This window comes from Nocardioides sp. Z50_6, assembly GCF_058215755.1.
In genome coordinates, this window is sequence record NZ_JBZAJB010000005.1 from 56,498 (window position 1) to 112,290 (window position 55,793).

At 72.5% G+C, this 55,793-nt stretch carries 53 protein-coding genes and 2 pseudogenes (2 of these 55 running past the window's edge); 33 read left to right on the top strand and 22 right to left on the bottom strand.

Features of this window, described 5'->3' with window-relative positions; translation table 11 throughout:
• The 3 genes in view from AC4BGE_RS12995 to AC4BGE_RS13005 are tightly spaced (each overlapping or abutting the next) and all read left to right on the top strand, a layout consistent with a single transcriptional unit that may run on beyond the window.
• A protein-coding gene (locus AC4BGE_RS12995) for a glycosyltransferase family 4 protein (protein ID WP_490575562.1) crosses the window boundary here: on the top strand, positions 1–626 show its final stretch. 643 nt of this gene lie to the left of the window's left edge; only the last 626 of its 1,269 coding nucleotides appear in the window; its start codon lies off the left edge, out of view; it ends in the stop codon at positions 624–626.
• On the top strand, positions 613–1,332 hold the full coding sequence (locus AC4BGE_RS13000) for a class I SAM-dependent methyltransferase (protein ID WP_490575563.1): 720 nt from the start codon (positions 613–615) through the stop codon (positions 1,330–1,332). Before AC4BGE_RS12995 ends, AC4BGE_RS13000 begins: the two co-directional genes overlap by 14 nt.
• Positions 1,322–2,425, top strand: a complete 1,104-nt coding sequence (locus AC4BGE_RS13005) for a prenyltransferase (RefSeq protein ID WP_490575564.1) — start codon at positions 1,322–1,324, stop codon at positions 2,423–2,425. Before AC4BGE_RS13000 ends, AC4BGE_RS13005 begins: the two co-directional genes overlap by 11 nt.
• On the opposite strand, the gene AC4BGE_RS13010 is transcribed toward AC4BGE_RS13005, so the two are convergent.
• The 3 genes from AC4BGE_RS13010 to AC4BGE_RS13020 are packed head-to-tail and all read right to left on the bottom strand — an operon-like array spanning position 2,390 to position 4,727.
• The gene (locus AC4BGE_RS13010) at positions 2,390–3,055 is read right to left on the bottom strand and encodes a class I SAM-dependent methyltransferase (RefSeq protein WP_490571457.1); all 666 of its coding nucleotides are present in this window, start codon (positions 3,053–3,055) and stop codon (positions 2,390–2,392) included. The two genes, AC4BGE_RS13005 and AC4BGE_RS13010, sit on opposite strands and share 36 nt — an antisense overlap.
• Before the next feature lie 26 nt (positions 3,056–3,081).
• Complete coding sequence (locus AC4BGE_RS13015; RefSeq protein WP_490575565.1) at positions 3,082–3,741, bottom strand: response regulator; 660 nt, start codon at positions 3,739–3,741, stop codon at positions 3,082–3,084.
• The gene (locus AC4BGE_RS13020) at positions 3,738–4,727 is read right to left on the bottom strand and encodes a sensor histidine kinase (protein WP_490575566.1); all 990 of its coding nucleotides are present in this window, start codon (positions 4,725–4,727) and stop codon (positions 3,738–3,740) included. The genes AC4BGE_RS13015 and AC4BGE_RS13020 overlap by 4 nt, the downstream gene beginning before the upstream one ends.
• A 93-nt stretch (positions 4,728–4,820) precedes the next feature.
• Between AC4BGE_RS13020 and AC4BGE_RS13025 the strand changes: the two genes are divergently transcribed.
• Both AC4BGE_RS13025 and hsaB read left to right on the top strand, forming a co-directional pair.
• Positions 4,821–6,437: a potassium/proton antiporter gene (locus AC4BGE_RS13025; protein ID WP_490575567.1), complete on the top strand. Its 1,617-nt coding sequence runs from the start codon at positions 4,821–4,823 to the stop codon at positions 6,435–6,437.
• On the top strand, positions 6,367–6,915 hold the full coding sequence (gene hsaB / locus AC4BGE_RS13030; RefSeq protein ID WP_490575568.1) for a 3-hydroxy-9,10-secoandrosta-1,3,5(10)-triene-9,17-dione monooxygenase reductase subunit: 549 nt from the start codon (positions 6,367–6,369) through the stop codon (positions 6,913–6,915). Before AC4BGE_RS13025 ends, hsaB begins: the two co-directional genes overlap by 71 nt.
• Here hsaB and AC4BGE_RS13035 read toward each other — a convergent pair.
• From AC4BGE_RS13035 to AC4BGE_RS13055, 5 genes and pseudogenes are all read right to left on the bottom strand, one after another.
• Positions 6,900–7,529, bottom strand: coding sequence for a sulfotransferase family 2 domain-containing protein (locus tag AC4BGE_RS13035; protein WP_490571452.1), 630 nt, complete (start codon positions 7,527–7,529; stop codon positions 6,900–6,902). The two genes, hsaB and AC4BGE_RS13035, sit on opposite strands and share 16 nt — an antisense overlap.
• A 19-nt stretch (positions 7,530–7,548) precedes the next feature.
• Positions 7,549–7,818 (bottom strand): annotated as a pseudogene (locus tag AC4BGE_RS13040) (rhodanese-like domain-containing protein); the annotation flags it as partial.
• 30 nt (positions 7,819–7,848) lie between these two features.
• Positions 7,849–8,208 (bottom strand): annotated as a pseudogene (trxA, locus tag AC4BGE_RS13045) (thioredoxin); the annotation flags it as partial.
• 102 nt (positions 8,209–8,310) lie between these two features.
• The gene (locus AC4BGE_RS13050; protein WP_490575569.1) at positions 8,311–9,012 is read right to left on the bottom strand and encodes an MBL fold metallo-hydrolase; all 702 of its coding nucleotides are present in this window, start codon (positions 9,010–9,012) and stop codon (positions 8,311–8,313) included.
• Between the two features lie 32 nt (positions 9,013–9,044).
• The gene (locus AC4BGE_RS13055; RefSeq protein WP_490575570.1) at positions 9,045–9,728 is read right to left on the bottom strand and encodes a maleylpyruvate isomerase family mycothiol-dependent enzyme; all 684 of its coding nucleotides are present in this window, start codon (positions 9,726–9,728) and stop codon (positions 9,045–9,047) included.
• A gap of 101 nt (positions 9,729–9,829) precedes the next feature.
• Between AC4BGE_RS13055 and uvrA the strand changes: the two genes are divergently transcribed.
• A complete protein-coding gene (uvrA, locus tag AC4BGE_RS13060; protein ID WP_490575571.1) occupies positions 9,830–12,685 on the top strand; it encodes an excinuclease ABC subunit UvrA in 2,856 nt (951 codons plus the stop codon).
• Between the two features lie 13 nt (positions 12,686–12,698).
• Here uvrA and AC4BGE_RS13065 read toward each other — a convergent pair whose 3' ends face one another.
• Positions 12,699–14,018 (bottom strand): tetratricopeptide repeat protein, encoded by a 1,320-nt coding sequence (locus tag AC4BGE_RS13065; RefSeq protein ID WP_490575572.1) that lies wholly within the window; start codon positions 14,016–14,018, stop codon positions 12,699–12,701.
• A 134-nt stretch (positions 14,019–14,152) separates the two neighbouring features.
• Between AC4BGE_RS13065 and AC4BGE_RS13070 the strand changes: the two genes are divergently transcribed.
• From AC4BGE_RS13070 to AC4BGE_RS13115, 10 genes are all read left to right on the top strand, one after another.
• A complete protein-coding gene (locus AC4BGE_RS13070) occupies positions 14,153–14,575 on the top strand; it encodes a Rieske (2Fe-2S) protein (protein WP_490575573.1) in 423 nt (140 codons plus the stop codon).
• 15 nt (positions 14,576–14,590) lie between these two features.
• Entirely contained in the window at positions 14,591–16,555 is a 1,965-nt protein-coding gene (gene uvrC / locus AC4BGE_RS13075; protein ID WP_490571446.1) for an excinuclease ABC subunit UvrC, read from the top strand.
• Positions 16,555–17,418 (top strand): RNase adapter RapZ, encoded by an 864-nt coding sequence (gene rapZ, locus AC4BGE_RS13080; RefSeq protein ID WP_490571445.1) that lies wholly within the window; start codon positions 16,555–16,557, stop codon positions 17,416–17,418. Before uvrC ends, rapZ begins: the two co-directional genes overlap by 1 nt.
• Before the next feature lies 1 nt (position 17,419).
• The gene (locus AC4BGE_RS13085; RefSeq protein WP_490575574.1) at positions 17,420–18,379 is read left to right on the top strand and encodes a gluconeogenesis factor YvcK family protein; all 960 of its coding nucleotides are present in this window, start codon (positions 17,420–17,422) and stop codon (positions 18,377–18,379) included.
• A 22-nt stretch (positions 18,380–18,401) separates the two neighbouring features.
• Complete coding sequence (gene whiA, locus AC4BGE_RS13090; RefSeq protein WP_490571443.1) at positions 18,402–19,388, top strand: DNA-binding protein WhiA; 987 nt, start codon at positions 18,402–18,404, stop codon at positions 19,386–19,388.
• A gap of 129 nt (positions 19,389–19,517) precedes the next feature.
• The gene (gene gap / locus AC4BGE_RS13095; protein ID WP_490571442.1) at positions 19,518–20,513 is read left to right on the top strand and encodes a type I glyceraldehyde-3-phosphate dehydrogenase; all 996 of its coding nucleotides are present in this window, start codon (positions 19,518–19,520) and stop codon (positions 20,511–20,513) included.
• 2 nt (positions 20,514–20,515) lie between these two features.
• Positions 20,516–21,715, top strand: coding sequence for a phosphoglycerate kinase (locus AC4BGE_RS13100; RefSeq protein WP_490571441.1), 1,200 nt, complete (start codon positions 20,516–20,518; stop codon positions 21,713–21,715).
• A 21-nt stretch (positions 21,716–21,736) separates the two neighbouring features.
• Positions 21,737–22,531 (top strand): triose-phosphate isomerase, encoded by a 795-nt coding sequence (gene tpiA, locus AC4BGE_RS13105; protein ID WP_490571440.1) that lies wholly within the window; start codon positions 21,737–21,739, stop codon positions 22,529–22,531.
• A 28-nt stretch (positions 22,532–22,559) separates the two neighbouring features.
• On the top strand, positions 22,560–22,796 hold the full coding sequence (gene secG / locus AC4BGE_RS13110; protein WP_490571439.1) for a preprotein translocase subunit SecG: 237 nt from the start codon (positions 22,560–22,562) through the stop codon (positions 22,794–22,796).
• Between the two features lie 40 nt (positions 22,797–22,836).
• A complete protein-coding gene (locus AC4BGE_RS13115; RefSeq protein ID WP_490571438.1) occupies positions 22,837–23,196 on the top strand; it encodes an RNA polymerase-binding protein RbpA in 360 nt (119 codons plus the stop codon).
• Here AC4BGE_RS13115 and pgl read toward each other — a convergent pair.
• From pgl to tkt, 6 genes are all read right to left on the bottom strand, one after another.
• Positions 23,193–23,933 carry a 6-phosphogluconolactonase gene (gene pgl, locus AC4BGE_RS13120; RefSeq protein WP_490575575.1) on the bottom strand — a complete coding sequence of 247 codons (741 nt, stop codon included), beginning with the start codon at positions 23,931–23,933 and terminating at the stop codon, positions 23,193–23,195. The two genes, AC4BGE_RS13115 and pgl, sit on opposite strands and share 4 nt — an antisense overlap.
• Positions 23,930–24,841 (bottom strand): glucose-6-phosphate dehydrogenase assembly protein OpcA, encoded by a 912-nt coding sequence (locus AC4BGE_RS13125; protein ID WP_490575576.1) that lies wholly within the window; start codon positions 24,839–24,841, stop codon positions 23,930–23,932. The genes pgl and AC4BGE_RS13125 overlap by 4 nt, the downstream gene beginning before the upstream one ends.
• Positions 24,838–26,364 carry a glucose-6-phosphate dehydrogenase gene (zwf, locus tag AC4BGE_RS13130; protein ID WP_490571435.1) on the bottom strand — a complete coding sequence of 509 codons (1,527 nt, stop codon included), beginning with the start codon at positions 26,362–26,364 and terminating at the stop codon, positions 24,838–24,840. The genes AC4BGE_RS13125 and zwf overlap by 4 nt, the downstream gene beginning before the upstream one ends.
• Positions 26,361–27,998, bottom strand: a complete 1,638-nt coding sequence (locus AC4BGE_RS13135; protein WP_490575577.1) for a phosphoglucose isomerase-related protein — start codon at positions 27,996–27,998, stop codon at positions 26,361–26,363. Before AC4BGE_RS13135 ends, zwf begins: the two co-directional genes overlap by 4 nt.
• On the bottom strand, positions 27,995–29,101 hold the full coding sequence (gene tal / locus AC4BGE_RS13140) for a transaldolase (RefSeq protein WP_490575578.1): 1,107 nt from the start codon (positions 29,099–29,101) through the stop codon (positions 27,995–27,997). The genes AC4BGE_RS13135 and tal overlap by 4 nt, the downstream gene beginning before the upstream one ends.
• A 61-nt stretch (positions 29,102–29,162) precedes the next feature.
• Positions 29,163–31,289 (bottom strand): transketolase, encoded by a 2,127-nt coding sequence (gene tkt, locus AC4BGE_RS13145; RefSeq protein ID WP_490571432.1) that lies wholly within the window; start codon positions 31,287–31,289, stop codon positions 29,163–29,165.
• A 118-nt stretch (positions 31,290–31,407) separates the two neighbouring features.
• On the opposite strand from tkt, the gene AC4BGE_RS13150 reads away from it, so the two are divergent.
• Complete coding sequence (locus AC4BGE_RS13150; RefSeq protein ID WP_490571431.1) at positions 31,408–32,391, top strand: heme o synthase; 984 nt, start codon at positions 31,408–31,410, stop codon at positions 32,389–32,391.
• Between the two features lie 168 nt (positions 32,392–32,559).
• Here AC4BGE_RS13150 and AC4BGE_RS13155 read toward each other — a convergent pair whose 3' ends face one another.
• From AC4BGE_RS13155 to AC4BGE_RS13170, 4 genes are all read right to left on the bottom strand, one after another.
• Positions 32,560–33,498 (bottom strand): COX15/CtaA family protein, encoded by a 939-nt coding sequence (locus AC4BGE_RS13155; protein ID WP_490575579.1) that lies wholly within the window; start codon positions 33,496–33,498, stop codon positions 32,560–32,562.
• A gap of 5 nt (positions 33,499–33,503) precedes the next feature.
• Positions 33,504–34,274 (bottom strand): ABC transporter permease, encoded by a 771-nt coding sequence (locus AC4BGE_RS13160; protein WP_490571429.1) that lies wholly within the window; start codon positions 34,272–34,274, stop codon positions 33,504–33,506.
• The gene (locus AC4BGE_RS13165; protein ID WP_490571428.1) at positions 34,274–35,206 is read right to left on the bottom strand and encodes an ABC transporter ATP-binding protein; all 933 of its coding nucleotides are present in this window, start codon (positions 35,204–35,206) and stop codon (positions 34,274–34,276) included. The genes AC4BGE_RS13160 and AC4BGE_RS13165 overlap by 1 nt, the downstream gene beginning before the upstream one ends.
• 62 nt (positions 35,207–35,268) lie before the next feature.
• Complete coding sequence (locus AC4BGE_RS13170) at positions 35,269–36,003, bottom strand: phosphatase PAP2 family protein (protein WP_490575580.1); 735 nt, start codon at positions 36,001–36,003, stop codon at positions 35,269–35,271.
• A gap of 172 nt (positions 36,004–36,175) precedes the next feature.
• Between AC4BGE_RS13170 and AC4BGE_RS13175 the strand changes: the two genes are divergently transcribed.
• From AC4BGE_RS13175 to AC4BGE_RS13215, 9 genes are read left to right on the top strand one after another with little or no spacing between them, the layout of a single operon-like run.
• Positions 36,176–36,862, top strand: a complete 687-nt coding sequence (locus AC4BGE_RS13175; RefSeq protein WP_490571426.1) for a helix-turn-helix transcriptional regulator — start codon at positions 36,176–36,178, stop codon at positions 36,860–36,862.
• A gap of 1 nt (position 36,863) precedes the next feature.
• Positions 36,864–38,282, top strand: a complete 1,419-nt coding sequence (sufB, locus tag AC4BGE_RS13180) for a Fe-S cluster assembly protein SufB (RefSeq protein ID WP_490571425.1) — start codon at positions 36,864–36,866, stop codon at positions 38,280–38,282.
• Between the two features lie 52 nt (positions 38,283–38,334).
• On the top strand, positions 38,335–39,522 hold the full coding sequence (gene sufD / locus AC4BGE_RS13185; RefSeq protein ID WP_490575581.1) for a Fe-S cluster assembly protein SufD: 1,188 nt from the start codon (positions 38,335–38,337) through the stop codon (positions 39,520–39,522).
• Positions 39,522–39,857: a non-heme iron oxygenase ferredoxin subunit gene (locus AC4BGE_RS13190; protein WP_490571423.1), complete on the top strand. Its 336-nt coding sequence runs from the start codon at positions 39,522–39,524 to the stop codon at positions 39,855–39,857. The genes sufD and AC4BGE_RS13190 overlap by 1 nt, the downstream gene beginning before the upstream one ends.
• Positions 39,858–39,894: 37 nt before the next feature.
• Positions 39,895–40,653 (top strand): Fe-S cluster assembly ATPase SufC, encoded by a 759-nt coding sequence (gene sufC, locus AC4BGE_RS13195; RefSeq protein WP_490575582.1) that lies wholly within the window; start codon positions 39,895–39,897, stop codon positions 40,651–40,653.
• Positions 40,654–40,655: 2 nt separating this feature from the next.
• A complete protein-coding gene (locus AC4BGE_RS13200) occupies positions 40,656–41,918 on the top strand; it encodes a cysteine desulfurase (protein ID WP_490571421.1) in 1,263 nt (420 codons plus the stop codon).
• A 5-nt stretch (positions 41,919–41,923) separates the two neighbouring features.
• Positions 41,924–42,388 carry a Fe-S cluster assembly sulfur transfer protein SufU gene (gene sufU, locus AC4BGE_RS13205; RefSeq protein ID WP_490575583.1) on the top strand — a complete coding sequence of 155 codons (465 nt, stop codon included), beginning with the start codon at positions 41,924–41,926 and terminating at the stop codon, positions 42,386–42,388.
• Positions 42,385–42,765: a metal-sulfur cluster assembly factor gene (locus AC4BGE_RS13210; RefSeq protein ID WP_490571419.1), complete on the top strand. Its 381-nt coding sequence runs from the start codon at positions 42,385–42,387 to the stop codon at positions 42,763–42,765. The genes sufU and AC4BGE_RS13210 overlap by 4 nt, the downstream gene beginning before the upstream one ends.
• A gap of 7 nt (positions 42,766–42,772) precedes the next feature.
• Positions 42,773–43,207, top strand: a complete 435-nt coding sequence (locus AC4BGE_RS13215; protein ID WP_490571418.1) for a hypothetical protein — start codon at positions 42,773–42,775, stop codon at positions 43,205–43,207.
• Here the strand turns inward: AC4BGE_RS13215 and AC4BGE_RS13220 are convergent.
• Positions 43,184–45,487, bottom strand: coding sequence for a spermidine synthase (locus AC4BGE_RS13220; RefSeq protein WP_490575584.1), 2,304 nt, complete (start codon positions 45,485–45,487; stop codon positions 43,184–43,186). The genes AC4BGE_RS13215 and AC4BGE_RS13220 overlap by 24 nt on opposite strands.
• A 101-nt stretch (positions 45,488–45,588) precedes the next feature.
• Between AC4BGE_RS13220 and AC4BGE_RS13225 the strand changes: the two genes are divergently transcribed.
• Positions 45,589–46,191, top strand: a complete 603-nt coding sequence (locus tag AC4BGE_RS13225) for an acVLRF1 family peptidyl-tRNA hydrolase (RefSeq protein WP_490575585.1) — start codon at positions 45,589–45,591, stop codon at positions 46,189–46,191.
• Between the two features lie 32 nt (positions 46,192–46,223).
• Complete coding sequence (locus AC4BGE_RS13230; RefSeq protein ID WP_490571415.1) at positions 46,224–47,138, top strand: phosphotransferase; 915 nt, start codon at positions 46,224–46,226, stop codon at positions 47,136–47,138.
• 2 nt (positions 47,139–47,140) lie between these two features.
• Here AC4BGE_RS13230 and ypfJ read toward each other — a convergent pair whose 3' ends face one another.
• Positions 47,141–48,106, bottom strand: a complete 966-nt coding sequence (ypfJ, locus tag AC4BGE_RS13235) for a KPN_02809 family neutral zinc metallopeptidase (protein ID WP_490575586.1) — start codon at positions 48,104–48,106, stop codon at positions 47,141–47,143.
• Between the two features lie 79 nt (positions 48,107–48,185).
• Here ypfJ and AC4BGE_RS13240 point away from each other — a divergent pair, with 79 nt between their 5' ends.
• The 4 genes from AC4BGE_RS13240 (at position 48,186) to AC4BGE_RS13255 (ending at position 54,591) form a co-directional block, all read left to right on the top strand.
• Positions 48,186–49,784 carry an ABC-F family ATP-binding cassette domain-containing protein gene (locus tag AC4BGE_RS13240; protein WP_490571413.1) on the top strand — a complete coding sequence of 533 codons (1,599 nt, stop codon included), beginning with the start codon at positions 48,186–48,188 and terminating at the stop codon, positions 49,782–49,784.
• A 32-nt stretch (positions 49,785–49,816) separates the two neighbouring features.
• Positions 49,817–50,602: an enoyl-CoA hydratase/isomerase family protein gene (locus AC4BGE_RS13245; protein WP_490575587.1), complete on the top strand. Its 786-nt coding sequence runs from the start codon at positions 49,817–49,819 to the stop codon at positions 50,600–50,602.
• A 66-nt stretch (positions 50,603–50,668) separates the two neighbouring features.
• Positions 50,669–52,537, top strand: coding sequence for an ABC transporter ATP-binding protein (locus AC4BGE_RS13250; protein WP_490571631.1), 1,869 nt, complete (start codon positions 50,669–50,671; stop codon positions 52,535–52,537).
• Positions 52,538–52,626: 89 nt separating this feature from the next.
• Positions 52,627–54,591, top strand: coding sequence for an FG-GAP repeat domain-containing protein (locus AC4BGE_RS13255; RefSeq protein ID WP_490575588.1), 1,965 nt, complete (start codon positions 52,627–52,629; stop codon positions 54,589–54,591).
• A 45-nt stretch (positions 54,592–54,636) separates the two neighbouring features.
• Here AC4BGE_RS13255 and AC4BGE_RS13260 read toward each other — a convergent pair whose 3' ends face one another.
• Positions 54,637–55,440: an SURF1 family cytochrome oxidase biogenesis protein gene (locus AC4BGE_RS13260; protein ID WP_490575589.1), complete on the bottom strand. Its 804-nt coding sequence runs from the start codon at positions 55,438–55,440 to the stop codon at positions 54,637–54,639.
• Positions 55,441–55,496: 56 nt separating this feature from the next.
• On the opposite strand from AC4BGE_RS13260, the gene moaA reads away from it, so the two are divergent.
• Positions 55,497–55,793, top strand: the beginning of a protein-coding gene (gene moaA, locus AC4BGE_RS13265) for a GTP 3',8-cyclase MoaA (RefSeq protein WP_490571409.1). Its footprint extends 696 nt past the window's final position; 297 of the gene's 993 nt are visible here — the first part of the coding sequence; the start codon lies at positions 55,497–55,499; its stop codon lies off the right edge, out of view.

Below are 55,793 nucleotides of genomic sequence, written 5' to 3' on the forward strand. Positions count from 1 at the left end.
ACGCCTTCGTGCCCCCCACCGAGCCGCGCGTCCCCGGGCGGATCCTGGCCATGGCCAGCGCGGACGCCCCCATGAAGGGGATCGCCACCCTCCTCGAGGCCTTCGCCAAGCTGAGGACCGAGCGCGACGTCGAGCTGCTGCTGGTGACCAAGCCCGTGGCCGGAGGGCGCACCGAGCAGCTCATCGACAAGCTGGCGATCAAGGACTCGGTCTCGTTCGTGCACGGCGTCCCCGAGGAGGAGCTGGTGCGGATCATGGGCTCGGCCGAGGTCGCCTGCGTCCCGTCCCTCTACGAGGGCTTCTCGCTGCCCACCGCGGAGCTCATGGCCTGCGCGACCCCGCTCGTGGTCTCCCGGGCCGGGGCCATCCCCGAGGTGGTCGGGACCGACGGGGAGTGCGCCGACCTGGTCACCCCCGGCGACGTGGGCGAGCTGGTGGTGGCGCTGAAGGCCCTGCTCGACGACCCCGAGCGCCGCACGCGGATGGGTGAGGCCGGCCGACGCCGGGTGATGGAGCTCTTCAGCTGGCGGGCGGTCGCCAAGGCGACCGCGGACGCCTACCAGGAAGCGATCGACGACTACCGCGCCGAGCAGGCGCGCGAAGGGAAGACCCGTGCTGACCGTTGACTTCGACCGTTTGGGCCTGAGGCCCGGGGACCGGGTCCTCGACATGGGGTGCGGCGCCGGCCGGCACGCCTTCGAGATGTACCGCCGCGGGGCCGACGTCATCGCCTTCGACCAGGACGCCGACGAGCTCGCGGGCGTCCGGGACCTCTTCGTCGCGATGAAGGAGGAGGGGGAGGTGCCCGAGGGCGCCCAGGCCGACGTCAAGGAGGGCGACGCGCTGGCGCTGCCCTTCGGCGACGGTGAGTTCGACCGGGTGGTCGCGGCGGAGGTGCTGGAGCACATCCCCGCCGACATCGCGGCCATCGACGAGCTGGTGCGGGTGCTGCGCCCGGGCGGGACGCTCGCCGTCTCCGTGCCGCGCTGGCTGCCCGAGGTGATCAACTGGAAGCTCTCCGACGACTACCACAACACCCCCGGCGGGCACATCCGGATCTACACCGACAAGGAGCTGATCGACAAGATCAGCAAGGCCGGCCTGCGGCACGACGGCATCGCCTACGCCCACGGCCTGCACTCCCCGTACTGGTGGATCAAGTGCGCCGTCGGCGTGAACAACGACGACCACCCGCTCGCCAAGGCCTACCACAAGCTGCTGGTCTGGGAGATCATGAAGCAGCCGAAGGTGCTGCAGCTGGCCGGGCGGGTGCTCGACCCGGTGATCGGCAAGAGCATGGTGCTCTACTTCACGAAGCCCGATGTCGGCTGAGATCCCCGCAGTCCCCGGGATCCTGACGGCCCACCAGGTCGCGGAGACCGCGGCCACGATCGCGGCGATGCAGGAGCCCAGCGGGGCGGTCCCGTGGACCCCCGGCGACAAGACCGACGTCTGGAACCACGTGGAGGCCGCCATGGCGCTCCTGGTGGGCGGACAGGTCGAGGCGGCCGAGCGTGCCTACGAGTGGACGCTCGACCTCCAGCGCGAGGACGGATCCTGGCCGATGAAGGTGGTCGAGGGCGTCGTCGCCGACGCCAGCGGCGAGACCAACATGTCCGCCTACCTCGCGGTCGGGGTCTGGCACCACTGGCTGGTCCGCCGCGACCTCGACTTCGTCCGGCGCTACTGGCCGGCCGTGCGCAAGGGCCTCGACTGGGTCGTCTCGCTCCAGCTCCCCTTCGGGGGGATCGCCTGGTCGCAGGCGTGGGAGGACGGCCTTCCCGCCGAGGTCAACGCCGACGCCCTGGTGGCCGGCTCCTCGAGCGTCCATCACGCGCTGGCCGCCGGCGTCGCCCTGGGCGAGCTGGTGGGGAGTCCCCAGCCCGAGTGGGAGCTGGCCGGTGGACGGCTGGCCCACGCGCTGCGCCAGCACCGCGACCTCTTCCTCGACAAGTCCGAGTTCTCGATGGACTGGTACTACCCGATCCTGGGCGGGGCGGTCCGCGGACCTGCCGGCGACGAGCTCGTGGCGAGCCAGTGGGACACCTTCGTGGTGCCCGACCTGGGCATCCGCTGCGTCTCCACCAACCCGTGGGTGACCGGCGCGGAGACCTGTGAGCTGGTGATGGCCCTGGAGGCGCTGGGCCACCGGGAGCGTGCCCTGCGGCTCTTCGCCGAGATGCAGCACCTCCGGGACGCCCAGGGGCGCTACTGGACCGGCTACGTCTACCCGGACGAGGTCAACTGGCCGGCCGAGCACACCACCTACACCGCCGCGGCGGTGATCCTGGCCGCAGACCAGCTCTCCGCGACGACCCCCGGGTCCGACATCATGCGGGGCACGACCCTGGCGCGGTTCAGCGAGCTGGGCCTCGAGTGCGGGTGCCCCTCAGCCGAGGCCGCGGAGCGTGCCGGCCGAGCCTGAGGTCCGCTCCAGCACCCGCATGGACCCGACCGCCTCCACCTCGGTGAAGGCGCCGCTCTCCAGTGCGCGCAGGAACACGTGGTACGGCGGCCGTCCGCCGTCGGCGGGGTCGGGGAAGACGTCGTGGATCACCAGCAGCCCGCCGGGCTGCACCCAGGGCGCCCACCCGGTGTAGTCGCCCTGCGCGTGCTCCTCGGCGTGGCCACCGTCGATGAAGAGCATCGCCAGGGGAGTGGTCCAGTGGCGCGAGACCGTGCGGGAGTGGCCGACGACGGCCACCACGTGCTCCTCGAGCCCGGCCCGCTCCAGGGTGCGCCGCAGGAACGGCAGGGTGTCCATCCGGCCGGTGCGGGGGTCGACCACCTCGGGGTCGTGGTGCTCCCACCCGGCCTGGTTCTCCTCGCTGCCGTGGTGGTGGTCGACGGTGAAGACGGTCCCGCCGGTCTGCCGGGCCGCGGCTCCGAGATAGACCGCCGACTTCCCGCAGTAGCTGCCGACCTCCAGGGCGGGGCCGTGGGGGAGCTGCCGGCAGGCGAGCCGGTGGAGCAGGAGGCCCTCGTCCTCGGGCATGAAGCCCTTCGTCTCGCGGGCGATGGCCAGCAGCTGGTCAGGCATGGGGGGCGTGGTCACCGGGCCATCCTCCCTGATGCCGGGCCTCAGGGCTCGATCAGCCCCACCCGGATGGCGTAGCGGGTGAGCTCGGTGCGGTCGCGCATCCCCAGCTTGCCCAGCACGTTCTCCCGGTGGCGCTCCACGGTGCGCACGCTGATGGTCAGCAGCCGGGCGATCTCCCGCGAGGAGTGCCCCTCGGCGATCAGCTTGACGACCTCGTCCTCGCGGGCGGTGAGCAGCGCCCGGGGCAGCCGCTCGCCGCGCCGGAGCCGTTCGAGGTAGTCGCGCACCAGCACGCTCTCGGCCTGGGGGTAGAGGAACGACTCGCCCCGCAGCGCCGCCCGGCAGGCGTCCACCAGGTCCCGGTCGGCGACCGACTTCAGCACGTAGCCGCAGGCGCCCACCCGCAGCGACTCGAAGAAGTACTGCTCGTTGTCGTGCATGGAGAGCAGCAGGATCGGGGGCGAGGGGTCGCGGCGACTGATCTCCCGCGCCGCCTGGAGACCCGTGAGCCGGGGCATGGCGACGTCCAGGACCACCAGGTCCAGGGGGGTGCGGCGGGCCAGCCCGACGGCCTCGGCCCCGTCGGCGGCCTCGGCCACCACCTCGAGGTCGGGCTCGGCGTCGAGGATCAGCCGGACGCCGCGGCGGACCAGGGCGTGGTCGTCGGCCAGCAGCACCCGGGCGGCCGGACCCGCGCTCACCGGGCCGCCTCGGGGTGCGCGTCGCCCTGGGGCAGGGGGACCTGGAGGGTCACCGTGGTGCCTCCGCCGTCGCGTCCGGCGACCTCCAGGGTGCCGCCGACCAGGGCGGCCCGCTCCCGCATGCCCCGGGTGCCGACGCCCTCGGGATGGCCCGCCGCTCCCCGGCCGTCGTCGGTCACCCGGAGCTCGAGCCGGTCTCCCTGGAGGCCGAGGTGGAGCTCGACGGTCCGCGCCCCGGAGTGCCGCGCCGCGTTGGTCAGGGCCTCCTGCGCGACGCGGAAGACCACCAGCTCGATCTCGTCGGGCAGGGGCGGCAGGCCGGGCAGCACCCCGCGGCGGACCAGCACGTCGCCGCTCCCGAACAGGTCGTTGGTCAGCGCGGCCAGCGCGCTGCGCAGCCCGAGGTCCTCCAGCACGTGCGGGCGCAGGTGCCGGGCGACCGAGCGCACCTCGTCCAGGCTGGCCCGGACTCCCTCGCGCAGCCGTTCCAGTCGCTCGCGGGTGGGTGACGGGGCGTCGGCGGAGACCGCGGTCAGCTCCAGCAGCACCGCGGTCATCGACTGGCCGACCCCGTCGTGAAGCTCCTGCGCGATCCGGCTCCGCTCGGCCTCCTGGGCCGCCAGGCCCGCGACCGCGCTCTCGCGCCGGCTCTCCTCGATCCGGTCGAAGAGCTCGTTGACCGAGTGCGCCAGCCGCCCCGCGAACCCCCCGTCGCCGACCGACAGCCGCTCCAGGGGCTCGCTGGAGCGCGCCCGGTCCAGCTGCTCCAGCAGCCGGTCCAGCGGGGTGAGCGCCCGCTTGACCAGGACCGAGACGACGGCCACCAGCACCACCAGGCCGACGACCAGGACCGTGACCTCCGAGGCGCTGGGCCGGGAGGAGACGGAGGCGGGGGAGAGGGCCAGCACGCCCACGGCGACGGCGAGCAGCACCCCGTTGAGCACGATCACCGGGGTTGCCAGGGACGGGGGGCGCGAGGGCGGCATGGCGCAAGCCTCCACCGCGCCCGGCCGGCGTGTCCACGGGGGCCGGAAGTGGGGGCTCGATCCCATGGGCGGGGAAGCGGGCCGCCGGAGATCATGAGCGGCAGCATGGACCTCAACCTGACCATCGGCGCCGCCAGCCTCGTGCTCCTGACCGGGGTGGCTGCCGTGCGCATCTCGGCGCGTGCCGGGCTGCCCAGCCTGCTGCTCTACCTGGTCATCGGGCTGGCCATCGGCGAGTCCGGGCTCGGGCTGCAGTTCGAGGACCTCGAGCTCACCATGGTGCTCAGCACCCTGGCGCTGGCGGTGATCCTCGCCGAGGGCGGTTTCAGCACCCGGTGGGAGGTGATCCGCCCGGTCGTGGGGCTCTCCGGGCTGCTCGCCACCCTGGGCGTGGTGGTGAGCGTGGCCGTCACCGCGAGCATCGTCTACGTCGCCCTGGACGTCGACGTGCGCACGGCGCTGCTGCTCGGCGCGGTCGTCGGCTCGACGGACGCGGCGGCCACCTTCTCCATCATGCGGCGCCTGCCGGTCCGGCCCCGGATCCGCGCCACCCTCGAGGCAGAGTCCGGCTTCAACGACCCCCCGGTGATCATCCTGGTCACGGTGGTCGCCAGCGACGCGTGGTACCACGCCAACGGCCTGGAGATCGCCGGACTGGTCCTCTTCCAGCTGGTCACCGGCCTGGTCACCGGGCTGGTGGTGGCCTGGTGCGGCCAGTGGCTGCTCTCGCGCAGCGCGCTGCCCGCCGCCGGCCTCTACCCCCTGGCCACCTTCGCCATCATGTTCCTCGCCTTCGCCACGGCCGGGCTGCTCGGCGGCAGCGGCCTGATGGCGATCTACGTCGCCGGCCTCTGGCTGGGCAACGCCAGCCTGCCGCACCGCCAGGTGACGGCCGGCTTCGCCGACGGGCTGGGCTGGCTGGCGCAGATCGGCCTCTTCGTGCTCCTCGGCCTGCTGGCCAGCCCAGCCCGGCTGGCCGACGCCGTCGTCCCCGCCCTGATCGTGGGCGTGGGGCTCACCTTCGTCGCCAGACCGCTCTCGGTGGCGCTGTGCGCCGCGTGGTGGCGGGTCCCCTGGGGGCACCAGGTCTTCATCTCCTGGGCCGGTCTCAGGGGTGCGGTGCCCATCGTGCTCGCGACCATCCCCATCACCGAGGGGCTGCCGGAGGCCGAGCGCATCTTCGACGTCGTCTTCCTCCTGGTCACCGCGTTCGTGCTGATCCAGGCGCCGTCCCTGCCCTGGCTGGCCCGGCGGGTCGGGGTGGTGGTCGAGCGGGCGCAGGAGATCCAGGTCGAGTCGGCCCCGCTCGCCTCCCTGGACGCCAGCCTGCTGCAGTTCGAGGTGCCGCCCGGCTCCCGGCTGGCGGGCGTCTTCGCCGACGACCTGCGCCTGCCCTCGGGCGCCGTGCTGGCGCTGGTCGCCCGGGACGGTCGGGTCAGCACCCCGGATCGGCACACCTCGCTACGGCCCGGTGACCAGCTGCTGCTGGTGGTTCCCGAGCCTGTGCGGCGGCAGACCGAGAAGCGGCTGCAGGCGATCAGCCAGGACGGCCGGCTGGCGCTCTGGCTCCACGACCGCGTCGCCCGCGAGGGGGAGCCGCGCGCCCGGTCCCAACCGTCGACCCGGAAGAATAGGAGCCATGACGACGTACGCGCGGCTCAGGTGGCAGCCGGACGACGATCTCTACCCGGAGCCCGCCGACGCCGGTGACCTCGTCCGCTTCCGCGACGTGCTGGGCCGTTTCGCCAGCGGGATCACCGTGGTCACCGGGACCAACGGCGGAGTGCCGGTGGGGTTCACCTGCCAGAGCTTCGCCAGCCTCTCCCTGGACCCGCCCCTGGTGCTGTTCTGCCCCTCCCGCACGTCCCGGGCCTGGCCGTTGATCGCCCGCACGGGAGCCTTCTGCGTCAACGTGCTCGCGGCCGACCAGGCCGACGTCTCGCACGTGATGGCCAGCCGCGGCATCGACAAGTTCGCCCAGGTCGGCTGGGAGCCGTCGGCGCGGTCGGGCAGCCCGGTCCTCGACGGGGTGCTCGCCCACCTCGACTGCACGGTCGAGTCCGTGCACGACGGCGGCGACCACCACGTCGTCATCGGGCGGGTCCACGACCTGGAGGTCGACCGGGAAGGCGAGGCGCTCCTCTACTTCAAGGGGGCCTACGGCAGCACCGCTCAGTCGAAGGTGTAGCCGAACTCGGCGAGGTCGCGCGCGTAGACCTCCGCGACGCGCTGCCGGGTGCGGTCGTCGTAGAAGTCCTGCCAGGGCCCGACGCTCCAGGTGTTGCGGCGGGGCGGCTCGACGACCGGCAGGCCGAGCCGCTGCTGGACCACCGCGAGGTCGGCGGCGAGGCGCTCGGTGCGCCCGACGTGGTCGGCGCGGCGGGTCCGGGTCTGCAGGAAGTCGATCTGCGGCGTCGCGAGCCGCTCGTGCTCGACCGTGCCGCGCAGGATGAACTCCTCGAAGGTGGAGTACTGGGCGACGGCGCGCCACAGCGGGTTGCCCCCGCGCGGACCGTCCTTCTCCACCTGGGGCTTGCCGGAGGCGGGACCCAGCCGGTGGTTCCAGCGGTCGATCATCGACCACCACGACACCATGCGGCTCCACGGGTTGCGGACGAAGCCGAAGGTCCAGTAGCCGGCCAGGCCGGGCTCCTGCTGGAGCACCCAGCGCAGCCGCGGATGACGGCGTGGCCCCAGGTCGCGCAGGTCGTCGGCGCCCTCGCGGACGACGCTCTCGACGGTCACCCCGCCCGTCTTGGGCACGTGGATGAAGAGCATCCGGTGGGCGTCGGAGATGAGCACCGGTGCAGGATATCGGTGCTCAGTGCTCCAGCGGCCAGCCCCGTGCCGCCCAGCCGCCCGTGCCGCCGGCGACGTTGACGGCGTCGATGCCCTGGGCGCGGAGGAACTCCACGACCTGGCGGCTGCGGTTGCCGCTCTGGCAGATCACCAGCACCCGGCCCTCGGGCAGCTCGGAGATCCGCTCGGGCACCTGTCCCATGGGGATGCTGCGTGCGCCGGGCACGTGCCCGGCGGTGTACTCGTCGGGCTCCCGCACGTCGAGCACGAAGGCCCCGTCGGAGTGCTCGGCGGCGAACTGGTCGAGGTCGACCTCGGCGGCGGACTCGGCCTCCGCGACCTGACGGCGCACGTCGTCCATGTCCAGGCTGCGCACCCCGTCGATCAGCTGCTCCAGGGCCGGGGGCGGCAGCGCGCCCGGCTGGGAGAAGACCAGGATGCCGTCGCGGAAGGCCATCAGGGTGGGGATCGAGGTGATCTGCGCCATCGCGGCCAGCTCCCGCTGGGCCTCGGTGTCGACCTTGGCGAAGACGATGTCGTCGTGCTTCTCCGAGGCCTTCTCGAAGACGGGGGCGAACTGGCGGCACGGGCCGCACCACTCGGCCCAGAAGTCGACCAGCACGATGCCGGGGGCGGTCACGGCGGTCTCGAAGTCCTGTTGGGTCAGCTCACGTGTTGCCATGGCTTCGACGTTACCCGCCGGCGGGGTGAGGAGCCGGCGGGGGCTGAGGACGGCCAGGGGGCCGGCGGCCGGGGTCAGGCGTCCTCCCCGGCCCCCGCGGACTCACCAGCCGCGGGCCCGCCACTGCGCCAGGTCGGGCCGCTGCTCGCCGAGGCGCCCGTCGTCCCCGTGGCCGGGGTAGAACCAGGTGTCGTCCCCCAGGCGGTCGAAGATCTTCTCCTCGACGTCGCCGAGCAGCCGGGTGAAGGCGGCCGGGTCGCCGAAGGTGGACCCGACGCCGCCGGGGAAGAGGCAGTCGCCGGTGAAGAGGTGGGAGTGGCCCTCGGGGTCGTCGTAGCGCAGGCAGACCGAGCCGGGGGTGTGCCCTGCCACCGCGACCACCTCCAGCTCGGCGTCGCCGACCCGGACCCGGTCGCCGTCCTCGAGCCGACGGTCGACGGGCACCCCGGTCTGCTCGGTCACCGCCGCCGCGTCGGGCGCTCCCACCAGGACCCGGGCGCCGGTGGCGGCCACCACCTCGGCGAGCGCCCGGTGGTGGTCCCAGTGCTGGTGCGTGGTGACCACCGACTCCAGGCCGGCGTCGCCGACCAGCTCGAGCAGCCGCCCGGCCTCGGCAGCCGCGTCGACCAGCAGCTGGGTGCCGGTCGCGCGGCAGCGCAGGAGGTAGCAGTTGTTGCTCATCTCCGGGTCGACGGCCAGCTTGGTGATCGACAGGTGGGTGAGCTCGCGGGTCTGCGGGGGGCCGCCTGGGGTCACCTCCCCGGTGTAGTCGTCCTGGGGGTGCGCGCCGGTGGGGTCGTCCATGTCTCCTCGATTCCTGCTGGTCTCTCGCCGGGTCACCAGGGTGGCAGGGGCGGCAGGCCGTCGGGGGCGTGGACCCCCTCGCCGGCCCCGCGTCCGCTCAGCCACCAGGCCAGGTCCGCGGCCCGGCCGGAGACGGCGGGTCCACCCTCGCCGGCGGACCAGGTGCGCCCCAGGTCGGTGGCGCGCAGGGTCAGGGGAGCCTGCCTGCGCAGGCGGGGGGCGAGCACGTCGAGGACCGTCCCGGCGACCTCGGCGGGCAGGTCCGCGACCTGCCGGCCGGCGGCCAGGTCGACGTGGTGGAGGGCGACCTCGACCAGCCGCTTCGCGGGCACCTGGGCCACGGTGAACGTGGTCGCGCTGGGCGCCCACTCCAGTCGGGTGTCCCACTCGTCCCCGCGGACCGCCCCCAGCGCGTCGCCCAGCACGGTGGTGCTGGCCAGGAACCGGGCGCGCAGCTCGGCGAGGCCGGCCGAGGAGAGCTCGTCGATGTCGGTGTCGCGCGCCTGCGCGGAGGCGTACTGGGGGACCGCCTCGCCCCGCCGGGCCCCTTCCACGGCGCGGGCCAGGCCCTCCGCGTTGAGGGCGAGGTGCGCCACCACGTGGGCCCGGCTCCAGCCGGGCAGACCGGAGTCCGCGGCCAGCATGGGGGCGTCGAGGGAGTCGACGGTGCGCACCAGGGCGGCGGTCTCGGCCTGCAGCTGCTCGGACACGGTCATGGTGACATTCAACACCCCCGGGCTCCGGGGCGGCTCCCCGTTCTTGGCCCCGCTTGGTAACATGGCGAACACGTGTTCGAACGACGTGTGGGGATCCTTCTGTGACCGATCAGCTCATCATCCGGGGTGCCCGGGAGCACAATCTCAAGGACGTCTCGCTCGACCTGCCGCGCGACTCCCTGATCGTCTTCACCGGTCTCTCCGGCTCCGGCAAGTCGTCCCTGGCCTTCGACACGATCTTCGCCGAGGGCCAGCGCCGCTACGTGGAGTCGCTCTCCGCCTACGCCCGGCAGTTCCTCGGCCAGATGGACAAGCCGGACGTCGACTTCATCGAGGGGCTCTCGCCCGCGGTCTCGATCGACCAGAAGTCCACCTCCAAGAACCCCCGCTCCACGGTCGGCACGATCACCGAGGTCTACGACTACCTCCGCCTCCTCTACGCCCGTGCGGGGCGTCCGCACTGCCCCACCTGCGGGGCGCCGATCGAGCGGCAGACGCCGCAGCAGATCGTCGACCGGGTGCTCGCCATGGAGGAGGGCCGCCGGTTCCAGGTGCTGGCCCCGGTCGTCCGCGGACGCAAGGGCGAGTACGTCGAGCTCTTCCGCGCCCTGCAGTCCCAGGGGTTCAGCCGCGCCCGGGTCGACGGGGAGACCCACCAGCTCGACGCGCCGCCCACGCTGGACAAGCAGCGCAAGCACAACATCGAGGTGGTCATCGACCGCCTGGCGGTCAAGGAGTCGTCCAAGCGGCGGCTGACCGACTCGGTGGAGACCGCCCTCCAGCTCGCCGACGGCCTGGTGGTGCTCGACTTCGTCGACCTCGACGAGTCGGACCCCGGGCGCGAGGTCCGCTTCTCGGAGCGGATGGCCTGCCCCAACGACCACGCCATCGACACCGACGACCTCCAGCCGCGCTCCTTCTCCTTCAACTCGCCCTTCGGCGCCTGCCCGGAGTGCCACGGCATCGGCACCCGGATGGAGGTCGACCCCGAGCTGGTGGTGCCCAACCCGCAGGCCACCCTGGGGGAGGGGGCCATCCAGCCGTGGAGCGGCGCCCACGTGGCCGACTACTTCCTGCGGTTGATGGGCGCCCTGGGCGACGAGCTCGGCTTCGACCTCAACACCCCCTGGGAGGAGCTCCCGGCCAAGGCGCGCAAGGCGATCCTGCGCGGGCACCCGACCAAGGTGCACGTGGTGACGCGCAACCGCTACGGCCGCCAGCGCTCCTACTACGCGGAGTTCGAGGGGGTCGGTCAGTACATCGAGCGGCGCCACGAGGACGCCGAGACCGACACCAGCCGGGAGCGCTTCGAGGGCTTCATGCGCGAGGTGCCGTGCCCCGCGTGCCAGGGCAGCCGGCTCAAGCCGGTCTCGATGGCGGTCACGTTGGGCGGGCTCTCGATCGCCGAGCTCTGCGCCCTGCCGATCAACGAGACCGCGGACTTCCTGCGTTCGGTGGAGCTGAGCGACCGGGAGCGGCAGATCGCCGAGCGGGTGCTCAAGGAGATCCAGGAGCGGCTCCAGTTCCTGCTCGACGTCGGGCTCGACTACCTCTCCCTCAACCGGCCGTCCGGGTCGCTCTCTGGCGGCGAGGCCCAGCGCATCCGGCTCGCCACCCAGATCGGCGCCGGACTGGTGGGCGTCCTCTACGTCCTCGACGAGCCCTCGATCGGGCTGCACCAGCGCGACAACATGAGGCTGATCGAGACCCTGGTGCGGCTCCGCGACCTCGGCAACACCCTGATCGTGGTGGAGCACGACGAGGACACCATCAGGGCGGCCGACTGGGTCGTCGACATCGGTCCCGGTGCCGGCGAGCACGGCGGCCAGGTGGTCCACTCGGGGTCGGTCGCCGACCTGCTCTCCCACCCCGACTCCGCGACCGGCGCCTACCTCTCCGGCCGGCGGGAGATCCCGGTGCCCGACGTGCGGCGGCCCCGCACCAAGGGCCGCGAGCTCGTGGTCAAGGGGGCCAAGGAGCACAACCTGCGCAACGTGGACGTCGCCTTCCCGCTGGGCATGTTCACCGCCGTCACCGGCGTCTCCGGCTCGGGCAAGTCGACCCTGGTCAACGACATCCTCTACACCTCCCTGGCCAAGCAGATCTACAACGCCCGGACGGTGCCCGGACGCCACCGCACCATCACCGGGATCGACCAGGTGGACAAGGTCATCCACGTCGACCAGTCGCCCATCGGCCGCACCCCGCGCAGCAACCCGGCCACCTACACCGGTGTCTTCGACCACGTCCGCAAGCTGTTCGCGCAGACCCCCGAGGCCAAGATGCGCGGCTACCTCCAGGGCCGGTTCTCCTTCAACGTCAAGGGCGGCCGCTGCGAGGCGTGCCAGGGCGACGGCACGATCAAGATCGAGATGAACTTCCTGCCCGACGTCTACGTCCCCTGCGAGGTCTGCCACGGCGCCCGCTACAACCGGGAGACGCTGGAGGTCCACTACAAGGGCAAGACGATCGCCGACGTGCTCGACATGCCGATCGAGGAGGCCGCGGAGTTCTTCGCCGCGGTGCCCGCGATCGCCCGGCACATGAAGACGCTGACCGAGGTGGGGCTGGGCTACGTGCGGCTGGGGCAGCCGGCCACCACCCTGTCGGGCGGCGAGGCACAGCGCGTGAAGCTGGCCAGCGAGCTGCAGAAGCGCTCCACCGGACGGACCGTCTACGTCCTCGACGAGCCGACCACGGGTCTCCACTTCGAGGACATCCGCAAGCTGCTGCTGGTGCTGGGCCGCCTCGTCGACCAGGGCAACACCGTGCTGGTCATCGAGCACAACCTCGACGTCATCAAGACCGCCGACTGGATCATCGACATGGGTCCCGAGGGCGGGTCCCGCGGCGGGATGGTGGTCGCCGAGGGCACCCCCGAGCAGGTGGCCGCCGACCCGACCAGTCACACCGGCAGGTTCCTGGCGCCGCTGCTCGACGGCGTCCTGCGCCGCTGAGGGTGCTGCCGCGTCAGACGGTGGTCGTCCCGGTCGGGGCGTGGTGCCGGTGCCCGCTCCTCGTGCACCGGCCCCGCCAGGCCCGGTCGCGAGGTGACTCGCGCCGGTCCAGCCGGTCGTCGAGCACCTGACGGGCCTCGTCGAGGCGGTCGGCCCGCAGCAGGGCGGCGATCCTGATCTCCTCGAGCACCTCGCGCTGGGCGTCGGAGCCTCCCAGTCGCCAGGTCCGGTCCGCGACGGCCTCGAGGCAGTCGGCGGCGAGCCCGGGCAGGCCCCGCGCCAGGACGACGAGCGCGTGCGCCACCGGGGCCACCACCTCGCGGTGCACGGGGTGGGCGTGGCGCTCGCTGTGCCGCGCCAGCGCCCGGAGCCCCGCGACGTCCTCGGTGGCGAGCAGGACGACGGCCGCGTGCATGGCCACGAACGGGGTGGGCGGGCTGAGCACGGTGTCACGGCCGACCGAGGCGATCACGTCGTCGAGGCCCGGCACCTCCTCGCCGTCCGCGGTCAGGGCCCACCGCAGGAGCAGGGAGCCGGTGTCGACCAGGGCGCGGCAGCCCAGGGCCCGGTCCGGGCCCAGCTGGGTGGCGTGGCGCCGGCGCACCGCCGCGGTGTCGCCGAGGCTGAGCTCGTGCAGGGCCGCGTGCCAGGAGAAGTGGCTGAGGTCGACCGCGGAGCTGCCGTCGCCGGCCACCCACGAGTCCATCCAGGCGAGTCCGTCGCGGTGGTCGCCCGTCTCGTAGTGGGCGTGGGCGCGGGCGTGGGCCGAGTGGCCGGCCGAGGGCTCCACCGCCAGGGAGCGGCAGGCGAGCTCCATCGCGTCGTCGAAGCGGCGCTGCTCCTGCCGCACGAAGGCCAGCAGCCCCTGGCACCACCAGTGGTCGCCGTACGCCGGGGCCGCGCCCTCGACGATCGCCCACGCCTCGGCGGGGACCTGGGTGACGCCCGCGAAGGCGATGGTGGGCACCGCGGAGGAGAGCAGCAGGGCGTCGCGGGGGTGCTCGGCGAGGTGGCGGAGCAGGGGAGCGGAGTCGCCGGCGACGTGCGCCAGCACGCTGTGCACGTGGGAGCGCTCACGGTCGGTGCCGCGCCGGGCGTGCAGCTCGGCGTCCCGGAGCCGGGCGGGCAGGTCGACCGGGAGGCACATCTCGTGGGCTAGCAGCGCGAGCGTGGAGTGGGCCAGGGCGAAGGTGGGGTCCAGGGCCAGGGCCTGGGAGACCAGCTCCGCGCCTCCCCGCTCGAGCTTCAGCAGGCGCAGCAGGCCCGCCGACCAGGCGTTCGCTGCCTCGGGGCTCGTGGTGAGGGGGAGCCCGAACGGGTCGTGACACGGCATGAAAGGAGAGTAACTGACTCGACTTTAATTGGGGAGCCTGTCGGCGTGTCCCGTCCCGGCGTCCGGCCGGGGCCGGCTTGGGCCGAGCGCTAGTCTGCGGTCGGTCCTCCTCCCTCGACCCTCAAGGAGCCGCCGTGAGCACCCAGGGCATCAGCAGACGCCGCGCGCTCGGAGGTGCCGTGGCGGCCGGGGTGGGGGCGCCGCTGCTGGCGGCCTGCGGCGACGAGTCGCGCTCGGAGCGGGTGGCCCCGTTGCCGGAGACCAAGGCGGGCGAGGTGCTCGGCTCGACCGGCGACGTGGCCGTCGGTGCCTGCGCGGTCTACCCCGACCGCAAGGTGGTGGTCACCCAGCCCACCGAGGGGACCTTCAAGTGCTTCTCCGCGGTGTGCCCGCACCAGGGGTGCACCGTCTCCTCCAGCAGCGAGGGGCACATCCCCTGCACCTGCCACGGCAGCAGCTTCTCGCTCGAGGACGGCTCCGTGCTCGAGGGACCCGCCAAGACGGCGCTGCCCGAGGTGGACATCACCGTCACCGGGGACACCATCACCATGGCCTGACCGTAGGCTGGGCGCATGGCTCAACCCGCGTCGTACCGTCCCGCGGCAGGGACGATCCCGACGCAGCCGGGGGTCTACCGGTTCCGGGACAAGCGCGGCCGCGTGATCTACGTCGGCAAGGCCAAGAACCTCCGCTCCCGACTGTCCTCCTACTTCCAGGACATCGGCAACCTCCACCCGCGCACCGCCTCGATGGTGACCACCGGGGCCAGCGTGGAGTGGACGGTGGTGCGCACCGAGGTCGAGGCGCTCCAGCTGGAGTACTCGTGGATCAAGGAGTTCGATCCCCGCTTCAACGTCAAGTACCGCGACGACAAGTCCTACCCCTGGCTGGCGGTCACCGTGGGCGAGGAGTTCCCCCGGGTGATGGTGGGGCGCGGGGCCAAGAAGAAGGGGACGCGCTACTTCGGTCCCTACGGCCACGCGTGGGCGATCCGCGAGACCGTCGACCTGCTGCTGCGGGTCTTCCCGATGCGCTCGTGCAGCGCGGGGGTCTTCAAGCGCTCGGCACAGATCGGCCGGCCCTGCCTGCTGGGCTACATCGACAAGTGCAGCGCACCGTGCGTCGGAGCGGTCAGCGCCGAGGAGCACCGGCGCATCGTCGAGGACTTCTGCGACTTCATGGCCGGCAACACCACGGCGTTCGTCAAGCGGGTCGAGCGGGAGATGTACGCCGCCTCCGAGGCGATGGACTTCGAGAAGGCGGCCCGCCTCCGCGACGACCTGGGGGCCCTCAACAAGGCCCTGGAGAAGCAGGCCGTGGTGCTGGGCGACGGCACCGACGCCGACGTGGTGGCCCTGGCCGAGGACCCGCTCGAGGTGGCCGTCCAGGTCTTCCACGTGCGGGGCGGGCGCATCCGCGGCCAGCGCGGGTGGGTCGCCGACCGGATGGCCGAGGGCGGCACCGCCCACCTGGTCGAGGAGTTCCTGCTCCAGCTCTACGGCGGGGAGTCGGAGTCGATCCCCCGCGAGGTCCTGGTCCCCGAGCTCCCGGAGGACGTGGGCACCATGGAGGAGCTGCTCAGCTCGCTGCGCGGCAGCCGGGTGAGGGTCCGGGTGCCGCAGCGCGGCGACAAGAAGGCGCTGATGGAGACGGTGGCCCGCAACGCCGCCCAGTCCCTGGCGCTGCACAAGACCAAGCGTGCCAGCGACCTGACCACCCGCAACCTGGCGCTGGAGGAGATCCAGAAGGCGCTCGGCCTCGAGGAGGCCCCGCTGCGGATCGAGTGCTACGACGTCTCCAACCTCCAGGGGACCGAGGTGGTGGCCTCGATGGTGGTCTTCGAGGACGGCCTGCCGCGCAAGGGGGAGTACCGGCGGTTCGTGATCCGCGGCGTCGAGGGCCAGAACGACGTGGCCTCCATGCACGAGGTGATCACCCGCCGGTTCCGGCGGCTGCTCGACGAGCAGGCGCGCTCCACCGAGGTGGTGACCGACTCCGGGCCGATGCTGGTCGACCCGGACACCGGGCGGCCGCGCAAGTTCGCCTACGCCCCGGGGCTGGTGGTGGTCGACGGCGGACCGCCGCAGGTGAGCGCCGCGCGCCAGGCGCTGGCCGAGCTCGGGATCGACGACGTCCCGGTCTGCGGCCTGGCCAAGCGGCTCGAGGAGGTCTGGGTGCCCGGCGAGGAGGACCCGTTGATCCTGCCGCGCACCAGCGAAGGGCTCTACCTGCTCCAGCGCATCCGGGACGAGGCCCACCGTTTCGCCATCACCCACCACCGGGCCCGCCGGTCGGCCACCATGGTGGAGAGCGTGCTCGACGACGTGCCGGGGCTCGGCGAGGTGCGCCGCAAGGCGCTGCTGCGACACTTCGGCTCGTTGAAGAAGCTGCGGCAGGCCGACGTCGCCCAGATCGCCCAGGTGCCCGGGATCGGCCCGGCCACCGCCACGGCGATCAAGGAGGCGGTGGCCGCGACACCGGGGCGCAGCGCCGGACCACGGATCAACACCGCCACGGGCGAGATCGAGGAGGACTGATGAAGCAGCCGGCCGAGCTGGTGATCATCACCGGGATGACGGGCGCCGGGCGCAGCACCGCGGCCAAGGAGCTGGAGGACCTGGGCTACTTCGTGGTCGACAACCTGCCTCCGACCCTGGTCCGGGACGTGGTGCGCCTGGTCGACGACAGCAGGGGGACCAGCCAGCCGATCGCCGTGGTGGTCGACGTCCGGTCGGGGTCCTTCTTCACCAGCCTCGCGGCCAACCGGCACCAGCAGGCCACCGGGCGGCCGACCAGCCTGGTCTACCTCGACGCGAGCGACGACGTGCTGGTGCGGCGCCAGGAGGCCGTCCGGCGGCCCCACCCGCTGCAGGGCAGCGGTCGCCTGATCGACGGACTGACCAGGGAGCGCAAGGTGCTCGAGGAGATCCGCGGCGGAGCGGACCTCGTGATCGACACCACCGCCCTCAACGTGCACCAGCTGACCGACCGGATCGCCGGGCACTTCGGCTCGCCCGCGGCGCGGAGCCTGAAGGTCCAGGTCGTCAGCTTCGGCTTCAAGTACGGCATCCCGGTCGACGCAGACTTCGTCGCCGACATGCGGTTCCTGCCCAACCCGCACTGGATCCCCGAGCTGCGGCCGCAGAACGGGCGCGACGCGCCGGTGGCCGAGTTCGTGCGCAACCAGCCGGGCGCCGCGGAGTTCCTGGCCGGCTACCTGCCGGTGCTCGAGATCGCCGCCACCGGCTACCAGCGCGAGGGCAAGAGGTTCATGACCATCGCCGTCGGCTGCACCGGCGGCAAGCACCGCAGCGTCGCGATGACCGAGGAGGTCGTCGCCCGGCTCTCCGCGTCCGGGTACGACGTACGGGCCATGCACCGTGACCTCGGGCGGGAGTGACGTGGAGCGCCTCGACACCTCCGTCGTGGCGCTCGGTGGGGGGCACGGGCTCCATGCCAGCCTGTCGGCGCTGCGTGAGGTCGCCCGCGAGGTGACCGCCGTCGTCACGGTCGCCGACGACGGGGGCTCGTCGGGGCGGCTGCGCCGCGACTTCGACGTGCTGCCTCCCGGCGACCTGCGGATGGCCCTCTCGGCCCTGTGCGGCGACGACGACTGGGGTCGCACCTGGATGCAGGTCCTCCAGCACCGCTTCGACGGCGACGGCGAGCTGCGGGGTCACGCCCTGGGCAACATGCTCATCGTCGGTCTCTGGGACCTGCTCGGCGACCCGGTGGCCGGGCTCGACATGGTCGGGCGGCTGCTGGGCGCCCGGGGCCGGGTGCTGCCGATGTCGACCGTGCCCATCGACATCACGGCCCAGGTGGAGGGCCCGGACGGCCCGGAGGTGGCGCACGGGCAGGTGGAGGTGGCGACCGCGCGGGGCCGGATCAGGTCGGTGGCGCTGTCGCCCCCGGAGCCCCCGACGTGCCTCGAGGCGCTGCGCGCCGTCGAGGACGCCGACTGGGTGGTGCTGGGGCCGGGCTCGTGGTTCACCTCGGTGATCCCGCACCTGCTCCTCCCGGAGCTGCGCCGGGCGATCGTCTCGCGAGGGGCGCGGCTGGTCGTCGTGCTCAACCTCCAGCCCCAGGACGGCGAGACCGGCGGCTTCAGCCCGGCCGACCACCTGGCGGTGCTCAGGGAGCTCGCGCCCGAGCTCCGGGTCCACACCGTGCTGGCCGACACGTCCGCGGTCGGCGCCTCGGGCCCCGAGCTCGCCGAGCAGGTGCGCGCCCTGCACGGGGAGCTGGTGGTCGCCGACGTCGCCGCCGAGCCGGGCGGCAGCGCCCACGACCCCGCGCGGCTCGCGGCCGCGCTGCGCACGGTGCTGGCCAGTGTGGGGGAGTCGCCCACGGGTCGTTGACCCACATGGCAGGATCTGCCCCATGGCGATGACGGCACAGGTGAAGGCAGAGCTGGCCAGCACCGCGATCACCAAGACCTGCTGCCGCAAGGCCGAGGTGGCCTCGATGCTCCGGTTCGCCGGCGGCCTCCACATCGTCAGCGGCAAGATCGTGGTCGAGGCCGAGCTCGACACGGGCGCGGCGGCCCGACGGCTGCGCCGCGACGTCTCCGAGGTCTACGGGCACCAGTCCGACGTGGTGATGGTCCAGGGCAACGGCCTGCGCAAGGGCAGCCGCTACCTGGTCCGGGTGGTCAAGGACGGCGAGGCGCTGGCCCGGCAGACCGGCCTGCTCGACCCGCGCGGCCGGCCCGTGCGCGGGCTGCCGCCCGCCGTGGTCTCCGGCGGTGGCTGCGACGCCGTCGCCGCGTGGCGCGGCGCCTTCCTGGCCCACGGCTCCCTCACCGAGCCCGGCCGGTCCTCCTCCTTGGAGGTCACCTGCCCGGGCCCGGAGGCCGCCCTCGCCCTGGTGGGCGTGGCCCGTCGGCTCGGCATCTCCGCGAAGGCCCGCGAGGTCCGCGGGGTCGACCGCGTGGTCATCCGCGACGGCGACGCGATCGGCGCGCTGCTCACCCGCCTGGGCGCCCACGAGACCCTGATGGCCTGGGAGGAGCGGCGGATGCGCCGCGAGGTCCGGGCGACCGCCAACCGCCTCGCCAACTTCGACGACGCCAACCTGCGCCGCTCCGCGCGGGCCGCCGTCGCCGCCGGCGCCCGCGTCGAGCGCGCCCTGGAGATCCTCGGGGACGAGGTGCCCGACCACCTCAAGCTCGCCGGCCACCTGCGCCTCGAGCACAAGCAGGCCTCCCTGGAGGAGCTCGGCCAGCTGCACGAGCCGGTGCTGACCAAGGACGCGATCGCCGGCCGGATCCGGCGGCTGCTGGCGATGGCCGACAAGCGCGCGGAGGAGCTCGGCATCCCCGACACCGAGGCGTCGCTGACCCCCGACATGCTCGCCGAGGAAGCCTGAATCCAGGCGCCACTCCGGCCCCCGTCGAGGACGGTCCGAGGTCCATCGAGGATGCCCCGGGGTAGGTGTTGAGGTGCGCGCGATAGGGTCGTGGACGCTCGTCGACCATCGCTACTCCAGGAGTCAATTGTGACTGTCCGTGTGGGAATCAACGGCTTCGGCCGGATCGGCCGCAACTTCTTCCGCGCCGTGCGCGCCTCGGGTGCCGACATCGAGATCGTCGGGGTCAACGACCTGACCGACAACGCCTCGCTGGCTCACCTGCTCAAGTACGACTCCATCCTCGGCAGGCTGGACGCCGACGTCTCGTCCACCGAGTCGGCCATCCGGGTGGGTGACCAGGAGATCGCCGCCTTCGCCGAGCGGAACCCGGCCGACCTCAAGTGGGGCGACCTCGGTGTCGACGTCGTCGTGGAGTCCACCGGCTTCTTCACCGACGCCACGAAGGCCAAGGCGCACCTCGACGGCGGTGCCAAGAAGGTCATCATCTCGGCGCCCGCCAAGAACGAGGACATCACCGTGGTGATGGGGGTCAACCACGAGCTCTACGACCCGGAGAAGCACCACGTCATCTCCAACGCCTCCTGCACCACCAACTGCCTCGCGCCGATGGCGAAGGCGCTCAACGACGAGTTCGGCATCGTCAAGGGCCTGATGACGACCATCCACGCCTACACCGCCGACCAGAACCTGCAGGACAACATCCACAAGGACCTGCGCCGGGCCCGGGCCGCCGCGCTCAACATCGTCCCCACCTCGACCGGTGCGGCCAAGGCGATCGGTCTGGTCCTCCCCGAGCTCAAGGGCAAGCTCGACGGCTTCGCGCTGCGCGTGCCCACCCCCACCGGCTCCGCCACCGACCTCACCTTCGAGGCCGGCCGCGAGACCAGCGTGGAGGAGGTCAACGCCGCGATCGAGAAGGCCGCCGACGGACGCTTCCTGAAGTACTCCACCGACCCGATCGTCTCCACCGACATCACCACCGACCCGGCGTCGTGCATCTTCGACGCCCCGCTGACCAAGGTCATCGGCAACCAGGTCAAGGTCATCGGCTGGTACGACAACGAGTGGGGCTACTCCAACCGCCTCGTGGACCTGATCGACCACGTCGGCAGCACCCTCTGACCGTGTCGGGACTCGAGACGCTAGGCGACCTGCGGGGCCGGCGGGTCCTGGTCCGTTCGGACCTGAACGTCCCCCTGGACGAAGGCCGGATCACCGACGACGGCCGGATCCGGGCGAGCGTGCCGACGATCCGCAAGCTCAGCGACGCGGGCGCCCGGGTCGTGGTGACCGCGCACCTCGGCCGCCCCAAGGGCGCACCGGACCCGGCCTACTCGCTGGGTCCGGTGGCGGCGCGGCTCGCTGAGCTGCTCGGGCGCCCCGTCTCCTTCGCCGAGGACACGGTCGGGCCGAGCGCCCGGCGTGTGGTGGCCTCGCTCGGGGACGGCGACGTGGCCCTGCTGGAGAACCTCCGCTTCAACGAGGGCGAGACCAGCAAGGACGACGCCGTGCGGGGTGCCTTCGCCGACGAGCTGGCGAGCCTCGCCGACGCCTACGTCTCGGACGGCTTCGGCGTGGTCCACCGCAAGCAGGCGAGCGTCTACGACGTGGCGACCCGCCTGCCGAGCGCCATGGGCGGTCTGGTCGAGTCCGAGATCGAGGTGCTGCGCCGACTGACCGTGGATCCCGAGCGCCCCTACGTGGTGGTGCTGGGCGGGTCCAAGGTCTCGGACAAGCTGGGCGTGATCGACAACCTGCTCGACAAGGCCGACCGGCTGCTGATCGGCGGCGGGATGGTCTTCACCTTCCTCAAGGCCCAGGGCCACGAGGTGGGCAGGAGCCTGCTGGAGGAGGACCAGCTCGACACCTGTCGGCGCTACCTCGCCGAGGCCGCCGAGCGCGGGGTCGAGCTGGTGCTGCCCACCGACATCGTGGTGGACACCGCGTTCCCCTCCGGGGACCGCGAGCCCCAGCCGGTGGTGGTGCCGGCCGCCGAGATCCCGGCCGACGCGCTGGGTCTCGACATCGGCCCGGAGTCCGCGGCGGCCTTCGCCGCGGCCCTGGCCGACGCCCGGACCGTCTTCTGGAACGGCCCCATGGGGGTCTTCGAGGTGCCGGCCTTCGCCGAGGGCACCCGCACCGTGGCCGAGGCGCTGACCCGGGTCCAGGGGCTCTCGGTCGTCGGTGGCGGGGACTCCGCCGCCGCGGTGCGCGCCCTGGGCTTCGACGAGGCCGCCTTCGGCCACATCTCCACCGGTGGAGGGGCCAGCCTGGAGTTCCTCGAGGGCAAGGACCTCCCCGGCATCTCCGTGCTCGAACGCTGACGACGACAAGGAACCCTGCTGATGGCTCCCACCCGCACCCCGCTGATGGCGGGGAACTGGAAGATGAACCTCAACCACCAGGAGGCGGTGGTCCTGGTCCAGAAGCTCGCCTGGACGCTGTCGGACAAGAAGCACGACTTCTCCCGGGTCGAGGTCGTCGTCGTCCCGCCGTTCACCGACCTGCGCTCGGTGCAGACGCTGGTGGACGGCGACCGGCTCCAGCTGAAGTACGGCGCCCAGGACGTCTCGGTGCACGAGAGCGGCGCCCACACCGGCGACATCTCCGCCGGGATGCTGGCCAAGCTCGGCTGCTCCTACGTGGTGGTGGGCCACTCGGAGCGTCGCCAGGACCACCACGAGTCGGACGAGACGGTCAACGCCAAGGCCCACCGGGCCCTCGAGGCGGGGATGACGCCGATCGTCTGCGTCGGGGAGGGGCTCGAGGTCCGCCAGGCCGGCCGGCACGTCGAGCACACGCTGAGCCAGGTCGAGGGCTCGCTCGCGGGCTTCTCGCCCGAGCAGGTCGCCGGGCTGGTCGTGGCCTACGAGCCCGTCTGGGCCATCGGCACCGGGGAGGTGGCCACGCCCGAGGACGCGCAGGAGGTCTGCGGAGCCATCCGGGAGCGGCTGCGGGAGCGCTACGGCGACGAGGCGGCCGACGGCTGCCGGATCCTGTACGGCGGTTCGGTGAAGGCGGCCAACGTGGCCGGCATCATGGAGAAGCCCGACGTCGACGGTGCGCTGGTCGGCGGAGCGAGCCTCCAGGCCGACGAGTTCGGCGGCATCTGCCGTTTCCATGACATGCCTGTCCTCTGATCACCCCCGACTGACGTAGGCTGCCCTCGTGATTCTGCTCTTTCAGTCCCTGCTCATCCTGACGAGCCTGATCCTCATCCTCCTGGTGCTGCTGCACAAGGGGCGTGGGGGCGGCATGTCCGACATGTTCGGTGGTGGCATGTCCAGCACCCTCGGCGGCTCCTCGGTGGCCGAGCGCAACCTGGACCGGTTCACCGTCGGAGTGGGAGTCGTCTGGTTCGCCTGCATCGTGGCGCTCGGACTGCTGATGGCGTACGGATCCTGAACATGTAAATAGCTTCATTTCTCTTCTGGGAGGGACAGAGATGGCTGGTGGAGGAAGCGCGATCCGGGGTAGTCGGGTCGGGGCAGGGCCGATGGGAGAGGCCGAACGGGGGGAGGCGGCGCCGCGTCAGGCGGTCACCTACTTCTGCTCGCACGCACACCGCTCGGTGGTGACCTTCGCCGTCGAGGCGATCGCACCGGAGGCGTGGGACTGCCCGAAGTGCGGCCTGCCGGCCAGCATGGACCGGGACAACCCGCCGCCGCCGCCCAAGATCGAGCCCTACAAGACGCACCTGGCCTACGTGAAGGAGCGGCGCTCCGACGCGGAGGCGGCCGACATCCTCAACGAGGCCGTGCAGCTGCTGCGCAGCCGGCGCAAGTCGGGCGACGTCATCTTCTAGGCCACGCCGTCGCGGCCGGGCGAGGCCGCGGCCTCGTCGAGGAGCCACAACGTCTCCTGTCGCCCCCGCACTCCGCGGGCCGGGCACTCGGCGAGCGGCCCCGTGCTGCGGGCCGCCGCCACCGCCGCGGCCTTCGACTCGCCGCTGGCGAGGAACCAGACCGCATCGGCACGGTTGAGCGCCTCGAAGGTGAGGCTGACGCGTCGGGGCGGCGGCTTGGGGGAGTCGGTGACGGCGACGGTGCTGTGCGACCGGACATCGAGCCCGGGGTGGCCCGGGAAGAGCGAGGCGACGTGCCCGTCCGGGCCCACGCCGAGCATGACCAGGTCGAAGCCGGCAGGACCGAGCTCGTCGAGCATGCCGGCGTAGGCCTCCGCGGCGGCCGCGACGTCGGCGACGTCGTCGGCCGACGGCACCTCGTGCACCCGACGGGGGTCGACCCCGAGGTGGTCCAGCATGGCGCGGCGTGCCTGGAGGGCGTTGCGGTCCTCGGAGGCGCCGGCCACGAACCGCTCGTCGCCCCACCAGAACGAGACCCGGGACCAGTCGACCGGGGCGTCCGTGCGACGCGCCACCTCACGGTGGACGAGGTCGGCGATCGACCCACCGGTGAGGCACACCCTGGGGTCGCGCCCGGCCGCCTGCAGCTCCTCGAGCCTGGCCAGGAGCCTGCTGGCGACCTCGCCGGCCAGCGAGGCGGCGTCCGGGGCCACCTCGAGATCGCCCCGCGCGCTCATCGCGGCCCCTCGCGCTCGGCCAGGTGGGCCACCGTCTCGGCGTAGATGTCGTCCTCGTCGAGCCGGCGCAGCTCCTCGGCCAGCAGCTCCGGCACGGGGCGCAGCGGCAGCGCGACCGGGCGGTCCGGGGAGCCGGGCGTGGAGAGGGTGCCGTGCTTGCCGTCGGGGCGGGTGATCCGCACCGGGCCCTGCCGTGTCTCCAGCACCACCTCGGTGATCCCCGGACCCTGGGACCGGTGTCGGGCCACGTCGACGCCGAGCCGGCTGGAGAGCCAGGCGATCATCAGCTCGGCCGAGGGGCTGATCCGCTCCGCGGTGACCGAGGCGCCGGTGACCCTGGCCGGGAACTGGTCGAGGGCGGCGGCCAGCAGCGCCCGCCAGGGCGTCAGCCGGGTCCACGCGAGGTCGGTGTTGCCCCGGGTGTAGGCGAGGCACTGCTCGGCGAGGGCGCGCTGCTTGCCCCGGCTGACGGCTGCGGTGTCGGTGATCCGCCGCTGCGCCAGGGCGCCGAGCCGGTCGCCCGCCGGGTCGGGCGGGGCGTCGACCGGCCACCACACGGCCACGGGGGAGTCGGGCAGGAGGAGCGGCAGCACCACCGACTCGTCGTGCTCCACCACCTCGCCACTGAGGCGGATCAGCGCCGTCTCGCCGCTCCACCCGGCACCGATGCCGAGCCTGGCGTCGACCCGGGAGGCGCCCCGGGTGCTCCCCAGGATCACCCCCAGCACCCGCGCGGGATGCTCGTGGGAGGCGTGCTGGACGTCCTTCATCGCCTGCTCGGCGTGGTCCTCGGGAGCCACCACGATCAGGGTCATCACCATGCCCATGGCGGGGCTGCCCGACAGGGCGCGCTGGCGCATGAGCTCCGCGGAGATGGCCGAGGCGGTGGTGTCCTTCAGCTCGATCACGGTCGCCTCCAGGTCCGTCCGTCGCGGGCCAGCATCTCGTCGGCCGAGGGCGGGCCCCAGGTGCCGGACTCGTAGGCCTCCGGCGCGCCCTTCCGGGCCCAGTGCGCGATGATCGGGTCGAGGATCTTCCAGGACAGCTCGACCTCCTCGTGGCGGGGGAAGAGCGGTGGGTCGCCGAGCAGCACGTCGAGGATCAGCCGCTCGTAAGCCTCCGGGGAGGTCTCGGTGAAGGTGCCGCCGTAGACGAAGTCCATGGACACGTCCCGGATCTCCATCGAGGTCCCCGGCACCTTCGAGCCGAAGCGCACGGTCAGGCCCTCGTCGGGCTGCACCCGGATCACCAGGGCGTTCTGGGTCAGCTCCTCGGTGGAGTGCTTGCCGAAGGGCACGTGCGGCACCCGCTTGAAGACCACCGCCACCTCGGTCACCCGGCGCCCCAGCCGCTTGCCGGCGCGCAGGTAGAACGGCACCCCGGCCCAGCGCCGGTTCTCCACCTGGAGGGTGACCGCGGCATAGGTCTCGGTGGTGGAGTCGGCCGGGATGCCTTCCTCCTGGAGGAAGCCGGGGACCTTCTCCCCGCCCGCCCAGCCCTCGGCGTACTGCCCCCGGGCCGTGGAGCGGGTCAGCGACCGGGGCAGGACGACCGAGGAGAGCAGCTTCTCCTTCTCGACCCGCAGGGACTCCGCCTCGAACGACCGGGGCTCCTCCATCGCCACCAGGGCCATGAGCTGGAGGAGGTGGTTCTGGATCACGTCGCGGGCCGCGCCGATGCCGTCGTAGTAGCCGGCACGGCCACCGATCCCGATGTCCTCGGCCATGGTGATCTGCACGTGGTCGACGTAGTGGGAGTTCCACAGGGGCTCGAACATCGAGTTGGCGAACCGCAGCGCCAGGACGTTCTGGACGGTCTCCTTGCCCAGGTAGTGGTCGATGCGGAAGACCGAGCCGGACGGGAAGACCCGGTCCAGGACCTGGTTGAGCTCGCGGGCCGAGGCCAGGTCGTGCCCGAACGGCTTCTCCACCACCACTCGCCGCCACGAGCTGGTGCTCTCGGCGAGACCGTGCTTCTGGAGCTGGGTGACCACGTCGCCGAACAGGCCCGGGGGGATCGCGAGGTAGAAGGCGTGGTTGCCCCCCGTGCCGCGCTCCTGGTCGAGCAGCTGCAGGGTGTTGCGGAGCAGGTCGAAGGCCACGTCGTCGTCGAACTCGCCGGGGACGAACCGGAAGCCGTCGGCGAGCTGGTCCCACACCTCCTGGCGGAACTCCGTGCGCGCGTGCTCACGGACGGCGTCCCGGACGATCTCGGCGAAGTCCTGGTCCTCCCACTCGCGGCGGGCGAAGCCGACGAGGCTGAAGCCCGGGGGCAGCAGACCTCGGTTGGCCAGGTCGTAGACGGCCGGCATGATCTTCTTGCGCGACAGGTCCCCGGTGACCCCGAAGAGCACCATGCTGCAGGGTCCGGCGATCCGCGGGAGCCTCCGGTCCCGCGGGTCGCGCAGCGGGTTGTGCCGCTCTGCGCTCACGACGGGGCCAGCACGGTCACCAGCGCGGCCAGGTCGGCGGGGGAGGCCAGGTGCAGGCGCAGCACCGGGGAGCCCTTCGCGGCGAGCACCTGAGCGTCGCCGACGGCCTGGGCCAGCAGGAACTCGTGGAAGGTGAAGGGGCGTCCCGGGACGGCCAGGTCGGCCTCGGGCTGGGTCGTGACCTGGAGGAAGGCCCCGGTGGTGGGCCCGCCCTTGTGGTACTGGCCGGTGGAGTGCAGGAAGCGCGGCCCCCACCCGAAGGTCACCGGCCGGCCGGTGCGGGTCGCCAGCGCGGGGCGCACCGGGAGCAGAGCCACGTCGCGGAGGCGGTCAAGGTAGGCCTGGACGGCCAGGTAGCCGCGCTCCTCGTCGACCTGGGCGAGCAGGGCCGCCACGGCGTCGGCCACCGTGCTGGTCCCCTCCGGCAGCCACCCCGGCGAGGCGAAGACCGTCACCGCCCCGTCGACGAAGGCCGGCGCCGGGGAGTCGGAGGAGCCCTCGAGCATCTCGCGGGCCGCGGACTTCGCGCTCTCCACGTCGGGCTGGTCGAAGGGGTTGATGCCGATCACGCCGCCGGCGACGGCGGTGGCGGTCTCCCACAGCAGCAGCTGGGCGCCCAACGGCCCGTCGACGGCGGCCGACCAGCCGGAGGTCGCGGGCCACTCACCCTGCGCGGGGCCGAAGCTGACCAGGAGCGAGTCCTCGGTGGACGGGGTCCAGTTGGGGGTCTGCATCCGCTCCACCACCACCGGGAGGATGCCCTTGCCGTCCTTGCCGGTGGACTCCGCGACGAGCTGCTCGACCCAGTCGCCGAACCCGGGGTAGGCGGAGCCGCCGTCGGCGAGCACCAGCTTGTCGACGTCGCGGGTCGCCGTCAGCCCCAGCAGGGCGCCCAGGCGCAGGGCCGGGTTGGCCACCTCGTCGACCGCCAGCGCGGGACGCAGGGCCTCGGCCTCGGAGAGCAGGGCGCCGACGTCGGCCCCGGCCAGCGCGCTCGGGACCAGGCCGAAGGCGGTCAGCGCGGAGAAGCGCCCGCCGACGTCGGGGTCGGAGCGCAAGACCCGGTAGCCGGCCTCGGTGGCGGCGACGTCGAGGGGAGAGCCCGGGTCGGTCACCACCACGAGGCGCTCGGCGGGATCGATCCCGGCATCGGCGAAGGCCTTCTCGAAGGCCCGCTTCTGGCTGTCGGTCTCGACGGTGCCACCCGACTTGGAGCTGACGACGACGACCGTGCGCGCGATGTCGGTCTCCAGGGCGCGGCGGACGAAGTCCGGATCGGAGGAGTCGACGACCGTCAGCTCGACGCCGGCGGCCGCGCAGATCACCTCGGGAGCCAGGGACGAGCCGCCCATGCCGCACAGCACGACCCGGTCGAGGCCGCGGCCGCGCAGCTCGTCGCGGAGCGCCTCGGCCTCGGCCACGACGGGGGCGGAGGTGACCGGCAGGTCGACCCAGGCCAGCCGCTTGGCGGCCTCCTCCTCGGCGGCCTCGCCCCACAGGGCCGGGTCCTGCGCGGCGAGGCGGCTGGCGACCCGACCGGCGACCAGGTCGCCGAGGACCGCGTCGAACGCCTCGGGATTGGCCAGTCCCAGGCTCAGGGACACCCCGGTGGCCTCGAGGCCCGCGCCGCTCACGAGCGACCGGCCTGGTCGAGCTGGCCCTGGACGGTGTCGAGCAGCTCCTGCCAGGAGGCGAGGAACTTGTCGACGCCCTCCTTCTCCAGGACCGCGATCACGTCGTCGTAGACGACACCGGCCTCGGCGAGCGAGCCCATCGTGGCCTCGGCGTCGTCGTACTGGGTGGTGACCTGGTCGCCGAGCACCTCGCCGTGGTCGGCGAAGGCCTCCAGGGTCTTCTCCGGCATCGTGTTGACGGTGCCGGGCACCACCAGGTCGGTGACGTACATGGTGTCGCGGTAGTCGGGGTTCTTGACCCCGGTCGAGGCCCACAACGGTCGCTGCCGCCGCGCTCCGGCCTCGGCCAGGGCGGCCCAGCGCTCGCTGGTGAAGAACTCCTGGAAGGCCTGGTGCGCGAGCCGCGCGTTGGCGACCCCGGCGCGGCCGAAGAGCGAGGGGTCGGCCCCGGCCGCCTCCAGCCGCTTGTCGACCTCGGTGTCGACCCGGGAGACGAAGAAGGAGGCCACGGAGTGGATCCGGGAGAGGTCGTGCCCGTTGTCGCGGGCCAGCTCCAGCCCGGCGGCGTAGGCCTCCATCACCTCCTGGTAGCGGGCCAGGCCGAAGATCAGCGTGACGTTGACGCTGATCCCCTCGCCCAGCGCCGCGGTGATGGCCGGGCCGCCCTCGGTCGTCGCGGGGATCTTGACCAGCAGGTTCTCCCGGTCCACCTCCGTCCACAGCTCCTTGGCCGAGGCCACCGTGGCCTCGGTGTCGAAGGCCAGGGTGGGCGCGACCTCGATGGAGACGCGACCGTCGACCCCGTCGGTGGCCTCCCAGACCGGCCGCAGCAGGTCGCAGGCGTCCCGGACGTCGGCGGTGGTCAGGGCGAAGACCGTCGCGTCGACGTCGGCGCCGTCCGCGGCGAGCCTGCGGACGGCCCCGTCGTAGCGCTCCCCGTCGGCCAGTGCGGCCGCGAAGATCGACGGGTTCGTGGTGACACCCGTGACGGAGGACCCGGCGACCAGCTCGGCGAGGTTGCCGGTCTCGAGACGCTCCCGGGAGAGGTCGTCGAGCCAGATCGAGACCCCGGCCTCGGCCAGGGACTTCAGACGTTCGGACATGTGGTGTGCCTCCGGTGTGGGTCGCTGGTCGGTGCCAGGTGCGGTGCCTGGATCGCTGCGGTCAGGCCTCCGCGGCGGCGATGCTGTCGAGCGCTGCGGTGACGACGGCCGCGGCCGTCATCCCGAACTCCTGGTAGAGCCGGGTGTAGTCGGCGCTGGCGCCGTAGTGCTCGAGCGAGACGATCCGTCCCGCGTCGCCGACCACGTCGCGCCAGCCCTGGGAGATCCCCGCCTCGACGCTGACCCGCGCCTTGACGATGGGCGGGATCACCGCGTCTCGGTACGCCTGGTTCTGGGCGTCGAACCACTCACGGCACGGCATCGAGACGACGCGGGCGCGGACGCCCTGCTCGGCCAGCGTGGCCCGCGCCTCGACCGCGAGCTGGACCTCCGAGCCGGTCGCGACCAGCACCACGTCGGGCTGGCCGCCCTCGGCGTCGAGGAGCACGTAGCCGCCCTTGGCGACGTCGTCGGTGCCGGCCCAGTGCTCGCCGTCGACCACGCCGCGGGGGAGCACGGGGACGTCCTGGCGGGTCAGGCAGAGCCCGGCCGGGCGGTCGGTGTTCTCCAGCACGGCCTTCCAGGCGGCCGCGGTCTCGTTGGCGTCGGCCGGACGGACCACGTCGAGACCGGGGATCGCGCGGAGCGCCGCGAGGTGCTCGATCGGCTGGTGGGTGGGCCCGTCCTCACCGAGGCCGATGGAGTCGTGGGTCCAGACGTAGATCACCGGCGCCTGCATCATCGCGGCCAGCCGGACGGCGGGACGCATGTAGTCGGCGAACTGCAGGAAGGTGCCGCCGAAGACGCGGGTGCCGCCGTGCAGCGTGATCCCGTTCATGATGGCGCCCATCGCGTGCTCGCGGATGCCGAAGTGGAGCACCCGACCGTAGGGCTCGCCCTTCCAGGTGCTGGTGGTGCGGGTGACCGGGTTGAACGAGGCCGCGCCCTTGATCGTGGTGTTGTTGGACCCGGCCAGGTCGGCGGAGCCGCCCCAGAGCTCGGGCAGCACTCCGGCGACGGCGTTGATCACCTCGCCGGAGGCCTTGCGGGTGGCGACGCCGGCGCCGGCCTCCCAGGACGGCAGCGCGTCGGCCCAGCCGTCGGGCAGGCGGCGCTCCTTGACCCGGTGCAGCAGCGCGTCCCGCTCGGGGTTGGCCGCGGCCCACGCGGCGTACTGCTCGTCCCAGGCGTCGCCGGCGGCCTTGCCCCGCTCGAGTGCCTGCCGGGTGTGGGCGAGCACCTCGTCGGGCACCTCGAAGGTCCGGGCCGGGTCGAAGCCGAGGATCTCCTTGGTGGCGGCGACCTCGTCGGCGCCCAGGGCCGAGCCGTGGGCGGCGCCGGTGCCGCGCGCGTTCGGCGCGGGCCAGGCGATGGTGGTGCGCAGCTTGATGAAGCTGGGCCGGTCGGTGACCGCGCGGGCGGCCGCCAGGGCGTCGTAGAGCCCCTGGACGTCCTCGCGGTAGACGTCCGGGTCGCTGCGGTCGCCGGCCCAGTCGACGGTCTGCACGTGCCAGCCGTAGGCCTCGTAGCGCAGCGCGACGTCCTCGGTGAACGCCACGTCGGTGTCGTCCTCGATGGAGATCTGGTTGTCGTCCCAGATCAGCGTGAGGTTCCCCAGCTGCTGGTGTCCGGCGAGCGAGGAGGCCTCGGCGCTGACGCCCTCCTGCAGGTCGCCGTCGGAGGCGAGGCAGTACACGTGGTGGTCGAAGAGCGACTCGCCGGGGGCGGCTTCCGGGTCCAGCAGGCCGCGCTGGCGGCGGGCGGCCATCGCCATGCCGACGGCGTTGGCGACGCCCTGGCCGAGCGGGCCGGTGGTGGTCTCCACGCCGGCGGTGTGGCCGAACTCGGGGTGGCCGGGGGTCTTGGAGCCCCAGCTGCGCAGCCCCTTGAGGTCGTCGAGCTCGAGGCCGAAGCCGGCCAGGTAGAGCTGGAGGTAGAGGGTGAGGCTGGTGTGGCCGCAGGAGAGCACGAAGCGGTCCCGGGCGATCCAGTTCGGGTCCGCGGGGTCGTGGCGCATGACCTTCTGGAAGAGCAGGTAGGCCACCGGCGCGAGGCTCAGCGCGGTGCCGGGGTGACCGTTGCCGACCTTCTGGACGGCATCCATCGCGAGGACCCGGGCGGTGTCCACAGCCCTGTCGTCGAGGTCGGTCCACTCCAGAGCGGGGGATCCCTTGGTCCGTGCGGTCACGTGCTTCCCTTCGAACGTCTTCAACAACTCGGCAGAGCCGATAGGCAGGCACGAGCCTACTCAGGGGTCGGGCTAGACTCGACCCCGCCTGTACCCCACTCAACCGAGGTTCATCTCCGTGACGTACGTCGGCCACTCGGCCCCTGACGCCGAGCAGTCCGGACCCCACCGGTCTCCCGACGGATCCCGGACCCCGGGCGAGGCTGCGCCGCGCGCCGGGATCAAGGACGTGCTCGCGGCCTACGTCGGGCTCACCAAGCCCCGGGTGATCGAGCTGCTGCTGCTCACCACGGTGCCGGTGATGTTCTTCGCCGCGCGCGGGGTGCCGCCGCTGGGCCTGGTGGTCGCCACCGTGATCGGCGGGGCGCTGAGCGCGGGCTCGGCGTCGGCCTACAACTGCGTCTACGACCGCGACATCGACGAGCAGATGCGTCGGACCCGTCGCCGGGCGCTGCCCCGGCACGTGGTCACCCCGGCCTCGGCGCTGGTGTTCGCCACCGTGCTGGCGGCTCTCTCCACGGTGGTCCTGGCCGTGTGGGTCAACGTGCTCTCCGCCGGTCTCTCGCTGCTGGCCAACGCCTTCTACGTGATCGTCTACACGATGATCCTCAAGCGCCGCACCACCCAGAACATCGTCTGGGGCGGGATCGCCGGGTGCTTCCCGACCATCATCGGCTGGACCGCGGTCACCGGGCAGCTCGACTGGGCCCCGCTGATCCTCTTCATGGTGGTCTTCTTCTGGACGCCGCCCCACACCTGGGCGCTGGCGCTGCGCTACCGCGAGGACTACGCCAACGTCGACGTCCCGATGCTGCCGGTGGTCAAGCCCGCCGCCGAGGTGGGCCGCCAGATCGTTCTCTACAGCTGGGTGATGGTGGCCACCTCGATGCTGCTGTGGCCGGCGGCCGGGACCGGTCCGGTCTACCCCGTCGTCGCCGCGGTGCTCGGGGCGGTCTTCCTGCTCGAGGCGCACCGGATGTGGAACCGGGCCAAGGCCTCCGACCAGCTCACCGACATCTCACCGATGCGGCTCTTCCACAACTCCAACCTCTACCTGTCGCTGCTCTTCGTGGCCGTGGCGCTAGACCCGCTGCTCTTCTGAGCCCGCTCCGGTCGGCCCGCGTGCAGCCCCCGGCTCCGGCGCGCCCGCCGCGGCCCGACGCACGGAGTCACCACGGAGTCACCACGGAGCCACCACGGAGCCGGCCCGGGGTCAGCGCGTGGCCGAGCGCGTGGCCGAGCGCGGGGTCAGCGCGGGGTCAGCGCGGGGTCAGCGCGGGGTGAGCGTGGTGGCGGCCTCGGTCTGCGGCGGGGCGGTCGGGTCGGGGTGCTCGGCCGGCTCCGCCTCGGAGCGGTGGGGGAGGACCGCCAAGGTGATCCGCGCCAGGCCCGCCGCGAGCAGGCCGGCGCCCAGCATGTGCAGTGCGACCAGCGCGATCGGCAGGTCGAGCCAGTACTGCACCCAGCCCAGCACGCCCTGGGCCAGCTCGATGGCCAGCACCAGGCCGGTGACCAGGGAGAGCCAGCGCATCCGGGCGTGCAGCGCCGCGACCAGGAGCGCCACGGTCAGCGCGACCAGCACGTAGACCGAGACGGCGTGGACCTGGGACAGCACGGCGGGGTCCAGGCCGTTGCGCGGGGCGTGGTCGTCCCCGGCGTGCGGACCGGCGCCGGTCACCACGGTGCCGAGGTAGAGCACCACCCAGCCGACGGCGAGGTTGGCGAAGGCGAGCCAGCGGTGGAGTCGCGGCGCCGGGCCCCGGTCGGGGCTGCGGAGGTCGTCGAGGAGGACCACGCAGACCATGACGATGGCCATCGACAGCAGGAAGTGGAGCGAGACCACCCACGGGTTCAGGTCGGTCAGCACGGTGATGCCGCCGAGCACCGCCTGCAGCGGGATGGACAGGCCGACCACGAAGGAGAGCCGCGTCGCCTTGCGGTGCTGTGCCCCGAGGGCGGCCAGGAAGGTGAGCAGGGCGACCGCGGCCAGCACGAAGGTGAGCAGTCGGTTGCCGAACTCGATCGCACCGTGGATGCCCAGCTCGCCGTGGGCCACGAAGGACTCGTCGGTGCAGCGCGGCCAGGTCGGGCAGCCGAGCCCGGAGCCGGTGAGGCGCACCGCCGCCCCGGTGACGACGATGCCGATGTTGGCCAGCAGGTTGGCGATCGCCAGCGGCCACAGCCACGGGGCGAGACGAGCCAGGGTCATTCGGGTCACTCCCACTTGAAGGTGCGTGCGGTGGCCACCGCGCCCAGCGTCGCCCAGGCCACCAGGACGAGCATGGCCGAGCCGTCTGCCCGGCCGTCCAGCAGAGCGGCGCGCATTCCCTCACCGAGGGCGCCGGAGGGGAGCCACGCGACGATCTCGCCGAATCCACCGTACGTGGTGGCGGGGAGGAGGACGGCGCCGCCGGTGAGCAGCAGCAGGTAGATCAGGTTGGCGGCCGCCAGCGTCGCCTCGGCGCGCAGGGTGCCGGCGACCAGCAGGCCCCAGGAGGTGAAGGCGCCGGTGCCCAGCAGCAGGAGGAGGAGCGCGGCCCACCACCCGCTCGGGTCGGGCTGCCAGCCCATGGCCAGCGCGACGCCGGCCAGCACGACCAGCTGCATCGCCTGGACCAGGAGGACCGCGCCGACCTTGCCCAGGAGGAGTCCGTACCGGGGGAGCGGTGAGGCACCGAGCCGCTTGATGAGGCCGTAGCGGCGTTCGAAGCCGGTGGCGATCGCCACCGAGGTGAAGGAGGTGGACATGACGGCGAGCGCGAGCACGCCGGGCGCCAGCACGTCGATGACCGGCCGGTCGAAGCCGAGGTCGAACCGGTCGGCGGCACGGACCCCGCCGACCATCACCAGGACCGGGATGACCAGGGCGAGCAGGAGCTGCTCGCCGTTGCGGAGCATCAGCCGCGACTCCATGCGCGCCTGGGCGAGGACCTGGCGCCACAGCGGCGCCGCTCCCGGGGCGGGACGCAGGTCGAGCGTGCTCATCAGGTCAGCCCCCGGCCGGTCAGCTCGAGGAAGACGTCCTCGAGGGTGCGCTGGCCCAGGGTCAGCGACTCGGGCAGCACGGCGTGGGCCTCGCACCAGCGGGCGACCACGCCGAGGGTCCGCGAGTCCGCGGTGCCGGAGACCGACATGCTGAGGGCCCCGAGCTGGCGGACGTCGGTGTCGGGGCCCAGCTCGGCCTGCAGCGACTCGGGTGCGCCGTCGGGGAAGGGTCGGGTGACGACCAGCCGGATGGTGGTGCGCCCGCCCCGCATCAGCTCCAGCGGACTGCCGGAGGAGACGAGCACGCCGCGGTCGACGATGTGGACCTGGTCGGCGAGGTGCTCGGCCTCCTCCATGTGGTGGGTGGTGAGCACGACCGTGACGCCGTGCGTCCTCAGGTCGTCGAGGAGGTCCCAGGTGTCGCGGCGGGCCTGCGGGTCCATCCCGGCCGTCGGCTCGTCGACGAAGACCAGCTCGGGCCGTCCCACCAGGGCCATCGCCAGGCCGAGCCGCTGCTGCTGGCCGCCGGAGAGCCGCCGGTAGGGCGTGCGGCCGCAGTCCCCGAGACCGACCCGCTCGGCGAGCGTGTCGACGTCCATCGGGTCGCGGTGCAGGGCGGCGACGTGCCGCAGCATCTCCATGGCCCGCACCCCGGACCAGGCCCCGCCGGACTGGAGCATCACCCCGATCCGGGGCAGCAGGGCGCGCCGGTCCCGGTAGGGGTCGAGACCCAGCACCCGGACCCGGCCCTGCTGGGCCCGGCGGTAGCCCTCGCACGTCTCCAGGGTGGTGGTCTTGCCGGCGCCGTTGGGGCCGAGGACGGCGGTGATCGTGCCGCGCTCCACGCGCAGCGACAGGCCGTCGACCGCCACCTTGTCGCCGTACCTCATGACCAAGCCGTCGACCTCGACGGCGGCGGAGGAGGTGGGCACGCCACCAGTCTAGGAACCGACCCGTGGCAGCGGCCCGCGCGGGTCGGTCCGGGCCGGGGTGCTCACCCCGCCCGCTCCGGCTCCAAGGGCTGGCTGCGCCGCCGGTGACGGCGTGCCTCGAGCCGCAGGGCGGCGGCGTGCCCGAGGAGCGCGAGCGTCACGCCGGCCACCACGTCCAGGACGTAGTGGTTGGCCGTCGCCACCACGGCCAGGCCCATCAGGACCGGCAGGGCGAACCCGACCGTCCGCAGCCACAAGGTGGCGGCCGCGGTCACGATGGCGATGCCGACGAGCAGGTCCCAGCCGGTGTGCAGGCTCGGCATGGCCGCGTACTGGTTGGTGAAGGCGGGGGGCTGGAGGTAGCGGTAGGCGCGGGACTCCTCGCTCACCGTGTCGGCCATCCCGAGGTCGAGCAGTCGCGGGGGAGTGACGGGGTAGAGGGCGACGATGAGCATCCCGAGCGCTCCGGAGACCAGCATCGCGTCCCGGAGCCGCAGGAAGACGTGCCGGTGCAGGACGGCCAGCCAGATCATGGTGAGCACGATCACGGGCCAGTGGCCCCAGATGTAGACCCAGTTGGCCAGGGTCCGGGTCGAGTCCCAGGGTGCGACCAGGTCCTGGATCTGGGCCTCCACGTGCAGGCCCAGGCGCTGCTCGAGCGCGATGAGGTCGTAGGCGTGCGCGTCGGCCTCCGGCACCGCGCCGACGGTCAGCCCGCGGACGGTGAAGTAGACCAGGATCGCGATGGTGACCCAGGCGGCCTGCCGGGCGACCCAGAGCAGGGAGGACCGGGTCACGGGCGTACCGTGTCCTGTGCCGCGCGCCGGTGCGCCATGGGCACTCTCCCTTCCACCCCTGCCATCGTGGAGGAGTCGGGCACCCGGGCACCAGGGTCGCTCGACATGTGGCGGGAGTCACTTAGGGTGACCTTCTTTGAAAGCGACTTCGCATTAACGTAACAATTGCGTTGTGGAATTCGACCGGACCTCGCCCAGCACCGTCGGTGCCGTGGCGGACGCGCCCACCCGGGCTCGGGTGGTCCGGTCGATCCTGGAGAACGGACCGTCCACGGCCGCCTCGCTGGCGGCCCGCCTGGAGCTGACCTCCGCCGCGGTCCGGCGCCACCTGGACCAGCTCGTCCAGGAGGGGGTCGTGGAGTCCCGGCTGCCGCGGGCCGACGGGCAGCGCGGGCGGGGAAGACCTGCGCGCGTCTTCGTGTTGACCGAGAGTGGACGCGACCAGTTCGACCAGCAGTACGACGACCTCGCCGCCCAGGCCCTCCGCTACCTGTCGGAGACCGGTGGCGAGGACGCGGTGCGTGACTTCGCCCGGCGCCGCGCCGGCTTCATCGAGCGCGACTACCGGGCCGTGCTCACCGACGAGCCCGGCCTGAGGCCGGCCGAGGCGCTGGCGCGGGTCTTCTCCGCGCAGGGCTACGCGGCCAACGTCCGGGAGCTCCCCGTGGCCGGCTCCCTCGACCAGCTGTGCCAGCAGCACTGCCCGGTCGCCCACGTCGCCCACGAGTTCCCCCAGCTGTGCGAGGCCGAGACCGAGGCGATCAGCAAGGTCCTCGGCACGCACGTCCAACGACTTGCCACCATCGCGCACGGCGACGGTGTCTGCACCACCTGCATCCCCCAGAGCAAGGAAGGCTGACATGACCTCCATCGAAGAGCTCAACCCCGAGCTGAAGGGCATCGGGCGCTACGAGTTCGGCTGGTCCGACCGCGACGACGCCGGCTCCACCGCCCGCAGGGGCCTCAACGAGGACGTCGTGCGCGACATCTCGGCCAAGAAGTCCGAGCCCCAGTGGATGCTCGACCAGCGGCTGAAGGGCCTCAAGCTCTTCCACCGCAAGCCCATGCCCACGTGGGGGTCGGACCTGTCGACGATCGACTTCGACAACATCAAGTACTTCGTCCGCTCCAGCGAGAAGCAGGCCGCCACCTGGGACGACCTGCCCGAGGACATCAAGAACACCTACGACAAGCTCGGGATCCCCGAGGCGGAGAAGCAGCGCCTGGTCTCCGGCGTCGCCGCCCAGTACGAGTCCGAGGTGGTCTACCACTCGATCCGCGAGGACCTCGAGGAGCAGGGTGTCATCTTCGTCGACACCGACACCGCGCTGCGCGAGCACGAGGAGCTGTTCCGCGAGTACTTCGGCACCGTCATCCCGGTCGGCGACAACAAGTTCTCGGCCCTCAACACCTCGGTGTGGTCCGGCGGCTCCTTCATCTACGTGCCGAAGGGCGTGCACGTCGACATCCCGCTGCAGGCCTACTTCCGGATCAACACCGAGAACATGGGCCAGTTCGAGCGGACCCTGATCATCGTCGACGAGGACGCCTACGTGCACTACGTCGAGGGCTGCACGGCGCCGATCTACAGCTCGGACTCCCTGCACTCCGCGGTGGTCGAGATCATCGTCAAGAAGGGCGGCCGCTGCCGCTACACGACCATCCAGAACTGGTCGAACAACGTCTACAACCTCGTCACCAAGCGGGCCACCTGCGAGGCCGGCGCCACGATGGAGTGGGTCGACGGCAACATCGGCTCCAAGGTGACCATGAAGTACCCGGCCATCTACCTGATGGGTGAGCACGCGAAGGGCGAGACCCTCTCGATCGCGTTCGCCGGCGAGGGCCAGCACCAGGACGCCGGCGCCAAGATGGTCCACGCCGCGCCCCACACCTCCAGCTCCATCCTGAGCAAGTCGGTGGCCCGTGGCGGCGGCCGGACGTCCTACCGGGGCCTGATCCAGGTCAACGAGGGCGCCCACGGCTCGAAGTCCAACGTGCTGTGCGACGCGCTCCTGGTCGACCAGATCAGCCGCTCCGACACCTATCCGTACGTCGACATCCGTGAGGACGACGTCTCGATGGGCCACGAGGCCAGCGTCTCCAAGGTCTCCGACGACCAGCTCTTCTACCTGATGTCGCGAGGCATGGAGCAGGACGAGGCGATGGCGATGATCGTCCGCGGCTTCGTCGAGCCCATCGCCAAGGAGCTCCCGATGGAGTACGCCCTCGAGCTCAACCGCCTGATCGAGCTGCAGATGGAGGGTGCGGTCGGCTGACCGGCCCCTCCCGCCTGACCCCGCAACGACGTAGAAAGCAGAACCTGTGACCGTGACCGAGACCGCCCGTGAAGGGGTGGCGTCCGCCCTCGAGATGGACCGGGTGGAGAGCCACCTGCACCCCCTGGGGTCCTTCGAGGTGTCCGACCACCCCGTGCCCACCGGGCGCGAGGAGATCTGGCGCTTCACCCCCCTGAAGCGACTGCGCGACCTGCACGGCGACGCCGCGTTCGCCGCGCCCACCACCGCCCTGGAGTGGAACACCCCCGACCCCGTGCGGGTCGAGCGGGTCGAGGGCCCCGAGGCCCGCGACCTGCGGGGTGCCTCCGGGCTGGTGCCCAACAGCCGCTTCACCGCCCGGGTGCTGGCCGAGACGCCCAGCACCCTGCTCGTCGACGTGCCCGCCGACGCCGAGGTCCCCGAGCCCGTGGTGGTGCAGGTGCGCGGCACCGGCGCCGAGGGGCAGGAGGCGGCCCACGTCGCGCTCCGCTTCGGCCGCCACTCGCGGGCCACCGTGGTGCTCAACCACACCGGCAGCGCCACGCTGGCCCAGGTCGTCGAGGTCGTGGTCGGCGACGGCGCCGAGGTCACGGTCGTCTCGGTCCAGGACTGGGCCGACGACGCGGTCCACCTCACCCACACCCAGGCGCGGGTGGGTCGCGACGCCTCCTACAAGCACGCCGCCCTCACCTTCGGCGGCGACGTGGTGCGGATGGACGCCAACGTCACCTACGACGGGCCCGGCGGGTCCGCGGAGATGCTCGGCCTCTACTTCGCCGACGCCGGCCAGCACCTCGAGCACCGGCTCTTCGCCGACCACACCGCGCCCCGGACCAAGAGCCACGTGGTCTACAAGGGTGCGCTCCAGGGCGACAAGGCCCACACGGTCTGGGTCGGCAACGTCCTGATCCGCAAGGTCGCCGAGGGGATCGAGACCTACGAGGAGAACCGCAACCTGGTGCTCACCGACGGCTGCCAGGCCGACTCGGTGCCCAACCTGGAGATCGAGACCGGCGAGATCGAGGGTGCCGGGCACGCCTCGGCGACCGGTCGCTTCGACGACAACCAGCTCTTCTACCTGCGCTCGCGGGGGATCGAGGAGGCCGAGGCGCGGCGCCTCGTCGTCCACGGCTTCTTCAACGACCTGATCCGCAAGGTCGACGTCCCCGAGATCGAGGAGCGGCTCATCGCCGTCGTCGAGGCCGAGCTCGCCAAGAACGTCACCGGGAAGCACTTCTGATGGCCTTCCAGCGCGCCTGCGGTGTCGCCGAGGTCGAGCAGGACCGCGCGCTCGCGGTGACGCTCGACGACATCGAGGTCGCCCTCGTCCGCCAGGGCGAGGAGTTCTTCGCCCTCCACGACGTCTGCTCCCACGGGCACGTCGCCCTCTCCGAGGGGGACGTGGCCGACTGCGCGATCGAGTGCTGGCTGCACGGCTCCAGCTTCGACCTCCGCACCGGCAAGCCGACGGTCCCACCGGCCACCGAGCCGGTCTCGACCTTCTCGGTCGAGGTCCGCGGCGACGACCTCTACGTCGACGTGGCCACCCCCCTCAACGGCGTCACGCCGTCCTGACCCCCCGACTTCAGCAGAGAGTAGAGAGACACACACGATGAGCACACTGGTGATCAAGGACCTGCACGTCTCGGTGGAGACCGAGGACGGTCCCAAGGAGATCCTCAAGGGCGTCACGCTGACGATCAACGACGGCGAGACCCACGCGATCATGGGCCCGAACGGGTCCGGCAAGTCCACCCTCGCGTACTCGATCGCCGGGCACCCCAAGTACACGGTCACCGGCGGCAGCGTGACCCTCGACGGCGACGACGTGCTGAGCATGTCGGTCGACGAGCGGGCCCGCGCGGGGCTCTTCCTGGCCATGCAGTACCCGGTCGAGGTCCCCGGCGTCTCGGTGTCGAACTTCCTGCGCACCGCCAAGACCGCGATCGACGGCGAGGCGCCGAAGCTGCGCACCTGGGTCAAGGACGTCAACGCCTCGCTCAAGGCCCTCGACCTCGACCCGTCCTTCGCCTCGCGCTCGGTCAACGAGGGCTTCTCCGGCGGGGAGAAGAAGCGTCACGAGATCGCCCAGCTCGAGCTGCTCGACCCCAAGGTGGCGGTGCTCGACGAGACCGACTCCGGCCTGGACATCGACGCCCTCAAGGTCGTCTCCGACGGCGTGAACCGCTTCGCCGCCAAGGGCGACAAGGGCGTTCTGCTGATCACCCACTACACGCGGATCCTGCGCTACATCAAGCCCGACTTCGTGCACGTCTTCGTGGCCGGCCGGATCGCGGAGCAGGGTGGCCCGGAGCTGGCCGACCGGCTCGAGGCCGAGGGTTACGACAAGTACACGAAGGCCACGGTCTGAGCATGACTCTCCCCGGTCTGCTCCCCGAGCTCGAGATCATCCGCAAGGACTTCCCGATCCTCGAGCGCACGGTCGCGGGTGGGCAGCCGCTGGTCTACCTCGACAGCGCCAACACCTCCCAGAAGCCGCAGGTCGTCATCGACTCGATGGTCGACCACCTCGAGCGGCACAACGCCAACATCTCCCGGGCGATGCACGCGCTGGGGGCCGAGGCCACGGAGGCGTTCGAGGGTGCCCGCGACAAGGTGGCGGCGTTCGTCAAGGCTCCGTCGCGCGACGAGGTGATCTTCACCAAGAACGCCTCGGAGGCGCTCAACCTGGTGGCCAACACGCTCGCCTGGGCGCGCGGTCCGCTGGCGGTCGGTGAGGGCGACGAGATCGTCATCACCGAGATGGAGCACCACTCCAACATCGTGCCGTGGCAGCTGCTCGCCGAGCGCACCGGAGCCACCCTGAGGTGGTTCGGGCTCACCGACGACGGCCGGCTGGACCTGTCGGGGGTCGACGACCTGATCACCGAGCGCACCAAGGTGGTCTCGCTGACCTGGGTCTCCAACATGCTCGGCACGATCAACCCGGTCGCCGAGATCGCGGCCCGGGCCAAGGCGGTCGGAGCCCTGGTGGTGGTGGACGCCTCCCAGGCGGCGCCCCAGCTGCCCGTCGACGTCGCGGCCACCGGTGCCGACTTCGTCGCCTTCACCGGCCACAAGGTCGTCGGGCCGACCGGCATCGGGGTGCTGTGGGGACGGCGCGAGGTCCTCGAGGCGTTGCCGCCCTTCCTCGGCGGTGGCGAGATGATCGCCACCGTCAGCATGGAGCGCTCCACCTACGCCCCGATCCCCGCGAAGTTCGAGGCGGGCACCCCGCCCATCGTCGAGGCGGTCGGACTGGGCGCGGCGGTGGACTACCTGAGCGCGGTGGGCATGGAGGCGATCCACGCCCACGAGAAGGCGATCACCGGCTATGCCCTCGAGGGGCTGCTCTCGGTCCCCGGCCTCACCGTGCTGGGGCCCCAGGACGCCGCCTCCCGCGGCGGCGCGGTCGCCTTCGAGCTGGCCGGGGTGCACCCGCACGACGTCGCGCAGGTCCTGGACACCCGGGGCATCGCGGTACGCGCCGGGCACCACTGCGCCAAGCCGGCCCACGCCCGCTTCGGCGTGCAGAGCTCGACGCGGATGTCGTCGTACCTCTACACCACGCCGGCGGAGATCGACGCCCTGGTGGAGGGACTCCACTACACCCGTTCGTACTTCAAGGTGGGGTGATCCACGTGTCCGCGGAGCTCGACTCGCTCTACCAGGAGATCATCCTGGACCACTACAAGAACCCGCACCACGCCGGCCTCAGGGAGCCGTTCGAGGCCGAGGTGCACCACGTCAACCCGACCTGCGGCGACGAGGTGACGCTGCGGGTCCACCTGAAGGACGGCAGTGTCGCCGACGTCTCCTACGACGCCCAGGGGTGCTCCATCTCCCAGGCATCGACCTCGGTGATGGCCGACCTGGTCATCGGCCGCCCGGTCGCGGAGGCGATGGCGATCCACCAGGAGTTCCTCACCCTGATGCAGGGCAAGGGCCAGGTCGAGCCCGACGAGGAGGTCCTCGAGGACGGGATCGCCTTCGCCGGGGTCGCGAAGTTCCCGGCGCGCGTCAAGTGCGCGCTCCTGTCCTGGATGGCCTGGAAGGACGCGACCAGCCAGGTGCTCGGCAACCACAACGCTCAGGAGACAGCATGAACGACCAGAACACCGCCCACTCGGACCTGCCGCCGGTCGACGTGGACGCGCTCGCCTCGGGAACCACGACCGCGACGGTCGAGGACGTCACCGAGGCGATGAAGGACGTCGTCGACCCCGAGCTCGGCATCAACGTCGTCGACCTGGGGCTCGTCTACGGGGTCCACGTCGACGAGGCGTCCAACTGCGTCATCGACATGACGCTGACCTCGGCGGCCTGCCCGCTGACCGACGTCATCCAGGACCAGACCAACGCGGCCCTGGAGGGCCTGGTTGGCGACGTGGCGATCAACTGGGTGTGGATGCCGCCGTGGGGCCCGGACAAGATCACCGACGACGGCCGCGAGCAGCTGCGCGCCCTCGGCTTCAACGTCTGAGACGCGGGTGGACGACTACGTCGAGCCCGCGGTCGGGCAGCGGGACCTCGCGGTCGAGGACTTCTGGAACGTGGCACGCTTCCACGCGAAGCTGACCCACCTGCCCGGCTACTTCGGCCCGACGGTGCTGGCCTCGGTGCCGCCCCCGGTCTGGAGCCTGGGGGAGACCCCCGAGGAGGCGGACGCCGGCGTGGCGGGGCTGCTCGACGGCTCGGAGACCGCGCTGCGCACCCCGCTCGCCGACTACCGGGAGGCGGGCGAGCAGGTGCCCGAGGCGGGTGCCCTGGGCATCGTGCTCGACGGGCGCGGCGCTCCGCGGGCGCTGGTTGTCACCAGCCGGGTCGAGGTCACCGACGCCGAGGTGGTGGAGCACCTCACGGTCCTCCACACCGCCGAGGGGACCGCGCCGGGCGGCGGCTCACCTCAGCACGGTCAGCACTGAGGAGAAGTCGTCGGTCCAGGCCCGGCGCACCGGCCCGGCCTCGCGCCAGCGGGGCAGGGTCAGCAGCTCCTCGATGCGTGAGTCGTCGGGGCTGAGCGCCATCCAGGTCGAGGAGATGCCCTTCTCGTCGTCGGTGGACTCGCCGGTCCCGACGGCCACGTCCCAGCCGAGCCGGGCCGCGTCGTGGGCGACGACCGGCTCCAGGTCGAAGACCCGGTTGGAGATGTGGACCAGCAGCAGGCCGTCGTCGGCCAGGACCCGTCCGTAGCCCTCGAAGGCCTCCTCGGTGAGCAGGTGCACCGGGATGGCGTCGGAGGAGAACGCGTCCAGGACCAGGGCGTCGAAGGTCCCCGGCTCGGTCCGGGCCAGGGCGAGACGACCGTCGTCGACCACGGTCTCCACCTCGGCGGCGGTGTCGGCGAGGTAGGTGAACAGCTCCGGGTCCTCGGCGATCCGCACGACCTCCTCGTCGATCTCGACGAAGGTCATGCGCTGTCCCGCACCCACGTGGGCGGCCATCGTGCCGACCCCGAGACCGACCACGCCGGTGTGCTCCGGGGCGGCCAGGCTGAAGACGTCGCCGACCGGCCCCTGGACGGAGTAGTAGCTGGTCGGCTCGACGCGGCGCTCGTCGGTGAACTGGGTCCCGTGCACGGTGGTCCCGTGGCTGAAGACGTGCTGGTCCCCGGACGCCACGACCCGGTAGCTGCCGTAGAAGGTGCGGTCCTGGTAGAGCGGGGCCTCGGCCAGCAGGGTGACGCCCGCCAGGGTGAGCGCCACCGCGGCCAGGGTCGCCAGGGGCCGCCGGCCACCGAGGAGGCCCAGCGCCGCCCACATGACCAGCGCGGCGACCGCCGGGGCGCCCCCGCGGTGCCACCAGTCGGCGCCCAGTGAGATCCCCACCAGCAGGACGAGCAGGACGAGCAGCACCTCGAGGCCCAGCAGGACCTTCGGGTCGAAGCGCAGCAGCGCGCGCGGGTAGCGGCGCGCCGCGCCCACGCCGAGGAGCAGCACACCCAGCAGGACCAGCGGGTACTCCCAGACGCGCGGGAAGAACATCGGGGCGACCAGCCCGTTGAGCAGCCCTCCGAGGGCACCACCCGCCGCGACCACGAGGTAGAAGTGGGTGAGCAGGCGCGGGTGCGGACGCATGGCGGCGAGGGCGCGGTGGGCGGCGTACGCCGCACCGCCCAGCAGGGTCAGGTCGACCGTCAGCATCAGCCACATCGGGTGGGTGCCGGTGGGGGCGACGTGGAGCACCGCGGCGACCGTGGCCGACGCGGTAGCCACACGCACCGCGACCCGGCTCGGCTCGCGGCCCGGGCGGGCGAAGGCGATGACGAAGGTGGCCAGGTAGATGGCCAGCGGCACGACCCACATCAGGGGGATCGCGGCGACGTCGGTGGAGATGTGGGCGGTGACGCCCAGCATCAGCGTCGAGGGCAGGAAGGCGAGCGCGAGCCAGAGCAGGAGCAGGCGGGTGGTCAGCACCCGGGCACCCACCTCTGCGCCGCCCTCTGCACCCCTGCCGTCACCCCCGGCCACGCCGGTGGGGACAGCCGCGTCGGGGGCGAGGACCTTGCGATGACCGGCCGCGGCGGCCACCCGGCGGTTGCTGCGCCAGGCCACGACGCCGCACAGGCCCATCAGCGCGATGAAGACCAGGAAGCCGCCCGACCAGGCCAGCCGCTGCTCGCGCAGGGTCAGCAGCGGCTCCACCACGAACGGGTAGGCCAGCAGTCCGCCGAAGCTGCCCAGGTTGCTGGTGGCGAAGAGGAAGTAGGGGTCCGCGGCGCGCGCGGTGCCGGTCCAGGAGTACCAGCGCTGGAGCAGCGGGCCGGTGGTGGAGATGACCGCGAAGGGGAGGCCCACGACCAGCAGGAGCACCCACAGCAGCCAGATCGCCGGCGCGACCTCGGCGTCCGGGGCGGCACTCGCAGGGAGCGCGACCGGCAGCGCGGCCACCGGCAGCAGCAGCACCCCGAGGTGGAGGAGGGGCTGACGGCTCGGCCCGAGTCGTCCGCTCGAGACGTGCACGTAGAGGTAGCCGAGCAGCAGCAGGACCTGGAAGAAGAGGCTGCTGGTGCTCCAGACCGACGCCGAGCCGCCGAAGCTGGGCAGGACCAGCCGGGCGACCATCGGCTGGACCACGAAGAGCAGGGCCGCCCCGGTGAAGGAGGCGAGCGCGAACAGCACGGTGGTGAGGCGCTGGTGCCCGGGAGCAGCCGGCCGGACGGGCGAGGGCGCTGTCGTCGTGGCGGAGCGTGACGTTGAGCTCATGAGTCCTCGGGAGTCGGCCGGGAGGGGGTCACCGGGACGCTAGCCACGCGCTGCGGGCCGCGCCGCGAAATGACCGAATCGTGCCCGATAGGGTGAGCCGGGTGCCTGTCGTGTCGGTCCCTCCCGCCCGCCTGGTCAGGTGGGTGGAGAACTTCTCGCAGCGGCACGGCGGCGTGTCCCTGACGGTGGGCGACGGCACCCTCTCCGGCTCCGGCGCCGACGGGTCGCACTTCGAGGCCTCGCTGTCGTTCTCCCGCCGCTACGCCGGCCCCGCCGAGGTCGGTGCCTTCGTGGCCGACCTCCGTCCCCCGGACCTCTGGGGGGTCCTCCTGGTGCGCAAGGGCGGCTTCGCCGTCGCCCGGTCGGCCGGTACGCAGATGGTGGAGCACAAAGTGGGTCAGCGTCACGTGCAGGGCCGGACCAAGGCCGGCGGTCAGAGCCAGCAGCGCTTCTCCCGCCGGCGCGACAACCAGGCCCGCGCCGCCTACGAGGCCGCCGCGGACCACGCGGCCAGGATCCTGCGGCCCGGGCCGGTGGTGGTGGGGGGAGACCGGGAGGCGGTCGCCCAGGTCCTCACCGACCCGCGCCTGGCCGGTCTACGGGTGGTGGGGGAGTGGCTGGCGGTGCCCGACCCCCGGCGTGCGGTCCTGGACCAGGCGCTCGCCGAGGCCGCGGCGGCGCGCGTGGCGGTCGAGAACGCCTGATCGCGGCGTCCTGCTCTGTCAGGATGGCCAGCATGTGGCAACCCGAGCCCGGGTGGCAGCGCCTCCCCGGTGCCGGTCCCTCGACGTACGGCGTGTGGGGTGCGCGCGAGGACGGGCAGGACGTCGTGGTCAAGCGGCTCGTCGCGCCGACCCCCCACGACCCGCCCGCCTGCCTGCGGCCCGACCACCCGGCGTACTGGCGGCGGGCCGCGGAGGTGGCCCTCTCCGGGGTCGTCGCCGCCACTCCGGGGCTGCGTGAGCCCGCGGTGGTACGGGTGGAGGAGGACGCCGAGGGGGTGACGCTGGTGCACCGGCGGGTCGAGGACGCCGGCACCTCGGGTCTCTACCTAGCCCGCTGCCTGGGCCGGTTCACGGCCGCCACCGCACCCGAGCTGCCGTGGCTGGCTCGGGCCCAGCTCTCGGCCCGGCTCGACGAGGTCGCCCGTCGCGGCGGCTGGACCACGCTGGCCCGCACTCCGGTGGCTGACCTCGCCGACCACCTGTGGCGTCGCCGCGAGGTGCTGCTCGGCCAGGTGGCCGCCCTGCCCCAGGTGCTCCAGCACGGCGACCCCGTGCCCTCCAACCTGCTGGGCCACGTGGAGGACCACGTGCTGGCCATCGACTGGTCGACCCTGGGGCTCGGCGCCGTCGGCGCCGACCTCGGCTACCTGTCCCTGGCGACGCGGGAGGCGTTCGAGCCGCTGTTCGAGGCCTACCTGGCCGGACTACCGTCGGGCCTGGCCAGCCGGGCGGAGGTGCTGCTCGGCGCCCGGGTCACCTCGGTCTACACGGTGCTCACGCGCGCGGACTGGGCCCTGGCCCGCGTCGCCGACGGCGAGGGCGCGCTGGCCGGCAAGTACCGCCACCCCAGCGTCGCGCCCTACCTGCGCGCCATGCAGCGCCAGCTGGTGCAGGTCGAGGCGCTCCTGGGTCAGCCGCCGCGCTGAGCTCAGAGGTCGTCGGTGGCGAAGGTGTCGCAGGCGGCCAGGTCGCCGCCCTGGTAGCCGACCCGGAACCAGTCCTGGCGCTGCTGGGACGAGCCGTGGGTCCAGCCCTCGGGGTCGACCCGCCCGCCGGAGCGCTGCTGGATCCGGTCGTCGCCGACGGCCTTGGCGGAGTCGAGGGCCTCGGCGATGTCGGCGTCGTCGACCTCGGCGAAGATGGCGACGCCGCTGTCGTCGCTGGTCGACTCCGCCGCGCGCGTCCACATGCCGGCGTAGCAGTCGGCCTGGAGCTCGAGCCGGACCGCGTCGCTGCGGGGGCCCTGCTGGGTGCGCACGCGCCCCATGGTGCCGAGCAGGTTCTGGACGTGGTGGCCGTACTCGTGGGCGAGCACGTAGGGCTCGACGAAGTCGCCGCCCTGCCCGCCGAGCTGGCCCTCCAGGACGTCGTCGAAGAAGGTGGTGTCGAGGTAGATCTGCTGGTCGGCGGGGCAGTAGAAGGGGCCGACCTGCGAGGAGGCCTGGCCGCAGCCGGTGCCGACGCTGCCGGTGAAGGTGATGATCTGGGCCGGGGCCAGTGCCTGGCCGGCCTGCTCGGGCAGCGCGCTCGCCCAGTACTTCTCGAGGGAGAGGGCGACCGCCTTGCGGGCGCAGTCGACGTCGTCCTCCGCGTCGGCACCGGTGCGGCAGTCGTCGTAGCGCTCGCTGTCGGCCTCCAGGCCGGCGGGCAGGCCCTGGGCGTCGGCCCCGGTGTCGAGCGAGGTGCCGCCGGTCCCGCCCAGGGGGTCGCCGCCGACGCACTGCGTCAGCACCAGGAAGAGGACGACGACCAGGAGGCCTCCGATGCCGCCGCCGGCCTTCGCGCCGCCCGGTATGGGGAGGCGCATCGAGCTGCCGCCCGACCTGCCGCCCGACCTGCCGCCGGCGTCCCTGACGGAGCCGCGGCTGATGTCGGCCTTGGGGTTGAAGCGCATGGCGGAGGGTCCTTCCTCAGGGCGGCGGGCGTCGCCGACTCACGCCTGACCGGCGTGTCTACGTACACTCACTACCCTCATGATCAACGCCCAACACCTCGAGGTGCGCGCCGGCGCGCGACTCCTCATGGAGGACGTCAGCTTCAGGGTCGCGACCGGCGACAAGGTCGGCCTCGTCGGCCGCAACGGCGCCGGCAAGACCACCCTCACCAAGATCCTCGCGGGGGAGGCGCTCCCGGCCTCGGGCAGCGTCCAGCGCACCGGGGAGGTCGGCTACCTCCCCCAGGACCCGCGCATCGGCGACCCCGAGGTGCTCGCCCGCGACCGCATCCTCTCGGCCCGCGGCCTGGACGACGTCGTCCGACGCCTCCGTGCCGCCGAGGAGCAGATGGGCAGCGACGACGAGGCGGTGCGTGAGCGTGCCATGAAGCGCTACTCGCGGGCCGACAACGAGCTGCACGCCGGCGGCGGCTACGCCGCGGAGTCCGAGGCGGCGACGATCGCCAACAGCCTGGGGATCGAGGAGCGGATCCTCGCCCAGCCGTTGAAGACCCTCAGCGGCGGTCAGCGGCGCCGGGTCGAGCTGGCCCGCATCCTGTTCTCCGGGGCCGAGACCCTGCTCCTCGACGAGCCCACCAACCACCTCGATGCCGACTCGATCGTCTGGCTGCGTGAGTTCCTCAAGGCCCACAAGGGCGGGCTCATCGTGATCAGCCACGACAACGAGCTGCTCGAGGCCTGCGTCAACAAGGTGCTCCACCTCGACGCGAACCGGGCCACCATCGACGTCTACAACATGGGCTGGAAGGCCTACCTGACCCAGCGCGAGACCGATGAGCGCCGCCGCAAGCGCGAGCGCGCCAACGCCGAGTCGAAGGCCAAGACCCTCACCGACCAGGCCAACCGGATGCGGGCCAAGGCCAGCAAGGCCAGCGCCGCGCAGTCGATGCTCAAGCGGGCCGAGAAGATGGTGGCCGGCCTCGAGGGGGAGCGGCACTCCGACAAGGTGGCGCGGATCAAGTTCCCCGCCCCGGCGCCCTGCGGCAAGACGCCGCTCATGGCGCGCGAGCTCTCCAAGTCCTACGGCTCGCTGGAGGTCTTCACCGACGTCGACCTGGCGATCGACAAGGGCTCCCGGGTGGTCATCCTCGGGCTCAACGGTGCCGGCAAGACCACGATGCTGCGGATCCTGGCCGGGGTCGACGCCTCCGACACCGGCGAGGTGCTGCCCGGGCACGGCCTGAAGATCGGCTACTACGCCCAGGAGCACGAGACGCTGGACACCGAGCGGACCGTGCTGGAGAACATGCAGTCGGCCGCGCCGCAGCTCACCGACGTGGAGGCCCGCTCGGTGCTGGGGTCCTTCCTGTTCTCCGGTGAGGACGCCCACAAGCCCGCGAAGGTGCTCTCGGGCGGTGAGAAGACCCGTCTCGCACTGGCCAGCCTGGTGGTCTCCAGCGCCAACGTGCTGCTGCTCGACGAGCCCACCAACAACCTCGACCCCGCCTCGCGCGAGGAGGTGCTGGCCGCGATCCGCTCCTACGAGGGCGCGATCGTGCTGGTGACCCACGACGAGGGCGCGGTCCGGGCGCTGGAGCCCGACCGGGTGCTGCTGCTCCCCGACGGCGACGAAGACCTGTGGAACGACGGCTACGCCGACCTGGTCTCACTCGCCTGAGCATTACTGACAAGTAACCTAGAATGGCCACCATGACTCCTGACGAACTGGCCGCCGTCGGCCTGCGCTACGAGGTGGCCGGTCCGGTCGCCACCATCACGCTCGACCGCCCCGAGGTGCGCAACGCGCAGACGCCGGCGATGTGGCGGGCGCTCGGCGACCTGGGCCGCTCGATGCCCGACGAGGTGCGGGTCGTGGTGGTGACCGGCGCCGGCGGGACCTTCTCCGCCGGGCTGGACCGGGCGATGCTCGACCCGCGCGCCGCCGGTGCGGGCAACGAGACCGTGGCCGGGCTGCTGGCGCTGACCGACCAGGAGATGGCCGACACGATCGGCGCCTACCAGGAGGGGTTCACCTTCCTGCGCGACCCGCGGTTCGTCTCGGTGGCCAAGGTGCGCGGCTACGCCGTCGGCGCCGGGTTCCAGCTGGCGCTCTCCTGCGACCTGATCGTCGCCGCCGAAGACGCGCAGTTCTGCATGAAGGAGTCGGCGCTGGGCCTGGTCCCGGACCTGACGGGAACAAAGCCGCTGGTCGAGGCTGTTGGCTACGGCAGGGCCCTCGAGATCTGCGCCACCGCGCGGATGGTGGACGCCCAGGAGGCCGCCCGGATCGGTCTGGCTCAGGCCGTCGTCCCGGGGGACCGGCTGGATGCCGCCGTGGAGCAGTTGGCGGGCTCGCTGACGGCGCCGATGGTCGGCGCCGTGCGGGAGACGAAGGTTCTCCTCCAGGGCGCCGCCGGGCGTTCGCTGGAGGAGCAGCGCCGACTCGAGCGCGAGGCGCAGGTACGCCGCTTCCGTGAGGTCGCCGGCGGAGCCTGATCCCGGCCGCGACGCCGGTGGCGCCGCAGAGACGAGAAGGAGACCAGGGTGTCCTTGCAGATGGGGATGGGCCCGGCGTGGCGGCACATGCGCAGCGACCGGAGCGTGGCGAGCCAGCAGGTCGACCGTGACACGATGCGGCGGATCCTGGGGTTCGCCCGCCCGCACTCGCGCACCATCGGGATCTTCCTCGCCGTCACCTCGGTCGACGCGGCGCTGGTCGTGGCGACCCCGCTGCTGGTCAAGAAGCTCGTCGACGACGGCATCACCCGCGGCAACGCCGCGCTGGTGGGGTGGCTCGCCCTGGCCATGGCGGGCGTCGCCGTCCTGGGTGCGGTGCTCTCGGTGGTGGGCGGCTACCTCTCCTCCCGGATCGGCGAGGGGCTGATCTACGACCTGCGCACCCAGGTCTTCGCCCACGTGCAGCGTCAGTCGCTCGCCTTCTTCACCCGGACCCAGACCGGGGCGCTCGTCTCACGCCTCAACAACGACGTGATCGGCGCCCAGCGCGCCTTCACCTCCACGCTCTCCACCGTGGTCTCCAGCTCGGTCTCGGTCGTCGTGGTCAGCGTCGCGATGCTGGCGCTCAGCTGGCAGGTCACCCTGCTGTGCCTGCTGCTCTTCCCGCTGCTGCTCGGTGCCTCCCGCTGGGTCGGGAACCGGCTGGCCGGCCTGACCCGCGAGCAGATGGACGGCAACGCCGACATGGGCAACGCCATGACCGAGCGGTTCAACGTGGGCGGGGCGATGCTGCTCAAGCTCTTCGGCCGGCGTTCCGACGAGGACCGGTTCTTCGCCGACAAGGCGGCCCGGGTCCGCGACCTCGGCATCCGGATCTCGCTGGTCACCCGGATCTTCGTCGCCGTGATGCTGCTGGTGCCGGCGCTGGCCACCGCGCTGGTCTACGGAGTGGGCGGACAGCTGGCGATCCAGGGGACCCTGAGCATCGGCACCGTGCTGGCCCTGGCCACGCTGCTGCTGCGGCTGCTGGGACCCCTCCAGAGCCTCAGCAACGTGCGCGTCGACGTGATGACGGCCCTGGTCTCCTTCGACCGGGTGCTGGAGGTGCTCGACCTGCCGTCCACGATCCAGGAGAAGCCCGACGCGGTGGCTGTGCCGCCCGGCGCGGCGCGCGTCGAGTTCGACGACGTCACCTTCCGCTACCCGCGGGCCGAGGAGGTCTCCCTGGCCTCGCTCGAGGGCGTGGCGCGCAGCGAGGGGCCGGCCGGGGAGCTGGTCCTCAAGGGCGTCTCCTTCACCGCGGAGCCCGGCCAGATGGTGGCCCTCGTCGGACCCTCGGGGGCCGGCAAGAGCACGATCACGCACCTGGTCGCCCGCCTCTACGACGTGACCTCCGGTGCGGTGCGGGTGGGCGGCTGCGACGTCCGCGACGTCACCCTGGAGTCCCTGGAGGACGCGGTCGGCTACGTCACCCAGGACTCCCACATGTTCCACGACACGATCCGGGCCAACCTGCTCTACGCGCGCCCGGGTGCCGACGACCGGGAGCTGTGGGAGGCGCTGGCCGCGGCCCAGGTGGAGCGGCTGGTGCGCAGCCTCCCCGAGGGGCTCGACACCGTCGTGGGCGACCGCGGCTACCGCCTCTCGGGCGGTGAGCGCCAGCGCCTGGCCATCGCCCGGCTGCTCCTCAAGGCCCCCTCGATCGTGGTGCTGGACGAAGCCACCGCCCACCTCGACAGCGAGTCGGAGGCGGCCGTGCAGCGAGCCCTGCAGGTGGCACTGGAGGGGCGCACCTCCCTGGTCATCGCCCACCGGCTCTCGACCGTGCGGGAGGCGGACCAGATCCTGGTCGTCGACGACGGCCACGTGGTGGCCACCGGCACGCACGAGCAGCTGCTCACCGCCGGCGGGCTCTACGCGGACCTCTACCGGACCCAGTACTTCTCGGAGCGGGGGGCCTCGTCCGTCTCGTGAGGCTCGAGCCAGGCCGCCCGGCGCGACGATAGGATATATTCTCGCGCGACGTCGGCGCGCGCCGCGTCTTCCCCGGGGGAGGACCCGTGATGAGCTCAGCAACCCGAGGCGTCGCCCTCTCGGCCGTCCTGGCACTGGGGGCGACCAGCGTCCTGGCCCTGCCGCTCCTGCCGGCCGGGGCCGACACGAGCGGCCCGAGCTTCGCCCGCCTCGACGTGGACACCGGGGTGAGGGGCGCGGCATTCACCTCCGTCGGAGAGGTGTTCCCCGGGGAGCGGAACATCGTCACGACGGGCTACGGAGCGCTCGCGAACGGCGTCCCCGCCGGAGGGGGCACGCTCCAGGTCTACCGGCCCGGGAGGGACCTGGCCGAGTGGCACAAGGTGGAGGTCTTCGGCGCGGAGGAGGAGATCATCTTCCCCAACCGCCCGACGGTCGCCGACGTCGACGGTGACGGCCTCAACGACCTGGTGCTGCCCTCCGGCTACTTCTTCGACACCAGCCCGTACAACGACGGGGGCGCCCAGGCGCGCAGTGCCATCACCTGGTGGCGGAACCTCGGGGTCGATGCCGCCGGCAACGCGCGGGGCTTCACCCGTCACGACCTGGTGACGGGGCAGGGGCCGTCGTACCACGGGGTGGAGGTCGTCGACCTCGACGGGGACGACGTCCCCGACCTCGTGACCACGGCCGAGGCCGGCGGGGTCGCCGACGACCAGACTGACGACACCGTGCGGCTGCAGTACCTCCGCGGTCTCGGCGGCGCGCGCTTCGCCGCCCCGGTGACCCTGGCCGAAGGTTTCGGCGGCAGCCTGCCGACCGTGGCCGACGTTGACGGCGACGGACGCCAGGACATCGTCTCCGCCCAGTACTTCAACCTCACCTACACCGACCCGGACGCCGCGTCCTTCATGTGGTTCCGGCAATCAGGGGACGCCTCGTCCGGCCTGACCGCGTCCCACTTCACCCGGCACACCATCGCCACGTTCGGCCAGGCCGGCTTCGGCTTCCAGATCCGCCCGGTGCCGGGGTTCCGGGCGCCCGGCGAGGTCTCCTGGATCGGGACCAACCACCAGGGCCGGTGCTTCGTCCAGCGCTTCCTCTCCACGGTGATCCCCGGCGCCATCGACGTGCCGGAGATGGTGATGGAGTTCGTGCCGGGAGCCGACCCGACGGCGCCGTGGACGGTCAAGGAGCTCTCCGTCCCCCAGACTCCGGCTGCCGACCCGACCGGCTGCGACCCCGCCTTCAACGTCCGCGACTCGCCCGTGCCGATCCACCCGACCGACCACATCACCTCGCGTTCGGCCGCCGGGCAGGCTGCGCCCGGCGTCTTCGGGTACGGGGACGTGGACGGCGACGGGGACACCGACCTCGCGGTCTCGGGCGACGGTGACCGCCGGCTGTTCTGGATCGAGCAGCGTCCCGGCGAGGCCCAGGACACCGTCCTGCACACGCTGACGGCGCCGGGCGAGCAGTTCGGCCAGTCCGGCGGGGGAGTCGTGGACGACCTCGACGGCGACGGCGTGCTCGAGCTCCTCTTCTCCTCGTTCGACACCAACACGGTCGCCCTGTGGACCCGGGCCGCCCCGGCGCCGCCTGCGCCGACCACCCCGTCCGTTGCGCCCACCGTCTTCCCCACCGTCGCCCCCACGGTCGCCCCGACCGAGTCCCCGTCCACGTCCCCGGGCCCCGTAGCACCGCCGCCCCCCGTGGCGGTGACGCACCGGACGAGGCTGAAGGCGAAGGGGCCGGGGAAGCGACCGGTCGCGGGCCGCCCGAGCACGTGGCGGATCAGGCTCAGCGGCACCCACCCGGGCAAGCGCCGCCTGGTCACGGCCACCTTCCGCGCCACGGGGGCGAAGCGGGCCCGCAAGGTCGGGACCGTGCGACTGCGCCCGCGCGAGGGCGGGGGGCACGCGGGTCGCCTGACCTGGCGGCCCCGGCGACCCGGCGTGCTCGTCCTCCGCTACGCCGGCGGCGAGATCTCCGCGCTGGTCGCGGAACGGGCGTCCAAGGCCCGGGTGAGGGTCACTCCGCGCACCCGTCGGTGAGCGAGCGGCCCCGGAGCTGAGCGTCCGGGAGCCCGGAGACCGGGGTCAGACCTCGGCCTTCACGCCCTCGGGGGAGTCGGGCTGCCGCTCAGCGGGGGGCGGCCCCGGGTCGCGCGAGGGACGTCGACGGTCGCGCCACTCGTCGTACATCAGGTAGAAGAAGCCGAAGACGGCCAGTCCGCCGAAGAACCACCACTGCAGGCCGTAGAAGAAGTGGGGGCCCTCGTCGAGCTCCGGCAGCTCGGTCGGGTGGAGCGGCTCGGCCGGCGACGGGGTCTCCTCGTCGAGGGCGACGAAGCCCCCCAGCACCTCGCGGTCGAGCGCCGCGCCGATCTCCGAGCTGCTGATGGCCCGGGTCCGCTGCTCGGTCACCCGGGTGCTGTCCCCGGTCGCGTCCTGGCGGACCCAGCCGGTGATCGTCACCTCGCCGGGCGGGGGTGCCGGCAGGTCGTCCGGCACCTCGCCGCGGTTCGCGGTCGGCCACCACCCGCGGTCCACGAGGAGCGCCGTGCCGTCGGCCAGCTCCAGGGGCACCACCGCGTTGACCCCGGCAGCGCCGTCGCGGGTGCGGTAACGCACGATCACGGTGTCCTCGGGGGCGTAGGTGCCGGTGGCCTTCACGAGCCGCCACTGGTCGCTGCCGGCGGGACTGCCGCCCACCTGCAGCACCTCGTCCACGGCGACGGGCGGCAGCTTCTCGTTGCGCTCGATGATGGAGTTGCGGTCCCGGCGGTCCTCGAGGCGGTGGAACTGCCACTGTCCCAGCTGCCAGGCCAACCAGGAGAGGACGAGGACGGCGAGGAAGAACAACGCCCACCGTCTGCTGGCCAGAAAGCCCCAACGATTCACGCTCCGAGGTTATCCGGCAGGCGAAATGGCGAGGTGGCGGGCCCTATGCTGGCGAGATGGTGCAGGCGCTGCAGGACCTCCACGGCCGGGTGGCCACCGACCTGCGCGTCTCGCTGACGGATCGGTGCAACCTCAGGTGCACCTACTGCATGCCTGCCGAGGGTCTCGACTGGATGCCGGCGGAGGAGACGCTGAGCGACGACGAGATGGTCCGGCTGATCACCATCGGGGTGCGCAGACTGGGGATCCGGTCGGTCCGCTTCACCGGCGGCGAGCCGCTGATCCGTCGCGGCCTGGTCGACATCGTCCGCCGGACCCACGCGCTGGGCGGCGTGCAGACCTCCCTGACCAGC

Coding starts and splice junctions, on each gene's coding strand:
- AC4BGE_RS13005 (WP_490575564.1), top strand. CDS start 1,322: ATGTCGGCTGAGATCCCCGCAGTCCCCGGGATCCTGACGGCCCACCAG.
- AC4BGE_RS13020 (WP_490575566.1), bottom strand. CDS start 4,727: ATGCCGCCCTCGCGCCCCCCGTCCCTGGCAACCCCGGTGATCGTGCTC.
- AC4BGE_RS13025 (WP_490575567.1), top strand. CDS start 4,821: ATGAGCGGCAGCATGGACCTCAACCTGACCATCGGCGCCGCCAGCCTC.
- hsaB (WP_490575568.1), top strand. CDS start 6,367: ATGACGACGTACGCGCGGCTCAGGTGGCAGCCGGACGACGATCTCTAC.
- AC4BGE_RS13050 (WP_490575569.1), bottom strand. CDS start 9,012: ATGGACGACCCCACCGGCGCGCACCCCCAGGACGACTACACCGGGGAG.
- AC4BGE_RS13055 (WP_490575570.1), bottom strand. CDS start 9,728: ATGACCGTGTCCGAGCAGCTGCAGGCCGAGACCGCCGCCCTGGTGCGC.
- AC4BGE_RS13065 (WP_490575572.1), bottom strand. CDS start 14,018: ATGCCGTGTCACGACCCGTTCGGGCTCCCCCTCACCACGAGCCCCGAG.
- uvrC (WP_490571446.1), top strand. CDS start 14,591: ATGGCTCAACCCGCGTCGTACCGTCCCGCGGCAGGGACGATCCCGACG.
- rapZ (WP_490571445.1), top strand. CDS start 16,555: ATGAAGCAGCCGGCCGAGCTGGTGATCATCACCGGGATGACGGGCGCC.
- whiA (WP_490571443.1), top strand. CDS start 18,402: ATGGCGATGACGGCACAGGTGAAGGCAGAGCTGGCCAGCACCGCGATC.
- tpiA (WP_490571440.1), top strand. CDS start 21,737: ATGGCTCCCACCCGCACCCCGCTGATGGCGGGGAACTGGAAGATGAAC.
- AC4BGE_RS13115 (WP_490571438.1), top strand. CDS start 22,837: ATGGCTGGTGGAGGAAGCGCGATCCGGGGTAGTCGGGTCGGGGCAGGG.
- pgl (WP_490575575.1), bottom strand. CDS start 23,933: ATGAGCGCGCGGGGCGATCTCGAGGTGGCCCCGGACGCCGCCTCGCTG.
- tal (WP_490575578.1), bottom strand. CDS start 29,101: ATGTCCGAACGTCTGAAGTCCCTGGCCGAGGCCGGGGTCTCGATCTGG.
- AC4BGE_RS13155 (WP_490575579.1), bottom strand. CDS start 33,498: ATGACCCTGGCTCGTCTCGCCCCGTGGCTGTGGCCGCTGGCGATCGCC.
- AC4BGE_RS13160 (WP_490571429.1), bottom strand. CDS start 34,274: ATGAGCACGCTCGACCTGCGTCCCGCCCCGGGAGCGGCGCCGCTGTGG.
- sufB (WP_490571425.1), top strand. CDS start 36,864: ATGACCTCCATCGAAGAGCTCAACCCCGAGCTGAAGGGCATCGGGCGC.
- AC4BGE_RS13190 (WP_490571423.1), top strand. CDS start 39,522: ATGGCCTTCCAGCGCGCCTGCGGTGTCGCCGAGGTCGAGCAGGACCGC.
- sufC (WP_490575582.1), top strand. CDS start 39,895: ATGAGCACACTGGTGATCAAGGACCTGCACGTCTCGGTGGAGACCGAG.
- AC4BGE_RS13200 (WP_490571421.1), top strand. CDS start 40,656: ATGACTCTCCCCGGTCTGCTCCCCGAGCTCGAGATCATCCGCAAGGAC.
- AC4BGE_RS13210 (WP_490571419.1), top strand. CDS start 42,385: ATGAACGACCAGAACACCGCCCACTCGGACCTGCCGCCGGTCGACGTG.
- AC4BGE_RS13220 (WP_490575584.1), bottom strand. CDS start 45,487: ATGAGCTCAACGTCACGCTCCGCCACGACGACAGCGCCCTCGCCCGTC.
- AC4BGE_RS13230 (WP_490571415.1), top strand. CDS start 46,224: ATGTGGCAACCCGAGCCCGGGTGGCAGCGCCTCCCCGGTGCCGGTCCC.
- ypfJ (WP_490575586.1), bottom strand. CDS start 48,106: ATGCGCTTCAACCCCAAGGCCGACATCAGCCGCGGCTCCGTCAGGGAC.
- AC4BGE_RS13240 (WP_490571413.1), top strand. CDS start 48,186: ATGATCAACGCCCAACACCTCGAGGTGCGCGCCGGCGCGCGACTCCTC.
- AC4BGE_RS13245 (WP_490575587.1), top strand. CDS start 49,817: ATGACTCCTGACGAACTGGCCGCCGTCGGCCTGCGCTACGAGGTGGCC.
- AC4BGE_RS13250 (WP_490571631.1), top strand. CDS start 50,669: ATGGGCCCGGCGTGGCGGCACATGCGCAGCGACCGGAGCGTGGCGAGC.
- AC4BGE_RS13255 (WP_490575588.1), top strand. CDS start 52,627: ATGAGCTCAGCAACCCGAGGCGTCGCCCTCTCGGCCGTCCTGGCACTG.